Annotated in this window: 41 protein-coding genes (1 of these 41 only partly in view); 29 read left to right on the top strand and 12 right to left on the bottom strand. The window is 72.5% G+C overall.

Annotation, left to right across the window (positions count from 1 at the left end; translation table 11 throughout):
• Positions 1-38 precede the first annotated feature (38 nt).
• The 3 genes from garA to ACFUUZ_RS14805 all read right to left on the bottom strand — a co-directional run bounded on the left by garA (position 39) and on the right by ACFUUZ_RS14805 (position 1,712).
• A complete protein-coding gene (gene garA / locus ACFUUZ_RS14815) occupies positions 39-524 on the bottom strand; it encodes a glycogen accumulation regulator GarA (protein ID WP_378696270.1) in 486 nt (161 codons plus the stop codon).
• A gap of 166 nt (positions 525-690) precedes the next feature.
• Positions 691-1,089 (bottom strand): glycine cleavage system protein GcvH, encoded by a 399-nt coding sequence (gcvH, locus tag ACFUUZ_RS14810; protein WP_378696268.1) that lies wholly within the window; start codon positions 1,087-1,089, stop codon positions 691-693.
• Complete coding sequence (locus ACFUUZ_RS14805; RefSeq protein ID WP_378696266.1) at positions 1,086-1,712, bottom strand: CDP-alcohol phosphatidyltransferase family protein; 627 nt, start codon at positions 1,710-1,712, stop codon at positions 1,086-1,088. Before ACFUUZ_RS14805 ends, gcvH begins: the two co-directional genes overlap by 4 nt.
• A gap of 225 nt (positions 1,713-1,937) precedes the next feature.
• Here ACFUUZ_RS14805 and ACFUUZ_RS14800 point away from each other — a divergent pair, with 225 nt between their 5' ends.
• Together ACFUUZ_RS14800 and ACFUUZ_RS14795 are read left to right on the top strand one after the other, a co-directional pair.
• Positions 1,938-3,287 (top strand): DUF2252 domain-containing protein, encoded by a 1,350-nt coding sequence (locus ACFUUZ_RS14800; protein WP_378696280.1) that lies wholly within the window; start codon positions 1,938-1,940, stop codon positions 3,285-3,287.
• Positions 3,288-3,341: 54 nt separating this feature from the next.
• On the top strand, positions 3,342-4,220 hold the full coding sequence (locus tag ACFUUZ_RS14795; RefSeq protein ID WP_378696264.1) for a nuclease-related domain-containing protein: 879 nt from the start codon (positions 3,342-3,344) through the stop codon (positions 4,218-4,220).
• 43 nt (positions 4,221-4,263) lie between these two features.
• Here the strand turns inward: ACFUUZ_RS14795 and ACFUUZ_RS14790 are convergent, their stop codons facing one another.
• On the bottom strand, positions 4,264-6,213 hold the full coding sequence (locus ACFUUZ_RS14790) for an acyl-CoA dehydrogenase (protein ID WP_378696262.1): 1,950 nt from the start codon (positions 6,211-6,213) through the stop codon (positions 4,264-4,266).
• A gap of 103 nt (positions 6,214-6,316) precedes the next feature.
• Between ACFUUZ_RS14790 and ACFUUZ_RS14785 the strand changes: the two genes are divergently transcribed.
• The 8 genes from ACFUUZ_RS14785 (at position 6,317) to ACFUUZ_RS14750 (ending at position 15,795) form a co-directional block, all read left to right on the top strand.
• Positions 6,317-6,949, top strand: a complete 633-nt coding sequence (locus tag ACFUUZ_RS14785) for a TetR family transcriptional regulator (RefSeq protein WP_378696260.1) — start codon at positions 6,317-6,319, stop codon at positions 6,947-6,949.
• Complete coding sequence (locus tag ACFUUZ_RS14780) at positions 6,949-7,854, top strand: ATP-binding cassette domain-containing protein (RefSeq protein ID WP_378696258.1); 906 nt, start codon at positions 6,949-6,951, stop codon at positions 7,852-7,854. Before ACFUUZ_RS14785 ends, ACFUUZ_RS14780 begins: the two co-directional genes overlap by 1 nt.
• Positions 7,851-9,458: an ABC transporter permease gene (locus ACFUUZ_RS14775; RefSeq protein ID WP_378696256.1), complete on the top strand. Its 1,608-nt coding sequence runs from the start codon at positions 7,851-7,853 to the stop codon at positions 9,456-9,458. The genes ACFUUZ_RS14780 and ACFUUZ_RS14775 overlap by 4 nt, the downstream gene beginning before the upstream one ends.
• A gap of 303 nt (positions 9,459-9,761) precedes the next feature.
• Positions 9,762-11,183 (top strand): threonine/serine exporter ThrE family protein, encoded by a 1,422-nt coding sequence (locus tag ACFUUZ_RS14770; RefSeq protein ID WP_378696278.1) that lies wholly within the window; start codon positions 9,762-9,764, stop codon positions 11,181-11,183.
• Between the two features lie 148 nt (positions 11,184-11,331).
• On the top strand, positions 11,332-11,994 hold the full coding sequence (locus ACFUUZ_RS14765) for a heme oxygenase (biliverdin-producing) (protein WP_378696254.1): 663 nt from the start codon (positions 11,332-11,334) through the stop codon (positions 11,992-11,994).
• Between the two features lie 355 nt (positions 11,995-12,349).
• Positions 12,350-13,411, top strand: a complete 1,062-nt coding sequence (locus ACFUUZ_RS14760; protein ID WP_378696252.1) for an SDR family oxidoreductase — start codon at positions 12,350-12,352, stop codon at positions 13,409-13,411.
• Between the two features lie 63 nt (positions 13,412-13,474).
• The gene (locus ACFUUZ_RS14755; RefSeq protein WP_378696250.1) at positions 13,475-14,122 is read left to right on the top strand and encodes a TetR/AcrR family transcriptional regulator; all 648 of its coding nucleotides are present in this window, start codon (positions 13,475-13,477) and stop codon (positions 14,120-14,122) included.
• Positions 14,119-15,795, top strand: a complete 1,677-nt coding sequence (locus ACFUUZ_RS14750; RefSeq protein ID WP_378696248.1) for an FAD-binding dehydrogenase — start codon at positions 14,119-14,121, stop codon at positions 15,793-15,795. Before ACFUUZ_RS14755 ends, ACFUUZ_RS14750 begins: the two co-directional genes overlap by 4 nt.
• Before the next feature lies 1 nt (position 15,796).
• Here the strand turns inward: ACFUUZ_RS14750 and ACFUUZ_RS14745 are convergent, their stop codons facing one another.
• From ACFUUZ_RS14745 to ACFUUZ_RS14730, 4 genes are all read right to left on the bottom strand, one after another.
• Complete coding sequence (locus tag ACFUUZ_RS14745) at positions 15,797-16,621, bottom strand: IclR family transcriptional regulator (RefSeq protein ID WP_378696246.1); 825 nt, start codon at positions 16,619-16,621, stop codon at positions 15,797-15,799.
• A gap of 140 nt (positions 16,622-16,761) precedes the next feature.
• Positions 16,762-17,022, bottom strand: coding sequence for a three-helix bundle dimerization domain-containing protein (locus ACFUUZ_RS14740; protein WP_378696244.1), 261 nt, complete (start codon positions 17,020-17,022; stop codon positions 16,762-16,764).
• Between the two features lie 161 nt (positions 17,023-17,183).
• Positions 17,184-18,251: a diacylglycerol kinase gene (locus tag ACFUUZ_RS14735; protein ID WP_378696242.1), complete on the bottom strand. Its 1,068-nt coding sequence runs from the start codon at positions 18,249-18,251 to the stop codon at positions 17,184-17,186.
• A gap of 1 nt (position 18,252) precedes the next feature.
• Positions 18,253-19,044: an SDR family oxidoreductase gene (locus tag ACFUUZ_RS14730; RefSeq protein WP_378696240.1), complete on the bottom strand. Its 792-nt coding sequence runs from the start codon at positions 19,042-19,044 to the stop codon at positions 18,253-18,255.
• A 112-nt stretch (positions 19,045-19,156) separates the two neighbouring features.
• Between ACFUUZ_RS14730 and ACFUUZ_RS14725 the strand changes: the two genes are divergently transcribed.
• From ACFUUZ_RS14725 to ACFUUZ_RS14700, 6 genes are all read left to right on the top strand, one after another.
• Entirely contained in the window at positions 19,157-20,017 is an 861-nt protein-coding gene (locus ACFUUZ_RS14725; protein WP_378696238.1) for a helix-turn-helix domain-containing protein, read from the top strand.
• A 328-nt stretch (positions 20,018-20,345) separates the two neighbouring features.
• Positions 20,346-21,767, top strand: coding sequence for a family 2B encapsulin nanocompartment shell protein (locus ACFUUZ_RS14720; protein WP_378696236.1), 1,422 nt, complete (start codon positions 20,346-20,348; stop codon positions 21,765-21,767).
• Between the two features lie 3 nt (positions 21,768-21,770).
• The gene (locus ACFUUZ_RS14715; protein WP_378696234.1) at positions 21,771-24,050 is read left to right on the top strand and encodes a germacradienol/geosmin synthase; all 2,280 of its coding nucleotides are present in this window, start codon (positions 21,771-21,773) and stop codon (positions 24,048-24,050) included.
• Positions 24,047-25,423, top strand: coding sequence for a family 2B encapsulin nanocompartment shell protein (locus tag ACFUUZ_RS14710; RefSeq protein ID WP_378696232.1), 1,377 nt, complete (start codon positions 24,047-24,049; stop codon positions 25,421-25,423). The genes ACFUUZ_RS14715 and ACFUUZ_RS14710 overlap by 4 nt, the downstream gene beginning before the upstream one ends.
• Before the next feature lie 35 nt (positions 25,424-25,458).
• Positions 25,459-26,490: a polyprenyl synthetase family protein gene (locus tag ACFUUZ_RS14705; RefSeq protein ID WP_378696230.1), complete on the top strand. Its 1,032-nt coding sequence runs from the start codon at positions 25,459-25,461 to the stop codon at positions 26,488-26,490.
• The gene (locus tag ACFUUZ_RS14700; RefSeq protein WP_378696228.1) at positions 26,487-26,792 is read left to right on the top strand and encodes an NUDIX domain-containing protein; all 306 of its coding nucleotides are present in this window, start codon (positions 26,487-26,489) and stop codon (positions 26,790-26,792) included. Before ACFUUZ_RS14705 ends, ACFUUZ_RS14700 begins: the two co-directional genes overlap by 4 nt.
• Here the strand turns inward: ACFUUZ_RS14700 and ACFUUZ_RS14695 are convergent, their stop codons facing one another.
• A complete protein-coding gene (locus ACFUUZ_RS14695) occupies positions 26,793-27,179 on the bottom strand; it encodes a hypothetical protein (protein WP_378696226.1) in 387 nt (128 codons plus the stop codon).
• Positions 27,180-27,261: 82 nt separating this feature from the next.
• On the opposite strand from ACFUUZ_RS14695, the gene ACFUUZ_RS14690 reads away from it, so the two are divergent.
• The 3 genes from ACFUUZ_RS14690 (at position 27,262) to ACFUUZ_RS14680 (ending at position 29,328) form a co-directional block, all read left to right on the top strand.
• Entirely contained in the window at positions 27,262-27,897 is a 636-nt protein-coding gene (locus ACFUUZ_RS14690; RefSeq protein ID WP_378696224.1) for a maleylpyruvate isomerase family mycothiol-dependent enzyme, read from the top strand.
• Positions 27,898-28,060: 163 nt separating this feature from the next.
• Positions 28,061-28,582: a DinB family protein gene (locus ACFUUZ_RS14685; protein ID WP_378696222.1), complete on the top strand. Its 522-nt coding sequence runs from the start codon at positions 28,061-28,063 to the stop codon at positions 28,580-28,582.
• Positions 28,583-28,656: 74 nt separating this feature from the next.
• On the top strand, positions 28,657-29,328 hold the full coding sequence (locus ACFUUZ_RS14680; RefSeq protein ID WP_378696220.1) for a PaaI family thioesterase: 672 nt from the start codon (positions 28,657-28,659) through the stop codon (positions 29,326-29,328).
• On the opposite strand, the gene ACFUUZ_RS14675 is transcribed toward ACFUUZ_RS14680, so the two are convergent.
• From ACFUUZ_RS14675 to ACFUUZ_RS14665, 3 genes are read right to left on the bottom strand one after another with little or no spacing between them, the layout of a single operon-like run.
• Positions 29,329-30,492, bottom strand: coding sequence for a sulfotransferase family protein (locus tag ACFUUZ_RS14675; RefSeq protein WP_378696218.1), 1,164 nt, complete (start codon positions 30,490-30,492; stop codon positions 29,329-29,331).
• 10 nt (positions 30,493-30,502) lie between these two features.
• Complete coding sequence (locus ACFUUZ_RS14670) at positions 30,503-31,366, bottom strand: SDR family oxidoreductase (RefSeq protein WP_378696216.1); 864 nt, start codon at positions 31,364-31,366, stop codon at positions 30,503-30,505.
• Positions 31,363-32,523: a hypothetical protein gene (locus tag ACFUUZ_RS14665; protein WP_378696214.1), complete on the bottom strand. Its 1,161-nt coding sequence runs from the start codon at positions 32,521-32,523 to the stop codon at positions 31,363-31,365. The genes ACFUUZ_RS14670 and ACFUUZ_RS14665 overlap by 4 nt, the downstream gene beginning before the upstream one ends.
• Positions 32,524-32,608: 85 nt before the next feature.
• Between ACFUUZ_RS14665 and ACFUUZ_RS14660 the strand changes: the two genes are divergently transcribed.
• The 10 genes from ACFUUZ_RS14660 to ACFUUZ_RS14615 form a co-directional block, all read left to right on the top strand.
• Positions 32,609-33,511 (top strand): helix-turn-helix domain-containing protein, encoded by a 903-nt coding sequence (locus ACFUUZ_RS14660; RefSeq protein WP_378696212.1) that lies wholly within the window; start codon positions 32,609-32,611, stop codon positions 33,509-33,511.
• 41 nt (positions 33,512-33,552) lie between these two features.
• Complete coding sequence (cysD, locus tag ACFUUZ_RS14655) at positions 33,553-34,482, top strand: sulfate adenylyltransferase subunit CysD (protein ID WP_378696210.1); 930 nt, start codon at positions 33,553-33,555, stop codon at positions 34,480-34,482.
• Complete coding sequence (gene cysC / locus ACFUUZ_RS14650) at positions 34,482-36,308, top strand: adenylyl-sulfate kinase (RefSeq protein WP_378696208.1); 1,827 nt, start codon at positions 34,482-34,484, stop codon at positions 36,306-36,308. Before cysD ends, cysC begins: the two co-directional genes overlap by 1 nt.
• Before the next feature lie 59 nt (positions 36,309-36,367).
• Positions 36,368-38,161, top strand: a complete 1,794-nt coding sequence (locus ACFUUZ_RS14645) for an acyl-CoA dehydrogenase (protein WP_378696206.1) — start codon at positions 36,368-36,370, stop codon at positions 38,159-38,161.
• Entirely contained in the window at positions 38,152-38,826 is a 675-nt protein-coding gene (locus ACFUUZ_RS14640; protein WP_378696204.1) for a QsdR family transcriptional regulator, read from the top strand. The genes ACFUUZ_RS14645 and ACFUUZ_RS14640 overlap by 10 nt, the downstream gene beginning before the upstream one ends.
• Positions 38,827-39,145: 319 nt before the next feature.
• Entirely contained in the window at positions 39,146-39,931 is a 786-nt protein-coding gene (locus ACFUUZ_RS14635) for a GntR family transcriptional regulator (protein WP_378696202.1), read from the top strand.
• The gene (locus tag ACFUUZ_RS14630) at positions 39,932-40,159 is read left to right on the top strand and encodes a ferredoxin family protein (protein ID WP_378696200.1); all 228 of its coding nucleotides are present in this window, start codon (positions 39,932-39,934) and stop codon (positions 40,157-40,159) included.
• 7 nt (positions 40,160-40,166) lie between these two features.
• Positions 40,167-41,543 (top strand): ABC transporter substrate-binding protein, encoded by a 1,377-nt coding sequence (locus tag ACFUUZ_RS14625; RefSeq protein ID WP_378696198.1) that lies wholly within the window; start codon positions 40,167-40,169, stop codon positions 41,541-41,543.
• Positions 41,540-42,505: an ABC transporter permease gene (locus tag ACFUUZ_RS14620; protein WP_378696196.1), complete on the top strand. Its 966-nt coding sequence runs from the start codon at positions 41,540-41,542 to the stop codon at positions 42,503-42,505. The genes ACFUUZ_RS14625 and ACFUUZ_RS14620 overlap by 4 nt, the downstream gene beginning before the upstream one ends.
• A protein-coding gene (locus ACFUUZ_RS14615; protein ID WP_378696194.1) for an ABC transporter ATP-binding protein crosses the window boundary here: on the top strand, positions 42,502-42,886 show its 5' portion. Its footprint extends 353 nt past the window's final position; only the first 385 of its 738 coding nucleotides appear in the window; its start codon is at positions 42,502-42,504; its stop codon lies off the right edge, out of view. The genes ACFUUZ_RS14620 and ACFUUZ_RS14615 overlap by 4 nt, the downstream gene beginning before the upstream one ends.

The raw sequence follows: 42,886 nt of genomic DNA, 5'->3' as shown, positions 1-42,886 counted from the left end.
GGGCGGTACCGCACCGCCCGGACCCGGCGCCGCCGATCTCACAGGCTGCCCGCGCCCGTCGACGGCTCGTTCACCGAGGCGCGCGGCCCGGTGAGGAAGACCAGACGGAACTTGCCGATCTGCACCTCGTCGCCGTTCTGCAGCTCCGAGGAGTCGACCGGCTCCCGGTTCACGTAGGTGCCGTTCAGGCTGCCGACGTCGACCACCTGGAACGAATCGTCGTCCTGCCGGAACTCGGCGTGCCGACGGCTCACGGTGACGTCGTCGAGAAAGATGTCGCTGTCCGGATGCCGGCCCGCCGACGTGGTCGGCTGGTCCAGCAGGAACCGCGAACCCGCGTTGGGACCCCGCTTGACGACCAGGAGGGCAGCCCCGACGGGCAGCCCCTCGACCCCCTGCACCGGCTGTTCGCCTGCCGGCTCTGCGGAGCGCGACGCGTCGACCTCGTTCAGGAAATCCGCGCGGAAGACCGACGTGGTCTCGGCCGCGCTCTCCCCGTAACCCGGGTCATTGTTCTCGCTCACCGTTTCTCTCCTCCTCGAACCTGATTATCCATGCAAGCAGGTGAAGCCATGTCCGACACGAGCGTGTCGCGACGCCGGATTCTCGCACTCGGCGACGGCCGATGGCGTTGGCATCGACCGTACCCTGCCAGGGTGTCGCTGTGCAGGGAGAACCGGGAAGGCCGGATCAGCCCCCGATAACTCCTCGGTAACCCTCCGCGTCGAGCAGTTCCCCGAGCGTTTCGTCGAGGCCGCCCGGGTCGGCGACCTCCAGCTCGAAGAGCCACCCGGCGTCGTACGGGTCGCTGTTCAGCGTCTCCGGGGCCGACCCCAGATCCTCGTTCACCGCAACGATTCTCGCGGCCAGCGGGGCGTAGATGTCGGAGACGCTCTTGGTGGACTCCACCTCCGCGATGCCGTCGCCCGCGGCGACCTCCTTGTCGACCTCGGGCAACTGCACGAACACGACGTCACCCAGTTGTGACTGGGCATAGTCGGTGATCCCGACCCGGACCCGCGCCGGGGCGACCCGGCGCACCCACTCGTGCTCCTCGGTGTAGCGCAGATCCTCCGGAGTCAGGGTCACGGGCCGTCCTTTCGTCGTGAACGTCGGGGCAACTCTATGCGAGGTCCGGCGCCCGCCACCGGCGGGATCGCCCTCGCCACGGCGACGGCCTTCCCGAGGTAGAGCAGGCCGGTCCAGACGTACACGGCCGTGCCCCAGATCAACAGTGCCCCGCCGAAGGCCCGTCCGAAACCGTCGGCGGGCCAGTCCATCTCCCCGGCGAGCAGCCAGGGCAGCGCCGACATGAGCGCAAAGGTGGCGGCCTTGCCCAGGTAGATCACCTCGGGCGGGGGCAGCTCGCGGCGCCGGTAGATCGGCAGGGTGGCGGTCAGGACCAGGTCGCGGCCGACCAGCAGCAGCGCCACCCAGAGCGGGAGCAGGTCGCGCAGCACGAAGGCGGCCAGCGTGGTCACCAGGAAGAGCCGGTCGACGAAGGGGTCGAGCAGCGCGCCGAGCTTCGAGGACTGGTCGAGCAGCCGGGCCAGCTTGCCGTCCAGGAAGTCGGTGATGCCGCTGGCGATCAGCAGCGCGAAGGCCCAGCCGTCGGCGTGTTGCACCAGCAGCAGCCAGAGGAAGACCGGGACGCCGACCAGCCGCAGCACGCTCAGCACGTTGGGCACGGTGAGGATCCGGTCGCTCGTCACGCCCCGTGCTTACCGCACCGGCGGCCACCGCGCCACGGCCGGGCCGGTGTTTCCGGGTGGGCGTCGCGGCGGAATGTGCGGAAGATCATCTCGGCGGCACCGGCCGAACCGGACGTTCCGGGCGGGCACCGCGCCGTGCGGCGCCGGAAGCCCGGCAACCGGCTAGCGTATTCCTTCGTGTCCGATGAGCTGCTCGACCTGCGCACGTACTGCACCGCCGCGGAGATGCGCGAGCGCGGCCGCGCGCTGCGGCAGCGGACGCCGCTCGTGGCCAGGGACCGTCCCGCCGCCGGTGCGCACCGGCCCGCGGTGCTCGACTTCGTCGAGCGCAGCAACCGCGGGCGGCTGGCGCACCTGATCCCGCTGCGGATGGGGCGGATGGCGGCGTCGCCGTTCAGCTTCTACCGGGGCGCGGCCGGGCTGATGGCCGCCGACCTGGCGGGCGGCCCGGACAGCGGGCTCACCGCGCAGCTCTGCGGCGACGCGCACGCCGCCAACTTCGGGCTCTACGGCAGCGCCTCCGGCGAGATCATCATGGACATCAACGACTTCGACGAGACCGTCGACGGCCCGTGGGAGTGGGACCTGGAGCGGCTCGCCGCCAGCCTGGTGCTGGCGGGCCGGGTGGCGGGGGCGAGCGAGGACGACTGCCGGACCGCAGCCAGGGACGCCGCGCGCTCCTACCGCAGAACCATCGACGAGATGGCTGACCAGCCTTTCATGCAGTCCTGGTGCGCGCTGCCGGACGAGTCGGTGCTGGAGCGCGCGCAGGCGCACGGGCTGATCGACGACTTCGAGAAGGCCGCGAAGAAGGCGCGCAAGAACACCAGCGCCAAGGTGGTCGCCAAGTGGGTGCAGGAGAGCGACGAGCACGGCGCCGGGCTGCGCAGGCACCGCTTCGTCAGCGATCCGCCGATGCTGACCCGGGTCGAGGAGTCGGTGCGCGAGGCGGTGCTCGGCGGGCTGGAGCGGTACGGCGCCTCGCTGCGCGAATCGCGGCGCACCCTGCTCTCCCGGTTCGCGCTCTCCGACGTGGCCTTCCGGATCGTCGGGACCGGGAGCGTCGGGCTGCGCAGCTACGTCGCGCTGCTGCACGGCAACCACGGCGAGTCGCTGGTGCTGCAGGTGAAGCAGGCGATCCCGTCCTCGCTCGCGCCGTTCCTGCCGGTGGCGACGCCCGCGCACGACGGCGAGCGAATCGTGCAGGGCGCCAGGCTGGTCCAGGTCGACACCGACATCCTGCTCGGCTGGACCTCGTTCGACCCGGACGGGACCGGCACCGAGCTGCCCTTCATCGTGCGGCAGTTCCGCAACCTCAAGGGCAGCATCGACCCGGCCGGGCTCACCAGCCAGGACCTGGACGACTACGGCAGGCTGGCCGGTGCCCTGCTGGCCAGGGCGCACACCCGCTCGCTCGACCCGCGGCTGCTCGCCGGGTACCTCGGCGACGACGAGGAGTTCGACACCGCGATCGAGAACTTCGCGGTCCGCTACGCCGACCGCACCGAGGCCGACCACGCCGAGCTGACCGCGGCCATCCGCTCCGGCGTTGTCGCGGCGGAGGACCCCCGGTAATTTCGAACCCGTCACTTTCGACGCGAAGGGCGGTTCTCTCGAATGCTCGTCCGCATGCAGAACTCCGGGGGCAGCGAAGCCGAGCGCGCCCTGCTCGACTGGCTGCGCACCTGGAAGGACCCGCGCAGCCCGCACGGCGTCGCCACGCTGAATGTCAGCCTGTTCCACACCAATCGGCTCTTCCCGCTGGACGCGGTGATCTGGACGCCGACCAGCTGCGTGATCATCGAGGCCGAGGCGCTCACCGCGCGGCAGAACGGGGTGCTGCGCATCCCGCTGAACGGGCCGTGGACCATCGACGGCGAACCGGCCGCGATGGAGGGCCGGGACCGGCGCACCCCGCTGGAGCGCTCGCGCGAGCACACCTTCGCCCTGCAGGACTGGCTCTCCGCGCGCGGGCTCGGGCAGCGGGTGGTGCACGGGCTGGCGCTCGTCGTCCCGATGCGTGGCGCGGACGTCTCGGTCGAACAGGGATGGAGCGACCCGAGTTTCGACGTCATCCTCGGTGACGACCCGGAGCGGCTGCGGCACTACTTCCAGACGCTGGCGGTCCAGGAGAAGCACCTCTGGACCGCGAACGACGTCGCCGTCGCCTTCCGCGGCCTCGGCATCCTGCCCTACCTGCCCGCCCCGCAGGAGTTGCTGAACGAGGGGTTCCTCGGGCCGATCGACATCACGCTCTGGCACGGCGGGCCGAACCAGGCCCAGGCCGAGGCGTACGCCGCCGAGCAGGCGGCGGGCACCGACACCAAACTCCCCCTGCTCTCCGTGCAGTCCCCCTGGTACAGCCCGTGGAAGCTGTACCCGCGCAAGCACGGCGACATCGACTTCGGCCAGGCCGTCATGCGCACCGGCCTCGCCCTCGGCATGTTCGTCGCCTTCGTCTGGGTGCTCTGGTTCGTGGTCACCCTGATCCTCACCGTCGCGACCTGACCCGCGGGCCGGGCCTCCGGTGCGAGGCCCGGCCGCGCGGGGACTACTGCGTGCGGTCGTAGACGCTGGCGTCGCTGAGGAGGGCGGCGCGGAGCATGGTGTCGGGGACGCCCATGGCGTCGACCAGGGTGACGACGTCGGGGCGGAGGCGGTCGACGAGTTCGTTGACGCCGCGGCGGACCGCCTTGGCCCGCTCGACCGACATGAAGCGGTGCATGATGTACCAGTCCGCGTTCTCCTCCAGGGTGGAGAAGACGTACAGGTCGCAGACGGTCTCGGCGAGGGCGCGGGCGTCGGGGTCCTCGATGTCGGCGATGCCCTCGATGAACGCCTCCAGGATCAGCCGGTCGATGTGCGCGGTACCGGCGGTCAGGATGTGGTCCTGGGCGTTGTTGAAGGCCTCGAACGGCCCGGTCTCCTGCGCGCGGGCGCGGAGCCGGTGCGCGGCGGTGCGCACCAGGTAGTCCTCGCGGTCGGCGAAGAGCGAGAGCTGGGTGGAGCGGCGGGCGAGGTCGCCCTCGTCCACCGGGTCGTCGCCGCGGTCGCGCAGCGTCTGGATGAGCTGGCGCACGCCGGAGCGCTTGCGCACCACGTCGCCCGCGGTGGTGGCGACGAAGCGCACCCAGCCGAGCGCGTCCAGATCGCGCACCTCGTCGGCGTAGGCGGTGAGCAGCTCCTTGGCGACGAGCTGGGTGAGCACGACGTTGTCGCCCTCGAAGGTGGTGAAGACGTCGGTGTCGGCCTTCAGCGTCACCAGCCGGTTCTCGGTGAGGTAGCCCGCGCCGCCGCAGGCCTCCCGGCACTCCTGGATGGCCCTGGTGGCGTGCCTGGTCTGCGCCACCTTGAGCCCGGCGGCGCGCTTCTCCAGCGCCCGCTGCGAGCTGGTGTCCAGGTCCTGCCCGGTCTGGATGAGGTGCATCCGGCGCACCAGGTCGTTCTGCGCGAAGGCCAGCGCGTAGGACTTGGCGATCAGCGGGATCAGCCTGCGCTGGTGTGCCCGGTAGTCCATGAGCACGACCTCCTCCCCGGTGTCCGGGTCGGAGAACTGCCTGCGCTGCACCGCGTACTTGACGGCGATGCTGAGCGCCACCCGCGCGCCCGCGGCGGCCGCGCCGCCCACGCTGATCCGGCCGCGGACCAGGGTGCCGAGCGTGGTGAAGAAGCGCCTGCTCGGGTTCTCGATATCGGAGGTGTACTCGCCGTCCGGGGTGACGTCGGCGTACCGGTTGAGCAGGTTCTCCCGCGGGATGCGCACCTGGTCGAAGACGATGCGGCCATTGTCGACGCCGGGCAGCCCGCCCTTGAGGCCGTCGTCGGAGGTGGTGACGCCGGGCAGGTCGTTGCCGTCCTCGTCGCGCAGCGGCACCAGGAAGCAGTGCACGCCCTTGCTCTCGCCGCCGGTGATCAGCTGCGCGAAGACCGCGGCCATGGTGGCGTGCTCGGCGGCGCCGCCGATGTAGTCCTTGCGCGCCGAGGGGGTCGGCGAGTGCACCACGAACTCCTGGGTCTCCGGGTCGTAGGTGGCGGTGGTCTCCAGGCTCTGCACGTCGCTGCCGTGGCCGGTCTCGGTCATGGCGAAGCAGCCGAGCAGGTCCAGCGAGATGAGCCTGCGGACGTACTCGCGGTGCCGCTCGGTGCCGAGGTTCTCCACCGCGCCGCCGAAGAGCCCCCACTGCACGCCGGACTTCACCCAGAGCGAGAGGTCGGCGTAGGCCAGCATCTCCAGCCCGACCACCGCGGCGCCCGGCTCACCGGTGCCGCCGTTCTCCCGGCGGAAGCTGCGGTCCGCGAAGCCGAGCTTCACGATCTCCCGCATCTGCTCCAGGACCCTGGTCCTGGCCGCGTGGTAGTCGAGGGTCGGGTCGCCGGCGAACTTGTCGTCCGCCAGCGCCGCCCTGGCCTCCTCCCGGACGGCGCCCCACGGACCGTCCAGAGCACCGCGCAGGTGCGTGATCACCGGGTTCTCAGTCGTCGTCGACGTGCCGCTCTCCATATCTCAGACGATAGCCCGCAGGATGCCGGGCAAACCGTGACGAACATCGTGTCGCCGCGTCGCGCCCCTTGTGGACTGAACAACTGTTCAATACACTGAACATGTGTTCAACGACCGCTCGGACCTCAGTACCGCCGCCCGCATTCGGGACGCGGCCGTGCTGGAGTTCGGGCACAGCGGCTTCGGGGTCGGGGTACGCGCCATCGCGGCCCGCGCGGGCGTCTCCCCCGGCCTGGTCAACCACCATTTCGGCTCCAAGGAGGGATTGCGCCGGGCCTGCGACGACTACGTGCTCGGCTTCGTCCGCGATCAGAAACTGCACGTGCTGACCGGGGGCGACACCGCGGGCGGGATGCTCGCGGCGGTGGCGGAGCTGGACGAGTTCGCGCCGCTCTTCGCCTACCTGGTGCGCAGCCTGGAGGACGGCGGGCCGCTGGCCGACCAGCTCTTCGACCACATGGTCGACGACGCCGTGGCCTACACCGAGCAGGCGGTCGCGGCCGGAATCGTCAAGCCCAGCCGGGACGAGGCGGCCCGCGCCCGCTACCTCATGCTGCTCAATCTCGGCGGCACACTGCTCTACCTGCGCATGCGGCGCAGGCGCGAACCCGATCTGGACGATCGGCAGGCGCTGCGCGACCTCATGGCCGAACTCACCGTTCCGGCGCTGGAGATGTACACCCAGGGCCTGCTCACCGACCCCACCGTTCTGGATTCCTTCACACAGGAGAAGTGATGTCCGTTATCGACATCGAGGGCCTGCGCAAGACCTTCGGCCACGTGGCCGCGCTCGACGGGCTGGAGCTGTCCGTCGCCGAGGGCGAGATCCACGGCTTCCTCGGCCCCAACGGAGCAGGCAAGTCGACCACCATCCGGGTGCTGCTCGGGTTGCTGCGCGCCACCTCGGGGCGGGTCGCGCTGCTCGGCCGCGATCCGTGGCGGGACGCGGTGGCGCTGCACCGGGAACTGGCCTACGTGCCCGGCGACGTCACGCTGTGGCCGTCGCTGTCGGGCGGCGAGACCATCGACCTGCTGGCCCGGCTGCGCGGCGGGATCGATGTGGCCCGTCGCGCGGAGCTGATCGAGCGCTTCGACTTCGACCCGCGCAAGAAGGCGCGCACCTACTCCAAGGGCAACCGGCAGAAGGTGGCGCTGATCTCGGCCTTCGCCTCCGACGTTCCGCTGCTGCTGCTCGACGAGCCGACCTCGGGGCTGGACCCGCTCATGGAGCAGGTCTTCCGGGAGTGCGTGCGGGAGGCGGGGGCGCGCGGGAGCACCGTGCTGCTCTCCAGCCACATCCTCTCCGAGGTGGAGGCGCTGTGCGAGCGGGTCACCATCATCAGGGCCGGGAAGACGGTGGAGAGCGGGTCGCTGGCCGAGATGCGGCACCTGAGCCGGACCTCGATCACCGCCGAGCTGACCGGTGATCCCGGGGACGTGGCGGCGCTGCCCGGGGTGGCGGACGTGCAGCGGGACGGCTCGGTGCTGAAGTTGCAGGTCGACGGCGAGCACTTGGGGGCGATCGTCCGGCTGCTCGGCGATGCCGGGGTGCGCAGCCTGACCAGCGCGCCGCCCACCCTGGAGGAGCTGTTCCTCCGGCACTACAGCGCGGACGGCGACCGGGCGGAGGTCAGGGCATGAGCATCGCAGCTCCTACCCGGCTCGCCGATCTCACCGGTACTCGGCGGCTGTTCCTGCTCGCCCTGCGCCGGGACCGGATCGTCGCGCCGCTGTGGGCGCTGACCATCGGGCTCATGCCCGCGATCCAGCTGGTCAGCGTTAAAGACCTGTACTCGTCCCCGGAGCAGCTCGACCAGTTCGCCGCGACCACCGCGGCGAGCCCGGCGCTGCTGGCCATGTACGGCCCGGTCTTCGGGACCTCGCTCGGCTCGATCGGTACCTGGAAGGCGGGGGCGATGTACACCGTCATCGCCATCGCCACGATCCTCACCGTCATCCGGCACACGAGGGTCGAGGAGGAGACCGGGCGCGCGGAGCTGATCGGCGCCACCGGCATCGGCCGCTTCGCCGGGCTCACCGCGGCGCTGCTGCTCACCGGCGGCGGGTCGCTGCTGGCCGGGCTGGTCTGCGCGCTCTCGCTGCTCGGCAGCGGCGAGCCGCTCGCCGGGTCGGTGGCATGGGGTGCGTCGCTGGCGGCGTCGGGGCTGGTCTGGGCCGGGATCGCGGCGATAGCGGCCCAGGCGAGCACCGGCGCCAGGGTGGCGCGCGGCATCGCCTTCGCCGCGCTCGGCACCGCCTTCGCCCTGCGCGCGGCGGGCGACGCGGGCAATGGCGTGCTCTCCTGGTTCTCCCCCATCGGCTGGTGCCTGCAGATCCGCCCGTACGCGCAGGAGCGCTGGTGGGTGCTGCTTCCGCTGCTCACGGCCGCGGTCTTCACCATCGGGTTCGCCTACGCGCTGCTGGACCGCCGCGACACCGGCGCCGGGCTCATCGCGGAGCGGCCGGGCCGCCCGGACGCGACGAAGTCGCTCTCCGGCGCCTTCGGGCTGGCCGCCCGGCTGCAGCGCGGCGCGCTGCTCGGCTGGGCCGTCGGGTTCGCGCTCTACGGGCTGCTGATCGGCGGCGCCGTCGGCAGCATCGGCGACATGCTCGGCGACAACGACACGCTGCGCGAGCTCATGGACCGCATGGGCGGATCCTCGGCCCTCGAGGACTCCTTCATCACCTACGCGCTCACCCTGCTCGCCGCGGTCGCCGCCGCCTACTCGGTCTCGGCGGTGCTGCGGCTGCACGACGAGGAGACCGGCGCCAGGATGGAGGCCGCGCTGGCGGGCGCGGTGAGCCGCCCCTGGCTGGCCGCCGCGCACCTGGGCTTCGCGCTCGCCGGGCCCGCGCTGCTCCTGCTCGTCGCGAGCACCGCCATCGGGCTGGTGTACGCGCCGCAGACCGCCGACCCGGAGCACACCTTCGACGCCACGGTCGCCGCGGCGCTGGTGCAGCTGCCCGCGGTCTGGGTGGTCACCGGGATCGCGTTCGCGCTGTACGGGTTGCTGCCGCGCTTCGCGCCGTTCGCCTGGGGTGTGCTCAGCACCATGATCGTGCTCTACTTCGTCGGCTCGCTGGACGCGCTCCCGCAGTGGGTCATGGACCTGGTGCCGTTCACGCACCCGCCGAAGCTGCCGGGCGGGGAGTTCACCGCCGAGCCGCTGCTCTGGCTGCTCGCGATCGCCACGATTCTGCTGACCGCGGGGATGACCGGCTTTCGACGGCGTGATCTGCGCTGACACCGACCGGTCCGGGTGTGATCGAAGCCATTTCGGCACGGGGGCGGATGCGGCGACCGCGCGGACGCGGCTATTTTCGCGGGCATGGTGCGAGGAGCTTTTCCCGGAATCGGACCCGCCCGCGATGGTCGCGGCGCGGGCCGGGCCCCACGCGCCGATGTCCTCGGTGGCGGATCCGCGGTGGATGCGCTCTCGCGCGGCGTCGGCGCCGACGAGACAGCGGGCGGCGCGACCGGCCGGAGTACCAGGCAGCACGGGTGGCGGCGCGGGCCGTGGCGCCGACGCAGCCGGGTCTCGCCGGTGGTGTCCCAGGCGGTCGGGCTGCTGGTCGCCGACCGGCAGGCCACCGCCGACACCATCGTCTCCGCGCCCGCCCCGCTGCAACCCATCGACCTCGGCGACGACGCCCAGGTCACCGAGGTGCTCGACCTGGCGGTCCGGGTCGGCGAGGTGGTGCTCGCCTCCGGCACCGGCGTGGTCGACACCACCACCCAGGTGCAGTTCATCGCCGCCACCTACGGCCTGGCCAAGGTGGACGTCGACGTCACCTACGACAGCATCCGGATCTGGGCCGACCGCGGCTCGCTGCTGCCACCGGCCAGCACCATGCGGGTGGTGCGCTACCGCTCGCTGGACTTCACCCGGCTCGCCGCGGTGGACCGGCTGACCCGCCGCATCCGTTCGGAGGTCGTTCCACCCGGCGACGCGCGCGCCGCGCTGGACGCCATCACCGGCGCGCCGCACCCCTACCAGCGCTGGGCGGCCACGCTGGGCTGGTCGCTGCTGGCCGCCTCGATCGCCGCGCTGCTCGGCGCGGGCCCGATCGTGGCGCTGCTCGCCTTCCTCACCACCGCCGCCATCGACCGGACCAACCGGCTGTTGAACCGGTACGGCCTTCCCTTCTTCTTCCAGCACATGGTGGGCGGTGCGCTGGCCGCCGCCCCCGCCGTCGGGCTGGCCGCGGTGGCCGGGCCGCTCGGCCTCACGGTCGACCCGACGCTGATCATCGCCGCCGGGATCACCGTGCTGCTCTCCGGGTTGTCGCTGGTCGGCTCGGTGCAGGACGCGATAACCGGGGCGCCGATCACCGCCGCGGCGCGGATGCTCGAGGTGGTCATGATGACCGGCGCGATCATCGCCGGGATCGCGCTGGCGCTGCGGGTCGGCGAGGTGATCGCGACCCCGGTGCTGCCGGTGGACATGAGCCCGGCCAGGGCGCTCACCGACCTGCCGGTGCAGATCATCGCGGGCGCGGTCGCGGCGGCCGCCTTCGCACTGGCCTGCTACGCGGAGCGGCGGGCGCTGGCCGCTGCGGCGTTCAGCGGGGCGGCGGGCACCATCTGCTACATGGTCGCCGGGCACATCGGCTTCGGGCCGGTGACCGGCTCCGGCTTCGCGGCCGTCGTGGTCGGGCTGGCCGGTGGCCTCATGGCGCGGCGCGCGCTGACGCCGCCGCTGGTCGTCGCGGTCGCCGGGATCACCCCGCTGCTGCCGGGCCTCGCGCTGTACCGGGGGCTGTACGGGCTGCTCAACGACCAGCTGCTGCTCGGCTTCAACCAGCTCTTCGGCGCCATCGGCGTCGGCTGCGCGCTGGCCGCGGGCGTCACGCTCGGCGAGTGGGTCGACCGGACCGTGCGCAAGCCGCGGATCCTGCGGCGCTTCGGCGCGCTGCGCAAGCCGACCATCGTCCGGCGCCCGAAGATCTCGCTCCGCCGCAAACGCTGATCCGGCACAGCGCGGCGGCGGGGTCGGCGCCGCGCGGCGGGGACGGTCCACAACGCTGCTGCGGCGCGCGGGGCCGCCCGGTATCGTCGAAGCGTCAATCAGGTCGTCCGGCGGGTGCCGGGCGGCGAGTCGAGGTGGAGGCCCGCTCATGTCGGATACGGTTCCGTTCTCCGTTCAGATCCGTACCGCCACCGAGCGGCAGCACACCGAGGCGGAGAACTCCCGCTTCATGACCGACATGCTCGGCGGCATGCTCGGCCTCGACTCCTACCAGCGCTACACCGGCCAGCTGTGGTTCGTGTACCGGGCGCTGGAGGGCCGCTGGGACGAGCTCGCCGCAGACCCGGTCGCCGGGCCGTTCATCAAGCCGGAGCTGGCCCGCACCGCCGAGCTCGAGCGCGACCTGACGCACCTGGTCGGCCCGGACTGGCGCGACGGCCTCACCCCGCTCCCCGCGACGGCCGCCTACGCCGCCCGCATCGAGGAGTGCGCCAGGGAGTGGCCCGCAGGCTACATCGCGCACCACTACACCCGCTACCTCGGCGACCTCTCCGGCGGCCAGGTGATCCGCGGCTTCGCCGAGAAGCAGTGGGACCTGCCGCACCGCGGCGACGGCGTGCGCTTCTACGTCTTCGAGGGCGTGCGGAACCCGGCCGCGTTCAAGCGCGAATACCGCGTCCTGCTGGACGACCTGCGGCTCGACGACCTGGAGCGGCGCCGGGTGCTGGACGAGGGGCAGCGCGCGTTCGCGCTGAACACCGCGGTCTTCGCCGAGCTGGACGCGGAGTTCGCCGAGCGCAGACCCTCCTGACACGAGATCGACACAATTCTCGTAATCCGCTGTAGCACTTGCTGATTCGCGCTGCCCGGAGCCGGGTCCGGTAACAGATCACATTGCCCCGTGTGCGGGCTCACCATTACCATCGACTATCAGTCGGGACGACGACGTTCCACCCGCGGGGGCTCGGCAGGCACAGCTCCGGCCGATTTCCCCGCATCCGGTTCCCCGCAGGCACACTTCCCGGAAACCGGTGTCGCACACCCTCTGCACCGTGTGATGCCGCGCACACCGCACGGTTCGTACCGTGCTCCGGGTCACATCGCGCGGGAACCCCGAGGAGGCACCGCCGCCTCCGCACGCCACACCAGCCGACCCCGGAGGAGTCATGGTTTCCTACATCGTCACCGGCGGCAGCGAGTTCCTGCGCGGGCGAGTCGTGCGGCAACTGCTCGACGCCGACCGCGACGCCGTCGTGCACGTCCCCACCGACCGCACCGGCGCCACCCTGCTCACGCTCCCGGCCGGGGTCAGGGTGCCGCAGCGCGACGTCCCCGCGATCGACCACATCGTGCACCTCGGCCCGGCGAGCCCGACCGCCGAGCAGGCGAACCACATGACCGAGCTGCGCTGGACCCTCGGCTCGGCCGCCCGGCTCGGCGCCACGCTGAACTACCTCTCCTCGGTCGCCGTCGCGGGCGCGCACCCCGGCCGCTTCTTCGAGGACGACTTCGACCTCGGCCAGCCGCTCACCTGCGCCGCGCACCGGCTGGCCTTCGCCGCCGAGGGGCTGGTGCGCCACGCCCGCGACGTGCGCTGGCGGATCTTCCGCTCCGGCATCCTCTCCGGCGATTCGCGCACCGGCGAGGTGGATCACGGCGGCGGCACCGCCCCCTTCCTCGCCGCGATCGCCCGGCTCACCGGGCTGCCCACCGAGCTGCCGGTCATCCTGCCGGACTGGGGCACCACCAATGTGGTCCCGGTCGACTACGTCGCCTCCGCGCTGGCCGAGCTGGTGCGCAGGCCCGGCCAGCACAGCCGCACCTTCCACCTGGTCAACCCGGCCCGACAGGGCTTCGCCGACCTGTACGCGGCGCTGGCCCGCGCGGCGGGCGCCCCGCGCGGGATCGCGCTGCCCGGTAGCGGGATCCTGTTCGACCAGCTCGCCAGGGTTCCCGGTTACCCGCTGCTCCGCGACCACGTGATGGACCTGCTCGGCATCCCCGCGCACGCCCCGGCCCAGCTCCGGGTGCCCGCCGAGTTCATCGACGACACCACGCGCGCCCGGCTGCGCCACACCGGCATCGCGGTGCCCGGCTTCGACAGCTACGCCGACCGGCTCTGGACGCGCTGGCAGCGCGAGGCCGAGGCCGAGGCCGCCCCGCTCGCGCTGCGGACCGTGCACCGCGGCGCCGCCGTAGCGCCGCGGCGCGAACTCGCCGAGGTCTGATCGTCGATCCGCTCTCGATACACGGACGTATCTGATACGTTCGCGTATCGAGAGTGAGGGGCGATGATGCCTGCGGTCGGCGGCAGACGGGTCACGCGGCGGCGCGAGGAGACGCGCGGCCGGTTGCTCGCCGCCGCCTACGAGGTCTTCGCCGAGGACGGCTTCGGCCGCGCCACCGTGGAGAAGGTCTGCGAGCGCGCGGGCTTCACCCGCGGCGCCTTCTACTCCAACTTCACCTCGCTGGACGAGCTCTTCCTCGCCATGTGGGAGCAGCGCTCGGCCGCCATGGTCGAGGGCGTCGCCGCCGCGCTCGACGAGCTCGCGGCGGGCGCCGAGCCCGACCTCGCCGCCATGGTCGCCCGCTTCGAGCAGGCCGTCCCGGTGGAGGAGGCCTGGTACCGGATTACCGCCGAGTTCACCACGCACGCCCTGCGCAACCCCGCGCTGCGCCGGGTCACCGCCGCGCGCGAGGAGTCGATCGTGGCCGCGCTGGTGCCGACCGTCGTCGCCGCGCTGGAGCGCACCGGCCGCGCCGTCCCCGACCCCGCCGCGCTCGGCCGCGCGCTGGTCGCGGTGCACGACGGCACCAGCCTGCAGATCGTGCTCGCCCCGGACGACCCCGAGGTGCGCCGCGAGCGCACCGAACTCCTCCGGCGGGTGGTGCTCGCCTACAGCACGCCCCGGCGGACCACCACGGAAGGACAACCATGACATCGATCGGCAGCGAACCCGAGGTGATCGTCGTCGGGGCCGGGCTGGCCGGGCTCGTCGCCACCTACGAGCTCACCAGGGCCGGGCACCGGGTGCGCGTGCTGGACCAGGAGAACCGGGCCAACCTGGGCGGGCAGGCGTTCTGGTCGCTGGGCGGGCTGTTCCTGGTCGGCACCCCCGAGCAGCGCAGGCTCGGTATCGAGGACTCCTACGAGCTGGCGCTGCAGGACTGGTACGGCTCGGCAGGCTTCGACCGCGAGGACGAGGACCACTGGGCGCGCCGCTGGGCCGAGGCCTACGTCCGCTTCGCCGCCACCGAGAAGCGCGAGTACCTGCGCGAACTCGGGCTGCGGGTGACCCCGCTGGTCGGCTGGGCGGAGCGCGGCGGCGCGCTCGCCGACGGCCACGGCAACTCGGTGCCGCGCTTCCACCTCACCTGGGGCACCGGCCCCGAGGTGGTCCGGGTCTTCCTGGAGCCGGTGCTCGCCGCCGAGCAGCGCGGGCTGGTGACCTTCGAGTTCCGGCACCGGGTGGACGAGCTGGTCGTCGCCGACGGCGGCGTCACCGGGGTGCGCGGCAGCGTGCTGGAGCCCAGCGACCTGGCGCGCGGGCAGGCGTCCTCGCGGGAGGTCGCCGGAGAGTTCGAGTTCCGCGCGCAGGCGGTGGTGGTGACCTCGGGCGGGATCGGGCACAACCACGACCTGATCCGGCGCAACTGGCCCACCGAGCGGCTCGGGAAGTGCCCCGAGACGCTGATCTCCGGCGTCCCCGCGCACGTGGACGGCCGGATGCTCGGTATCTCCGAGGCCGCGGGCGGGCGGATCGTGAACCGGGACCGCATGTGGCACTACACCGAGGGCATCGTCAACTGGGACCCGATCTGGCCGGACCACGCCATCCGGATCATCCCCGGCCCCTCCTCGCTGTGGTTCGACGCCGAGGGCAAGCGGCTGCCCGCCCCCTGCTTCCCCGGCTTCGACACCAACAGCACCATGAAGGCCATCCTCGCGGGCGGCCACGACTACTCCTGGTTCGTGCTCACCCAGTCGATCATCGAGAAGGAGTTCGCGCTCTCGGGCTCCGAGCAGAACCCCGACGTCACCGGCAAGGACATCAAGCTGGTGCTGAAGAGCCGGGTGGCCAAGGGGGCGCCGGGCCCGGTCGAGGCGTTCAAGAAGCACGGCGTCGACTTCGTCGTCGCCGACACGCTGCCCGCCCTGGTCGACGGGATGAACGCCATCGCCCGCGGGCCGAAGATCGACCACGACGAGCTGGAGCGCCAGATCGTCGCGCGGGACCGCGAGATCACCAACAAGTTCACCAAGGACGCCCAGGTCATGGCGATCCACAATGCCCGCAACTTCTTCGGCGACAAGGCGGGGCGGGTCGCCAAGCCGCACCGCATCCTGGACCCGGAGGCGGGGCCGCTGATCGCGGTCCGGCTGAACATCCTCACCCGCAAGACGCTCGGCGGGCTGCAGACCGACCTGGAGTCCAGGGTGATCGGCCCGGACGGCGGGCCACTGCCAGGGCTCTGGGCCGCGGGCGAGGTCGCCGGGTTCGGCGGCGGCGGGGTGCACGGGTACAACGCGCTGGAGGGGACGTTCCTCGGCGGCTGCATCTTCTCCGGCCGCTCGGCCGGGCGGGCGATCGCCGCGCAGCTGTCGCGCTGAGTCAGTAGCGGCCGGGGGGCTGCGGGCGCAGCGAGCGCCCGCACTCCTGGGCGACCTCGACGAGCAGCCCGGCCAGCCGGGCGGTGTCGAGCGCGGGGAGTTCGGCACCGGCCCTGGTGGAGAGCGAGAGCGCGGCGACGACCGAGCCGCGGGTGCGCACCGGGACGGCGACGCAGGTGACGCCCGCGAAGGACTCCTCGCAGTCCACCGCGACGCACTGCCTGCCGCGGATGCGGGAGAGCTCGCGGTTCAGCTCGACCCGGTCGCAGATGGTGCGCGGGGTGAGCCGGGGCAGCGGCTCCCTGGCCGCGGCGACGACGCCGCGCTCCTGGGCGGCGAGCATGGCCTTGCCGAGCGCGGTGCTGTGCGCGGGCATCCGGCCGCCGAGCCGGGTGGGCAGGGTGTGCCCGGAGCGGCCGACCTTGTCCAGGTAGAGCACGTCGCGACCGTCGAGGACGCCGAGGTGGCCGACCATGTCGGCGCGGTGCGCGAGGTCGTGCAGCAGCGGGCTCACCGCCTCGCGCACCTCGCTGTGCTCGGCGGCGAGCCCGCCGAGCTCCAGGGTGCGGGAGCCGAGGCGGTAGCCGCCGGGTGCGTGCGCGAGCCAGCGCAGCTTGATCATCTGGTCCAGGATGCGGTGCACCGTCGAGCGCGGCAGCCCGGTCCGCTCGCACAGCTCCACCAGGGTGAGGGTGGGCGCGGCGGCGTCGAAGGCCTCCAGGATCAGCGTCATCCGCTCGATCATCGACACCGGCGCGGAGCCGGGGCAGCGGCCTGCGGTCGAGCGGGTCCCGTGGTCCGCGTGGGGTAGCGCGTCGACCGTCATCACACATCCTCCAAAGACTGGCGGCACCAGCTTAGGGGGAATCCTGGCGTGCACACACAATTCCGGACGGTTCTATCGTGTGACACATCACAGGCTTTCGGGCGCGACGCGGCAGCAAACCCGACGCGGACCGGCCGGGGTCAGGATTCGGCGCGCTCCGCCTCCGCCGCGTCCTGCAGCTGCTCGCGGGTGTTGCGCTCGGCGAGCAGCGGCAGGAAGGTGTCGACGGTGGCGCCCTCGGCGACCTCCTCGTACGACTCGTGCAGCGCCCGCTCGATGGTGGACTCGTCGGCGACGTCGCCGTACTCCTGCTCCAGGCGCCTGGCCGCGGCCTGCAGGGCGAGGTCGGGGTCGAGGGTCGGGTCGTGCTGCGGGGGTGGGGCGATGTGCTCGTCGCTCATCGGAGATCTCCTCGGTGCGGGGTCGGCACGGCACGGGTCCTGCGTACCGTTCGTCCGATTACCCGGCGGGTTCCGGGCGACACCACGCCCAGGGTGAACACCCGGCACCGCTCCGGTTAACGGCGGACCCGCCCCGGTGGCGACCACCGGGGCGGGTTCGGTCAGCGCGCGGCGGGCGCGGTGACGAGCGGCAGGTCGAGCGCGGTCAGGATGCCGGGGGCGGCGGCGACCACGGCGGGCACCGCGTTCACGATCCGCATGGCGGTGCCGATCAGGGTGGCGTGGTTGTGGTCGCCGTTGCGGCTGGAGGCGACCAGGTCCAGCGCGTACGACGGCTCGCCGGTGATCCGCACCTGGTAGCAGCCCTCCGGGTGGGTGGGCTGCGGCCACTCCGGGCACAGGTCGGGGCGCAGCCGGGTGACGTGCTCCAGCACTGTGACCACCCGGTCCCCCACCATGCCGCGCACCTCGAAGCGCAGCGCCGCCGCGCTGCCCGCCTCGATGTGCCCGGTGGCGATGTCGAAGGACTCCGGCGCGGGGGCGCGCTCGTAGGTCTCGGTGACGGCGTCCAGCTCGACCCCGATCCCGGCGGCGAGCTGCCGCACCACGCTCCCCCAGGCCAGGGCGAGCACGCCGGGCTGCAGCAGCATCGGCGTCTCGTCCATGGGCTTGCCGAAGCCCATGATGTCCACCATGACCGCGCGGTTGTCGTAGCTGGCGTAGTCGACGATCTCCAGGCAGCGCACCTGCTCGACGGAGAGGCAGGTGCCGGTGAGCGCCAGCGGGAGCAGGTCGTTGGCGAAGCCGGGGTCGATGCCGTTGACCCACAGCGTCGCCCCGCCCGCCGCCGCGGCCTCCTCGATCGGGCGCAGCAGGTCGTCCGGCAGCACGCCGTACGGGTACTGGAAGAAGACCGGGGCGCAGGCGACGACGTCGACCCCGGCGCGCAGGATCGCCGCCAGCTCCTGCACCGCCTCGAACAGGCGGTTGTCGGTCATGGCGCAGTAGACGACGCAGTCCGGCCGCGTCGCGAGCAGGGCGTCGGTGTCGGTGGTGGCGGCGACGCCGACGGGGTCGGGCAGCCCGGCCAGGGTGGCGGCGTCGACGCCCGCCTTGGCGTCGGAGCTGACCCGCACGCCCGCCAGTTCGAGGTCGGGGTTGGCGATGATGCCTGCCAGGGCGTGGCTGCCGACATTGCCGGTGCCGAAGAGCGCTACGCGAAGTGTCATGTCACAGATCCGGGATCGGGAGGGCGAGGTTGGGGGTGATCAGGCCGCCGTCGGCCTCCAGCACCTTGCCGGTGAGGTAGGCGCCTGCAGGCGAGGCCAGGTAGACGGCGGCGGCGGCGATGTCGTCAGGGGCGCCGAGCCTGCGCAGCGGAGTGTTCTTCTCGATCTCGCCGCGCATGCCCGGGTCGTTCGCCACGATGTCCAGCGCCGAGGTGTGCACGGCGCCGGGGGCGATGGCGTTCACCCGGATGCGCGGGTTCAGGTCGAGCGCGGCGAGCCGGGTGTAGTGCGCGAGCGCGGCCTTGGCGGTGCCGTAGGCGGCGAAGGCGCGGCCGGGCAGCCTGCCCATGGTCGAGGTGATGTTGATGATCGACCCCTCCCCCGCGCTCTCCAGGATGTGCGGGACGGCGGCGCGGGTGAGCGCGTGCGCGGTGCCGACATTGAACTCGAAGGCGGCGGTCAGCGCCTTCGGGGTCAGATCGAGCAGCGGGGTGGGCGGGGCACCGCCGACATTGTTGACCACGATGTCGAGCCGGTCGAAGCGGGCGACGGCGGCGTCCGCGAGCCCGGCGACCGCGTCCAGGTCGCGCAGGTCGGCCGGGACGACGTGCGCCTGCCTGCCGCGCGCGGTGACCCGCTCGGCCACCTCGTGCAGCTGGTCTTCGGTGCGCGCCGAGATCAGCACGTCCGCACCGGCCTCGGCGAAGGCGAGCGCGATGGCGGCGCCCAGCCCGCGACCCGCACCGGTCACGACGGCGACCTTGCCGTCGAGCCGGAATCTGTCCAGGATCATGACCCTCCCATGCTGTCGAATATTCGACATTAGAGCGACTAATATTCGTCATGGTACGAACCAGTGCGCGCGGATCACAAGGGCTCGCGCGGAATCCGGTCAGGAGGTCGCCGTGGATCGCTCGCCCTCGCCGCCGACCAGGCGGGTGCTGGAGGTGCTCACCCTGCTGGCGGACACGCCGGAGGCGCTGCCGGTGGCCGCGGTGGCGGACCGGCTCGGGCTGGCCCGCGCGACGGTGACCGCGATCCTGGCCGAGCTGGACGCGGCGGGCTGGGCGCAGCGCGACGCCGAGCGGCGCTACCGGCTCGGCCCCGCCCCCGCCGCGCTGCTCGGCGCCGCTCCCGACACCGGGGTCGCCGAGGCGCTGGCCGCGCTGGTCGCCCGCACCGGCGCGGGCGCGACGCTCTCCCGGGTGGACAGCGACGGGATCACCGTGCTCGCGGTGCGGCACGGGCCGGACCGCGATATCGCGGGGGTGCCGCTCGGGCACCGCATCCCGATCCGCTTCCCGGTGGGCGCCGCCGTGCTGCCCTGGCGGCCGCGGGCCGAGCTGCGGCGCTGGCTGGCCACCGCGGCCGACACCGAGCGCGCGGCCGCGCTGCCGGAGCTGGTGCGGGAGCGCGGGGTGGCGGTGTTCGGGCCGCGCCCCGAGGACGCGAACACCGTCGAGCTGCTCGCCGACCTGCTCACCGCGCTCGGGCCGGAGATGCTGGAGCCGCGGTTGCGCACCAGGACGCTGCGCGGGTTGAGCGAGCTGACCGGGCGGCCGTACACCGCCGCGGATCTGGACTCGGCCGAGCCGCTGCCGGTGAGCTACCTGGCGGCGCCGGTCTTCGACGGGGAGATCGCCACGCACGAGGTGCAGTTGGGGCCGCTGCGCTCGGCGGTGACCAGGGGCGAGCGGGACGGGTACGTGGCCGCGACAATCGCTGCCGCGCAGCGGATCAGCGCCGCGCTGGGTGCGCAGCGCTGATCGCGAAACGGCCGAGCACTCCGCGGCTCCGCGGTCCACACGGTCCCGCCGTCCGAGTCTTCGCGGATCACGGCACACCCGTTCGGTTTCCGAGCCGTTCCACCGAGCACGTCCGATTCCGACCCGGCCCCGACAAGATCACCGGTCGGTAAATACGGGCAAAGGGGTTCCCCAACAACGTTTTTCGATCGCTGGCGGTCGCGATCCAGTCTCGGCTACCATTGCGCACGCACCATTCACTAACCGGGGGATTGCTGCTCTAGCCCTCCGTTTTCGCTCTCGGACGTCACCTGCTGCACGCACGCATACCGCGAAACGAGAAGAGCCCATGACTGAACTGGCCGAACCCATGTCCGGACTCGACGATGCTGCTCAGTTGAGCCTCAGTACCGATGCCGCGCGAAATCTCGCCACCACCACCAAGTCCGCACCGCAAATGCAGGGCATCACCTCGCGGTGGCTGCTGCGTTTGCTGCCCTGGGTGCAGGCCGACGGCGGCGTGTACCGGGTGAACCGGCGGCTCACCTACACCCTCGGCGACGGGCTGATCGCCTGCTTCACCGCCGCGGGCGAGACCAAGGTGCTCGCGCCCGATCTGCGCGAGCTGCGCTACCTGCGCGACTTCGCCGACGACGGCGCGCTGCAGGCGCTCGCGGACCGCTTCGTCGAACGGCGTTACGAGCGTGGCGAAGTCATCGCCGAGGCCGGGCGCCCGGCAGACGCGCTGGTGGTGCTCGCGCACGGCAAGGCCGACAAGCGCGGCACCGGGCGGTACGGCGAGGAGACCAGCCTGGAGGTGCTCTCCACCGGCAGGTTCTTCGGCGAACAGCTGCTCGTCGACGAGCGAACGCCCGCGGATTTCACGGTCAGGGCGGTCACGCCGTGCACCGTCCTGGTGCTCACCGAGCGGGCGCTGGCCGAGGCGGGCGACCGCATCGGGCCGCTGCGCGAGCACGCCCGCACCGCCCGGCTGGCGGAGACCACCCGGAACGGTTCGGCCAATCCGTACGGCGAGGCCTCGATCGACCTGCTCTCGGCGCACGAGGGCGAGCCGCGGCTGCCCGGTACCTTCGTGGATTACGAATTGTCCCCGCGCGAGTACGAATTGAGCGTCGCGCAGACCGTGCTGCGGGTGCACAGCCGGGTCGCCGACCTCTACAACAAGCCGATGGACCAGATCGAGCAGCAGCTGCGGCTGACCATCGAGGCGCTGCGCGAGCGGCAGGAGGACGAGACGGTCAACAACCGCGACTTCGGGCTGCTGCACAATGCCGCGCCGGAGCAGCGGATCAGCACCCGCTCCGGCCCGCCCACCCCGGACGACCTGGACGAGCTGCTCGCGCTGGTGTGGAAGGAGCCGAGCTTCCTGCTCGCCCACCCGAAGGCCATCGCCGCCTTCGGCGCCGAGTGCAGCAAGCGCGGCATCTACCCGTCGAGCACCGAGCTGAACGGACACACGGTGCCGTCCTGGCGCGGCGTTCCGCTGCTGCCGTGCAACAAGCTCGGCGTCTCCGCGACCCGCACCACCTCGATGCTGCTGCTGCGCACCGGCGAGGCCGCACAGGGCGTGATCGGGCTGCGGCAGACCGGGATTCCGGACGAGTACGAGCCGGGGCTCAACGTGCGCTTCATGGGGGTCGACGACCGCGCCATCATCTCGTACCTGGTCAGTACCTACTACTCGGCGGCGGTCCTGGTGCCGGACGCGCTCGGCGTCCTCGACGACGTGCAGCTCGGCGCCGAGAGCTGACCCGTGCAGCCCTTCCGACTGCCGGAGTTCTACACCGCCCACCCGGCCCGGCTGAACCCGCACGTGGAGACCGCGCGCACGCACACCAAGGACTGGGCCTACGAGATGGGCATGCTCGGCGACACCGTTGGCGGCGCGGTGGTGTGGACCGAACCGGCCTTCGACGGCATGGATTACGCCGGGCTGTGCGCGTACACCCACCCGGAGGCGGACGCGCCGACCCTGAACACCGTGACCGACTGGTACACCTGGGTCTTCTACTTCGACGACCACTTCCTGGAGCGGTTCAAGCGCACCGGCGACCTGAGCGGTGCGCGCGACTACCTCGATCGGCTCGCCACCTTCATGCCCGCGGACGGCGCCGCCGCGCCGGAGCCGACGAACCCGGACGAGCGGGGGCTGGGCGACCTGTGGGCGCGGACGGTGCCCGCCATGTCGGCGCGGTGGCGCGAGCGGTTCGCGGAGAGCACCAGGAACCTGCTGCTCGACTGCGTGTGGGAGCTGCGCAACATCAATACCGCGCGGGTGCCGAACCCGATCGACTACATCGAGATGCGGCGCAAGGTCGGCGGCGCGCCGTGGTCGGCGGATCTGGTGGAGTACGCACGGGGCACCGAGATCCCGGAGCCGTTGATCGGGACGCGGGCGATGCGGGTGCTGAAGGACACCTTCTCGGACGCCGTGCACCTGCGCAACGACATCTTCTCCTACCAGCGCGAGACCGAGCAGGAGGGCGAGGTCAACAACGGCGTCCTGGTGGTCGAGCGGTTCTTCGGCTGCTCGCCGCAGCAGGCCGCCGATATCGTCAACGACCAGCTCACCTCGCGGATGCACCAGTTCGAGAACACGGTGCTGACCGAGCTGCCCGCGCTGTTCGAGGAGCGCGGGCTGGACGCCGCGCAGCGCGCCGCGGCGCTCTCCTACGCGCAGGGGCTGCAGGACTGGCAATCCGGCGGGCACGAGTGGCACCTGCGCTCCAACCGCTACATGAACGCGTCGGCGGACACCGGGTCGATGCCGCTCGGCCCGAGCGGGATCGGCACCGCGCTCGCCCGGCCCGGCTTCTGGCGCGGGCTGGCCGGGCCGGGCGGCGCGCGCAGCCACACCCCGGTGCCGTTCACCCGCACCGGCCCGCTGCCGCTGCCGGAGTTCGACGTCCCGTTCGATCTCGGGCTGAGCCCGCACCTCGGCACCGCGCGGGCGGAGAGCGTGGCGTGGGCCGAGCGCGTCGGGTTCCACGATCCGTTGCCGGAGCTGGGCGGTCGGCAGCTGTGGACCAGGGCCGACACCGTCGGCTTCGATTTCGCGCTGTGCTCGGCGGGGCTCGACCCGGACGCCACCGCGGCGGCGCTCACCCTGTCCGCGGAGTGGCTGACCTGGGGCACCTGGGGTGACGACTACTTCCCGGTGGCCTTCCCGGCCACCGGCTCGGTCGGCTCGATGGCCGCGGCGAAGGCGTGCGCCGCCCGGCTGGCGGAGTTCATGCCGGTCGAGCCGGGGGCCGGTCCGGCGCCGGGCAACCCGCTCGAACGCGGGTTGGCCGAGCTCTGGCCCAGGACCGCGGGGCCGATGGCGCCCACGGCCAGGGCCACCTTCGCGGCCGCGGTGAACTCCATGGTCGAGAGCTGGCTGTGGGAGCTCGCCAACCACATCCAGCACCGGGTGCCCGACCCGGTGGACTACCTGGAGATGCGGCGCCGCACCTTCGGCTCGGAGCTCACCATCGCGCTGTCCAAGCTCGCCCGCGGCGGCAGCGTGCCGGACGCGGTCTTCGAGTCGAGCACGATGCGCGGCATCGAGCACGCCGCCCAGGACTTCGGCTGCCTGATCAACGACCTGTTCTCGTACCAGAAGGAGATCGAGTACGAGGGCGAGCTGCACAATGCCGTGCTGGTCGTCGAGGCGTTCTTCGGCTGCGGCCGGGAGCGGGCCGCCGCCGTGGTCGATGACCTGATGCGGGCCAGGATGCGCCAGTTCCAGCGGCTGGTCGCCGAGGAGCTGCCGGTGCTGTTCGAGCTGCACGGGCTGGACGCGGGTGCCCGCGCCGGGGTCACCGCCTACATCGGCGAGCTGCGCGACTGGATCGCGGGCATCCTGCACTGGCACCGCGGCACCAGCCGGTACCGGCCGGAGAACCTGCGCCATCCGGTCGGGCACGCGCCCGCGGCCGCCCCCCGGCTCGGCGCACCGCGCGGCATCGGCACCTCGGCGGCGCGCATCGCCCCGCGCGCGCCCGGCCGCCGCCTGCCCGCCCCCGCCCTCGAGGGAAGGAACGCTTCGTGACCACATTCGACGCCGCGGAGGTGCGCACCGCACTCCACACCGCGGCGGCGAGGACCCTCGCCACCACCACCAAGTCCGTGCCGCAGATGCAGGGCGTCAGCCCGCGCTGGCTGCTGCGGATGCTGCCCTGGGTCGAGGTGGCGGGCGGCACCTACCGGGTGAACCGGCGGCTCGCCTACACCGTCGGCGACGGCCGCGTCACCTGCACCGCGGCCGGCGGCGAGTACCGGCTGGTGGCGGCGGAGCTGCAGGAGCTCAGGGCGCTGCGCGGACTCGACGACGACGCGCTGCGAACGCTCGCCGCCGCCTTCCGGCAGCGCGAGTACCGCGCCGGGGAGACGCTGTGCGAGTTCGGCAACGAGGTCGACGGCATCCACGTGATCGCGCACGGCCGGGTCACCGTCGACGGGCAGAACGGCTACGGCGAGCCGGCCCGGCTGGAGGTGCTCGACGAGGGCGCGCACCTCGGCGCCGACCTGCTCACCGGTTCCCGGCCGATCTGGGAGGTCACCGCGACGGCCGAGACGGCATGCACCGTGCTCACCCTGCCGCGCGAGCGGCTCGTCCCGCTCCGCACCGAGATCGCCGGTCTGGCCGCGCATCTCGACGCCTTCACCGAGGTGTCCGGCACCGACCGGCACGGGCAGGCGGCGATCGACCTCGCCGCGGGGCACGACGGCGAGCCCGCGATCCCGGGGACCTACGTCGACTACGAGCCGCGTCCGCGCGAGTACCCGCTCAGCGTCGCGCAGACCCGGCTGCGGGTGCACACCCGCGTCACCGACCTCTACAACACCCCGATGAACCAGCTGGACCAGCAGCTGCGGCTGACCGTGGCGGCGCTGCTGGAGCGGCAGGAGCGCGACCTGCTCACGCACCCCGACTACGGCCTGCTGCACGCCGTCGACCGCACCCAGCGGGTGGTGCCCGCGAGCGGCCCGCCGACCCCCGCGGATCTGGACCGGCTGCTGGCCCGCCGCCGCAAGACCGCGTTCTTCCTCGCCCATCCGCGGGTCATCGCGCAGTTCGGCCGGGAGTGCACCGCGCGCGGCCTCTACCCGGAACCGGTGCTGGTCGAGGGCAGGCGGGTGCAGGCGTGGCGCGATATCCCGCTGCTTCCCTCGGACAAGATCCCGATCTCGCCCGCCCGGACCAGCACCATCCTGGCGATGCGGGTCGGCGAGCGCGACGACGGCGTGATCGGGCTGCGGCAGACCGGGGTCCCCGACGAGTACCGCCCCGGCATCTCGGTGCGCTTCAGCGGCATCGACGACCGCGCGGTGGCCACCTACCTGGTGAGCGCGAACCACGCCGCGGCGGTCCTCGTGCCGGACGCGCTCGGCGCGCTCACCGACGTGCACGTGACCCGCTGACCCGTTCCCATCCCTGCGAACCGAGGACACCGCTCATGACCCGGGAAATCGCCGAGGATCACCTCGCCGACGCCGTCACGCGGGGCCGCGCCGCCTGCGCCGCGACGCTGCGCACCGCCGTGCACGACATGCCACCCGCCGTCCGCCACATCGCCGGTTACCACTTCGGCTGGTGGGACCGGGACGGGCGGCCCGAGCAGCACCCAGGCGGCAAGGCGCTGCGGCCCGCCTTCGTGCTGGCTGCCACCGCACTCGTCGGCGGTGACACCGAGAACGCGCGGAACGCCGCGGCCGCCGTCGAACTGGTGCACAACTTCTCGCTGCTGCACGACGACGTCATGGACCGCGACACCACCCGCAGGCACCGGCCGACGGTGTGGGCGGTCTTCGGCATCGGGCCCGCGATCCTGGTCGGCGACGCGCTCGCCGCGCAGGCCTTCGCCCTGGTCACCGCGGGTGCCGACGGCACGGCCGCGGCGGCGGCCGAGCTGCTGAACCGCGCGGTGCTCGAGCTCGTCGCAGGCCAGTGCGCCGACCTGAGCTTCGAGACGCGCCACGATGTCACCGTCGAGGAGTGCGTGGCGATGACCGACCGGAAGACCGGCGCGCTCTTCGGCTGCGCCGCCGAGCTCGGCGGGCTCTACGGGCACGCGGGCCCGGGCGAGCTGCTCCGGCTGCGCGAGGTCGGCAGGCTCGTCGGCCGCGCCTTCCAGCACGTCGACGACCTGCTCGGGATCTGGGGCGACGCGCAGCACACCGGCAAGCCGGTCTACTCCGATCTGCGGCGCCGGAAGAAGTCGCTGCCGGTCGTGTTCGCGCTGAACTCCGGCACGGCGGCGGCGGACGCGCTGGCCGCGCTGTACCGCCGGGCCGATCCGCTGGACGACGCCGAGCTGCGCACCGCGGCCGGGCTGGTCGAGGCCGCGGGCGGGCGGGCCTGGAGCCGGGAGCAGGCCGCCGGACTCAGCGCGCGGGCCAGGGCGATGATCGCCGAGCTGGCGAGCGACCCGGCGGCCGGGGCGGAGCTGGACATGCTGGCCGCGCTGGCCGCGGACCGCACGTGGTGAGCCGCGAACTGCTGCCGGTCGAACTGGTCGACGGGGCAGGCGTCGCCGTCGGCACCTGCTCGGTGGCGCGGGCGCACCGGTCCCCGGGCCTGCTGCACCGCGCGTTCTCGGTCCTGCACTTCGACAGGGCCGGGCGGGTGCTGCTGCAGCAGCGGGCCGCGGTGAAGACCCGCTCTCCGCTGCGCTGGGCCAACAGCTACTGCGGCCACCCGGCGCCGGGGCAGTCGGTCGCCGAGGCCGCCGGTATCCGCCTGGGCGGGGTGCTCGAGCTCGCGCTCAGCAGGCAGCTCGCCCCCTGCTGATCAGCGCTCCGGTTCGATGTCGCGGTCGAGCGCGGCGACCTCGGCGTCGAACCGGGCCAGCGCGTCGTCCACGAGGTCGAGGGCGGAATCGAGCCCGCCGAAGCCGGCCGGGCCGTCCAACATGCCGGTGAGCTCGTCGCGGAGCGCGCGGATCTCCGCGAGCGCGGGGTCGACGCGCGACCAGGCGACGCTCCGGTGCCACGGCTCGTCCGCCAACCAGGACACCAGGACGTCGCGGACCAGGACGGCGTCGACGGTGTAGAGCTGGAACCGGTCGCCGCCCGCCCCGTGCTCGAGTTCGTACACCCCGTCCGGTAGCCGCCGGGCCAGGATGTGGCCCGCGCCGCGCCGGATCTCCAGCAGCGGGGCGCGGTTCTCGGCAGACACGAATCCGAGTGTCGCAGACGCCGATGACTTCGCGCCCCGTGCCTCGTCTCTCTTTCCGAGACCCCCACGGAAAGGGAGAGGGATGTCCGAAACGGAGGTGCGCGCCGCCATCGCGGCCGAGCGCACCGAGCTGGCCGAGGTCTTCGCCGGACTCGACGCGGCGGCGTGGGAGGCGCCGACGCTGTGCGCCGGGTGGCGACCGCGCGAGGTGCTCGCGCACATGACCATGGCGTACCGCCTGTCCACGCCCCGGTTCGCGCTGGAGATGGTGAAGGCGCGCGGCAATTTCAACCGGATGGCCGATCGCCGGGCCCGCGCCGAGGCGGCCGCGCTGACGCCGGAGGCGCTGGTGGCGAGTCTGCGCGACAACGCCGATCACCCGTGGAAGCCGCCGGGCAGCGGGTACGAGGCGACGCTGGCGCACGAGGTGATCCACGGGATGGACATCACCGTCGCGCTCGGGCTGCCGCGCCGGGTCCCGGTCGAGCGGGTCGCGGTGGTGCTCGCCGACACGAAGCCGGAGCAGGTGCGGTACTTCGGCACCGACCTGTCCGGGGTCGAGCTCCGCGCCGACGACCTGGACTGGAGCCTCGCCGGGGAAAACCCGGCGTCGACGGTCACCGGCGCCGCCCAGGACCTGCTGCTCGTGTTGTGCGGGCGCAAGCTCCCGACGGGTCGGCTCGCGGGCGCGCAGGCCGCCCGGTACGAAGCGCCGTAGCGCGGCGCGCCCCGCTCGCGAGGGGTCGCGCGGGGCGCCCACGCGGCGCAGCCGCGCCGGCGGGTGCACTCCGACCGACCTCCTGTGCCACAGCGAGTGCCACCGGGCGGCGTGGGCGGAAATTCGACCGCTCGTCGATTCGGCCCGCATTACCGTGACCGGTGTGACGTGGACAGCACCGGCGGTCGAGCGCACCCCCGTCCCGCCGACGGGCACCGAGGCGGCGCAGCTGCGGGCGCGGATCGCGCACCAGCGCGCCACCCTGCTCGACCGCTGCGCCGGATTGAACGGCGAGCAACTCGCCCGCAGGGCGATCCCGCCCTCGACCCTCTCGCTGCTCGGACTGGTCAGGCACCTCGCCGAGGTGGAGCGCGGCTGGCTCCGCACGACCGCCGCGGGCGAGCAGCTCGGCTACCTCTACTGCGCCACCGACAACCCGGACGGCGATTTCGACGACGCCCGCCCGGCGGACGCCGCCGACGACTTCGCGGCCTACCACCGGGAAACGGCGGCCGCCGATGCCGCGATCCGAGATCTCGCGCTCGACCACGAGGGCCGCCACCCGATCACCGGGACCCCGTACGCCCTGCGCTGGATCTACCTGCACCTGCTCGAGGAGTACGCCCGCCACAACGGCCACGCCGACCTGCTCCGCCAGTGCGTGGACGGCCGCACCGGCGCCTGAGCCGAGTGTGCCGCTGCTCACCTCTACCGCTCCCACCTGCGTGGCGACCCTACGGTTACCGTTACCGTGAGGGGATGAACGAACAGCGGCTCGACCCGGCGCTGCCCAGCGCCGACCACCACGAAGGCGGCTTCCGGCCGATGGTCGAGCTGATCGAGGCGAACGCTGCCGCGGACGCGCAGAAGCGCGGCGGCGAGCTGTACGGCGACTTCATCGAGCAGGTCCGGCTGCTGATGGACCGGGCCCGCATGGCCGACCCCGGCGACGAGCTCTCCCAGCACGTCATCACCCAGCTGACCAAGCTGAACGACGAGCTGGCGGGCGCCGCGGTGGACGAGTGGTCACTGCCCAACTGGACCCGCAATGACCTGCCCGCCCGCGGCAACCTGACGCTCCCGCCCTACGAGGTCGACTCCGCCGACGCCACCGGCGTGCACGCCCGCATCGTCTTCCGCGCCTTCCACCTCGGCGGCAACGCCGCCGCGCACGGCGGCCACATCGCGCTCGGCTTCGACGACCTGCTCGGCATGGCGGCCGCGCTCTCCTCCGGCTCGGTCACCCGCACCGCCTCGCTCACCGTCGACTACCGCGCCATCACCCCGCTCGACCGCGACCTGAAGCTGCACGCATGGACCGAGCGGCAGGAGGGCCGCAAGGTCTTCGTGCGCGCCACCCTGCACGACGGCGAGCGGCTCTGCGCCGAGGCGCACGGCCTCTTCATCGTCCTGAAGCCGGGCCAGCAGTAGTCAGCCGAAGTGCGCGGCGCGGTACTCCGCGAAGCGCTCGTCGACCTGCCCGGCGGTGAGGCCGTAGTCGTCCAGCGCGTACCGGTGCTGGGGGCGGGCCGCGCCGGAGGTGCTGCGGTTGTGCAGCGCGCTCATCTTCTGTTCGGCGGCGGGGGTGAGGTCGATGCCGAAGTGCCGGTAGATGCCGCGCACGGCGGCGATCGGGTCGGCGACGAAGTCGTCGTAGTAGACGTCGATGAACTGTGCCTGGTCGTACTTCGCGCGGTCCGCCCGGAAGGTGTCGGCGCCGCGCGCCCACAGCTCCAGCTGGGTGCTGCCGACCACGTCGCCGCGGAACTTCTCCGACCACCCCTCGCTGGCCTTCTCGTTCAGGCTGCACACCGAGGCGATGATGGTGCTCGGCTCGCGGTGCAGCTGCACGACCAGCGCGTCGGGGTAGACGGCGAAGAGGGCGTCGAGGGCGAAGAGGTGGCTGGGGTTCTTGAGCACCCAGCGCTGCTCGGCATCGGGCAACCCGATGAGCTGCAGGTTTTTCCTGTGCCGTCGGTACGCGGGGGTCCAGTCCTGCCCGCGCAGCCAGTCGGAGTAGGTGGGCAGGTAGGCCAGGCACTCGTAGGAGATCGAGGTGGCCGACTGGCGCAGCAGCTGCCAGCACTCCTCCACCTGGTCGGCCGAGATGTGGTGCACGCCCATGAACTCGGGATGCTCCACGTGATGTTTCTCGTACCCGGCCGAGATGCCCTGGTACACCGGGTTGTCCGCCCAGGTGTCGCGCGGCGGACGGGGCTGCGGCATCTCGGTGAGCCACATCTCCAGCCCCTGGTGCATGGGGTCGGCGGTGAGCAGCCGGTGCACCGCCGTCGTCCCGGAGCGCGGCAGCCCGGTGACGAAGATCGGGCGCTCGATCGGCACCTGGGCGTGCTCCGGGTACTTCTGCCAGGCATTCTCGCTGAGCGCCCTGGCGATCAGCCCGCCGCGCAGCATCGCCCGATTGATCTTGTTCCCCCACGGGGTGAGCTCGGCGTCGGCGGCGTAGGAGTCCAGCAGGACCCCGAGCCCCTCCCGGTAGTCGTCGGCGCCGAAGTCCTCCAGCCCGATCACCTTGCTCGCCGAGGCGTGCAGGTCGTCGATCGTGCCGATGTCGGCGCGGCCCGTCGTGGTCATGGCAGTGCTCCTAGTGGTGGAATTCGCCGGCATTGACGTCCAGACAGGCGCCGGTGACGATGCGGGAGAGCGGGGAGGCGAAGAAGAGGACCGCGTCCGCGATCTCGTCCGGCTCCGGCAGTTTGCGCAGGTCGGTGGTCTCGGCGGTCTCCGCGTAGACCTCCTCGTGGGTGATCCCGCGCTCCTTCGCCTGGTAGTCGAAGTACCACTTGAGGTTGCCCGCGTAGATGTAGCCGGGGGCGACGGAGTTGACCCGGATGCCCTGCGGGCCGAGCTCGGTGGCGAGGCTCTGCGCCAGCGCGAGCAGGCTCGCCTTGGCCATCTTGTACGGGCCGAAGGTGCGCCGCGAATGCCGCAGCACCGCCGAGTTGATCATCACGACCGAGCCGTTCGCCGCCGCGAGCGCGGGGACGAAGAGCCGGGTGAGGCGGAGCGCGGCCAGCACATTGGTCTCGAAACCGGCGCGCACGCCGTCCAGCTCGACGGTGGCGAGGTCGGTGATGGGCGGGATGGCGAAGGCATTGTTCACCAGCGCGTCCACCCGGCCGAACTCGTCGACGGTGGCGCGGACCAGGTTCTCGGCGGCGGCCTCGTCGGTGATGTCGGTGGGCACGACGAGCGCCTTCCGGCCCAGCTCGCGCACCTCGGCGGCGACCTTGTCCAGCCGCTTCTCGGTGCGCGAGGCGAGCACCACGTCGGCGCCCGCCCGGGCGGCCCGGACGGCGATCGAGCGGCCGAGCCCGGGCCCGATCCCGGAGACCACCACGACCTTGCCGGTCAGCAGCCCGGCACCGCCGAGCGCGGCGTCCGCCGCCGCGTCGTGCCCGGACGGCACGGCGCCCGCTGTCGGCTCCGCGGAATTCGACCCGCTCATCCCAGCATCCGATCCGCGTGCGTGCGCTGCCGGAAGGCGATCCGCTCGCGCCACTGCTCCGGCGTCACCCGCCCCTCGTCGTAGTAGGGCAGCTTCTCGGGAAGTTCGTCGAAGGACACCAGCTGCACCTCGGGCCCGTCCTCCGGCTTCAGGTCGCGGGCCAGCCGCTGCCAGCGGAACTGCAGGTAGCCGCGGTCGTGGCCGGTGCGCTCGACCCAGTTCGCCAGTCCGGGGTCGCGCTCGCTGACGACCAGGCGGATCCTGCCGTCCGGGTCCACCCTGGCCTGGTCGGTGTTCAGGCTGGTCTGGTGGTTGATGTAGTCCAGCGAGAGGTACCAGATGGTGCCGAGCTGGAAGCCCTGGTAGGGGGCGTCGGACTTGGGCACGGTCAGGATGAGCACCTGGTCGTCGGTGAGGTCGTAGTGGCCGACCGAGGAGAACTGGGTGGAGAGCCCGCCGGGGGTTCGGCGCGGCTCGGTCATCGTGTTGACCGGCAGGTTCAGGTAGAACCACTCCGGGAAGGCGAGGAAGGTGCGCAGCCGGGAGGTCAGGTTCCTGGCCGCCACCTGGTACCGCTTGGCCAGCAGCTCGCGGGTGGGCGCGGGCGGGGCGGCGCCGACGGTGTCCACCCGCTCGATCCGGATGGTGCCGGGCCGCTCGGACCAGTCGCCGTAGACCTCGCGCACCGCGAGCATGGACGAGTCAGCGGCGAGCTGCACGTACCCGGGGCGCGCCGGGCCGGGGCCGAAGCGGACCTGGTAGCTGCCGTCCGGCGCGATGTCGAGCTCGCGGTCGTCGAAGGCCGTTTGGCTGTCCGGCACCTCGGACGGGGTGTAGTTGCCGTTCAGCACCTGGAAGCTGAGGTCGCGGGTGGTGCCGCGGACGCCGGTGACCAGGTACTCCGCATCCGGGCGGAGGAAGGCGTGGAAGTAGAGGGTGTCCGGGTTGTCCAGCCCCATCTTGGTGTAGGGGCCGGTGGACCTGGCGAAGAACGGGAAGTCGCGGTCGTAGGCCCAGGCCAGCTGGAGCGCGGCGCGAATGCTGCCGCCGAGATAGTCGAACCCTTCGACGAGGTCCTGTTCGGTCTTCACCTGCGCGGCCGAGGTGATGATCTCCTCGGCCTCGGCGATCGCCTCCGCGAACGGCTTGCTGAGCACGTAGCCTCCAGGTTGTGTTCCATATATGTACCGCCGTGGTACATTTCGTCCGTTCGAAGATTAGAACTTGTTCTAGGAGTGGTCAATGGTCGCGATCGGAGACGGCACCGTCGCCCGGCGCTCCGCCCCCACCGTGCGGGTGCTGCAGGTGCTCGATTTCCTGGTCGCCAACCGCGGCGAGCGGTACGGCCTCTCCGAGATCGCGCGGGCGCTCGGGCTGGCCAAGCCCACCTGCCTCGGCATCCTCACCGAGCTCACCGCCGCCGGGTACCTGATCCGGGACCCGCGCACCCGCGGCTACGGCCTCGGCCCGGCGCTGATCGGGGCCGGGCGCGCGGCCCAGGAGAACTTCGCGGTCTCCGCGCTGGCCCGCGCCGAGCTGGAGCCGCTGAGCGTGCGGTACCGCACCACCTGCACGGCATCGGCCGTGGTCGGGGAGAAGATCGTGGTACTGGACGCCACCGGGCCGGGCCGGGTGCAGGTGGGCGCCACCTACCCCTTCGCGCCGCCGGTCGGGCTCATGTACGTGCTCTGGGACACCGACGCCGCCCTCGACGCCTGGCTGCGCACCCCGGCCGCGGTGCCGCTGGAGCAGGACGAGCACCGGCTGCGCACGGTCGTCACGGAGTGCCGCGAGCGCGGCTACCTGATCGAGGGCACCTCGGCGGCGGGCAGGCGGCTGTACTCGCTGCTGGCGGGCGCCGCGGGCAAGGACATGCCCGCCGAGCTGCGCGAACTCGTCGCCGAGCTGGTGACCAGCCTGGGCGAGCGGGTGTACCTGGGCAGCGATCTGCGGCCGCGCAAGGAGCACCCGGTGAGCCTGCTCGCCGCGCCGACCCACGACGAGCGCGGCAGGCAGAGCATGGTGCTCACGATGTACGTCGGCAAGGCGGTCACCGGCGCCGAGATCGAGCGCCGCGGCACCGCGCTCGCGGCCGCCGCGGCGGCCGTCACCGCGGCCGCGGGCGGGCGGCCGCCGCTGCGCTGAAGCGTTGACGGTTCGACCGAAACGTGTTCTAGTTTTTTCTCGTGAGCCCGAACCAGAAGTCCGTTGTCGGCTGGGAGCTGTCGCACCTCGACGCGCTCGAAGCCGAATCGGTGCACATCTTCCGCGAGGTGGCCGCCACCTTCGAACGCCCCGTGCTGCTCTTCTCCGGCGGCAAGGACTCGGTGGTCATGCTGCACCTGGCCGCCAAGGCGTTCTGGCCCGCGCCGCTGCCCTTCCCGGTGTTGCACGTCGACACCGGCCACAACTTCGACGAGGTGATCGCCTACCGGGACGAGACCGCCGAGCGGCTCGGGCTGCGGCTGCTGGTCGGCAGCGTTCAGTCCGACATCGACGCTGGCCGCGCGGTCGAGGAGACCGGCCCGCGCGCGAGCCGCAACCGGCTGCAGACGCAGACCCTGCTGCGCTCCATCCGGGAGGGCGGCTTCGACGCCGTCTTCGGCGGCGCCAGGCGCGACGAGGAGAAGGCGCGCGCCAAGGAGCGGGTCTTCAGCTTCCGCGACGAGTACGGCCAGTGGGACCCACGCAACCAACGCCCCGAGCTCTGGAACCTGTACAACGGCAGGCACCGCCGCGGCGAGCACATCCGGGTCTTCCCGCTCTCCAACTGGACCGAGCTGGACATCTGGAGCTACATCGCCGCGGAGGAGATCCCACTGCCTCCGCTCTACTACGCGCACCGCAGGCAGGTGGTGCAGCGCGACGGCATGCTGCTGGCGCACACCAGGTTCCTGCAACTGCTCGACGGCGAGCAGCCGTACGAGGCCACCGTCCGGTTCCGCACCGTCGGCGACGCCACCTGCACCGGCTGCGTCGAGTCGACCGCGGCGACCGCGGACGACGTGGTGCTCGAGGTGGCCGCCACCAGGGTCACCGAACGCGGCGCCACCCGCGCCGACGACCGCATCTCCGAGGCGGGGATGGAAGACCGCAAACGCGAGGGGTACTTCTGATGACCACCCTGCTCCGGCTGGCCACCGCGGGCAGCGTCGACGACGGCAAGTCGACGCTGATCGGGCGCCTGCTCTTCGACTCCAAGGCGATCTTCGCCGACCAGCTCGCCGCGGTCGAGCGCACCAGCAAGGAGCGCGGCGCGGGCCAGACCGACCTGTCGCTGCTCACCGACGGCCTGCGCGCCGAGCGCGAACAGGGCATCACCATCGATGTCGCGCACCGCTACTTCACCACGCCCCGGCGCAAGTTCGTCATCGCCGACACCCCGGGGCACATCCAGTACACCCGCAACATGGTCACCGGCGCCTCGACCGCGGACGTCGCGCTGATCCTGGTGGACGCGCGCAAGGGCATCGTGGAGCAGACCCGCAGGCACGCCTTCCTCGCCGGGCTGCTCGGCGTGGCGCACCTGGTGCTCTGCGTGAACAAGATGGACCTGGCGGACTGGAGCCAGGAGCGCTTCGAGGAGATCAGGGACGACTTCACCCGCTTCGCCGCCCGGCTCGAGGTCAGCGACCTGACCTTCGTGCCGATGTCGGCGCTGCACGGCGACAACATCGTGCACCGCGGCGCGAGCATGCCCTGGTACGAGGGCACTCCCCTGCTGCACCACCTGGAGCAGGTACACATCGCCTCGGATCGCAACCTGATCGACGCGCGGCTGCCGGTGCAGTACGTGACCCGCACGCACGACCCGGATTTCCGCGGCTACGCGGGCACCGTGGCGGGCGGGGTGTTCAAGCCGGGCGACGAGGTCACCGTGCTGCCGTCGGGGTTCAGCACCACGGTGGCGGCGCTCTACGGCCCCGGCGGCGCGCCGCTGGCCGAGGCCTTCCCGCCGCAGGCGGTGACGGTGCAGCTCACCGACGAGCTCGACGTGGCCCGCGGCGACCTGCTCTGCCGCCCGGCGAACCGGCCGCAGTCCGCCCGCGACCTGGACGCCATGATCTGCTGGTTCGCCGAGGAGAGCGCGCTCACCCCCGGCGCCACCTACACCCTGCGGCACACCACCCGCGCCGAACCGGTGCAGGTGCAGCGGCTCGACTACCGCCTCGACGTCAACACCCTGCACCGCGACGAGCAGGCGAACGCGCTCGGGCTCAACGAGATCGGCCGGGTGCAGCTGCGCACCCGGCGGCCGCTGCTCTTCGACCCGTACCGGCGCAACCGGCACACCGGCAGCTTCGTGCTGGTCGACGACGTCACCAACAACACCGTGGCCGCGGGCATGATCACCGGGCCGACGCCGACCACCTCCGGGGTGGTGTGGCACCGCAGCGCGGTCGAGCGGACCGAGCGCGCCACCAGGGGCGGGACGGTCTGGCTCACCGGGCTCTCCGCCTCCGGCAAGTCCACCGTCGCGGTGGAGCTGGAGCGCAGGCTGGTGAACGCGGGCAGGCCCGCCTTCCTGCTGGACGGTGACAACCTGCGGCACGGCCTCAATGCCGACCTCGGCTTCGCGCCGGAGGACCGCACCGAGAACATCCGCCGGGTGGCCGAGGTGGCGAAGCTCTTCGCCGAGGCCGGGGTACTCGCGGTGGTCTCGCTGATCAGCCCGTACCGGGAGGATCGGGAGCGGGCCAGGCAGGCGCACCTGGCCGCGGGGCTGCCCTTCCTGGAGATCTTCGTCGACACCCCACTCGCGGTGTGCGAGGCTCGCGACCCCAAGGGGCTCTACGCCAAGGCGCGCGCGGGCGAGGTGCGCGGCTTCACCGGGATCGACGCGCCGTACGAGGTGCCGGAGCAGCCGGACCTGGTGCTGCGGCCGGACGACGGCGACCCGGCCGAGCAGGCGGCGCGGATCGCGGAGCTGCTCGGGTTCTGAGTCGGCGGGGTGCGCACATTTGATACTCTGCGCGGTACGTGTCTCGAAAGGACGGGCGTATGCGCACCCTGCTGCTCAACCCTCGCGATCTGGAGTTCCTGCTCTACCAGTGGCTCGACGTCGAGGCGCTGACGAAGCACCCGCGCTTCGCCGAGCACTCGCGAGAGACCTTCGACGCGGTGCTGGCGCTCAGCGCCGAGCTCGCCGAGACGCAGTTCGCGCCGCACAACAAGAAGGCCGACGCCAACGAGCCCAAGTTCGTGGACGGCAGGGTCGAGCTCATCCCCGAGGTGGCGACGGCGCTGCGGGCCTTCGCCGAGGCCGGGCTGCCCGGCGCCACCGTCGACGCCGAGCTGGGCGGCATCCAGCTGCCCGCGGTCGTGGCCCAGGCCTCCTTCGCGTGGTTCCACGCCGCCAACACCGGCACCTCCGCCTACCCCTTCCTCACCATCGCCAATGCGAATCTGCTGATCGCGCACGGCGCGGAGTACGTGGACCGGTTCGTCCGGCCCATGCTGGAGGGCCGCTTCTTCGGCACCATGTGCCTCTCCGAGCCGCAGGCCGGGTCGTCGCTGGCCGACATCACCACCCGCGCCGAGCCGCAGGGCGACGGCAGCTACCGGCTCTTCGGCACCAAGATGTGGATCTCCGGCGGCGACCACGAGCTGGGCGAGAACATCGTGCACCTGGTGCTGGCCCGCATTCCGGGCGGGCCGGCGGGCACCAAGGGGATCTCGCTGTTCGTGGTGCCGCGGTTCCTGGTGGGCGAGGACGGGGCGCTCGGCGAGCGCAACGACGTCACGCTGGCCGGGCTGAACCACAAGATGGGGTTCCGCGGGACCGTCAACACGCTGCTGAACTTCGGCGAGGGCACGCACACCCCCGACGGCGCGGCGGGCGCCGTCGGGTACCTGGTCGGCACGGAGCACCGCGGGCTGAGCCTGATGTTCCACATGATGAACGAGGCGCGGATCGGGGTCGGGCTGGTGGCGACGGCGCTCGGCTACACCGGGTACCTCAAGTCGCTGGAGTACGCGCGGGGCAGGCCGCAGGGGCGGGCCAAGATCGGCGCCGACCCGGCGAGCCCGCAGCGGCCCATCGTCGAGCACGCCGACGTGCGGCGCATGCTGCTGGCGCAGAAGAGCTACGCCGAGGGGGCGCTGGCGCTGGTGCTGTACTGCGCGCGGCTCGTCGACGAGCAGCGGATCGCGGAGACCGAGGAGGAGCGGCGGAGCCTCGGGCTGCTGCTCGACATCCTCACCCCGGTCGCCAAGAGCTGGCCGTCGCAGTGGTGCCTGGCCGCCAACGACCTCGCCATCCAGGTGCTCGGCGGCTACGGCTACACGCGGGAGTACGACGTCGAGCAGCACTACCGGGACAACCGGCTGAACCCGATCCACGAGGGGACGCACGGGATCCAGGGGCTGGACCTGCTCGGGCGCAAGGTGACGCAGCAGGGCGGGGCCGCGCTGCTCGCGCTGGACGCGCGGATCGGGGCGACGCTGGCAGCCGCCGCGGCGGCGGGCGGCGAGGCGGCGGAGCTCGGGGCCGGGCTCGGAGCGGTGTGGCGGCGGCTGGTCGAGGTGACCGGTGGGCTGTTCGCGAGCGGGGACATCGAGGCGGCGCTGGCCAACAGCAGTGTGTACCTCGAGGTGTTCGGGCACACGGTGGTGGCGTGGATCTGGCTGGAGCAGTACCTCGCCGCGGCGGGTGGGGACGATGCGTTCCACGAGGGGAAGCGGCAGGCGGCGCGGTACTTCCACCGGTACGAGCTGCCGAAGACGGGGCCGGGGCTGGAGCTGCTGGCGAGTCTGGATCGGACCACGCTCGACATGCGCGAGGAGTGGTTCTGAGCGGGGCGGAGCCCCGAGCGGACGAGCGGTCGGCGCGGGCGGAGCGCGTCGCGGGTGCCGAGGAGCGGCCGGGGCAGCGGGCTGCGCGGCGGCCGGGTCGTCCTGCCGCCGCCACCCCCGGGGAGGTCGTGGCGGCGGCGCGGGCCGCGTTCCTTGCGGGCGAGCGGGTCGATGTGCAGTCCATCGCCGCCGCGCTCGGGTTGAGCCGGGCGTCGGTGTACCGGTGGTTCGGGTCGCGCGAGGGGGTGCTCGGAGCGGTGCTCGCCGGCGAGTACGAGGCGCTGATCAGCCGGGCCGACGCGCGCAGGCGCGGTGCCGGTGGCGCCCGCGTGCTCGAGGTGCTGGCCAGGGTGAATCGCTGGATGAGCGACAACGAGCCGTTCCGGCGGTACTTCGAGCACGAGCAGCGGGCGGGGTTGCGGACCTTGACCGCCGGGGACGGGCCGGTGCAGCCGCGGGCCGTCCGCGCCGTCGAGGAGTTGGTGCGGCGGGCCGTCGTTGACGACGGGTACGAGCCGCCCATGGCCCCGGATCTGCTCGCCTATGCCATGGTGCGGCTCGGCGAGGCGTTCCTCTACAACGACAGTGCCGTCGGCATCACCGGGGACGTGGAGCGGTTGCGGACCGTGCAGGCGGCGTTGCTCGGATTGCCCGCCGACAGCTGACGCGGCGGACCTGCGCGCTGCCACTGTCGCCTCGCCTGCGGCGGCTCGGCTGATTTGTGCGGTTTCTTCCGCCGGGAATCGAAGGCGACCGCACCGGGCGCCGTCGCCCTCGTGCGCAGTCGGCCCGACGCGGTCGGCGCTCTGCCCTTCGAACCGTTCCGATCGACGTGATCGCAATTCCCCTCCCACCGGGCGGGGTGGCGCAATAGTGGGGACCACCCAGGTCGCACCGGTCTCGGCCCGGCGCATTGCGATCGGCCGGAGCGGCGGGGGCCCGCGGTCGGCGAGCGGGGCACTGCCCCGCCGTTATCGTCACTTCATGCAGGTCAGCGGTGTGAATCCGGCTCCGGAGGAGGGCGCGCCCGCCCCGGTGCGCCGGCTGCGGGCGGATCAGGCGCGTCGGGTGGCGGATGTGCTCAGGCACCAGATCCACACCGGCGCGTTCCCGGACGGGCTGCCGCCGGAGCCCCGGCTGGCGGAGGAGTTCGAGACCTCGCGGAATACGGTGCGCGAGGCGCTGGCGCTGCTGCGCGCCGAGGGGCTGATCGACCGCGCGCCGCGGGTCGGCACCAGGGTGGCGAACCGCAAGTACGACCACGGCCTCGACGCCCTGCTCGGCCTGCAGGAGACGCTCAAGGGCCACGGCACCGTGCGCAACGAGGTGCGCGCGGCGACCAGGATCACCGCGCCGCCCGCGGTGGCCCGCCGGCTGCAGCTGGAGCCGGGCGAGCGGGTGGTCTACCTGGAGCGGCTGCGCTACCTCGGCGACACCCCGCTCAGCCTCGACCTCACCTACCTGGCCCCCGACATCGGCGCCGCGATCCTCGACCTCGACCTGGCGGGCACCGACATCTTCGTGCTCATCGAGCAGGTCAGCGGCCAGTCGCTGGGCTCGGCCGACCTCGCCCTGGAGGCGGTCTCCGCCGACCCGCACACCGCCGCGACCCTGGAGACCACGGACGGCGCCGCGCTGCTCATGCTCGAGCGGCTCACCCGGCTGGAGGACGGCAGGCCGGTGGACCTCGAGTACATCCGGATGCGCGGCGACCGGATCACCATGCGGGGCAGCCTGTCCCGCACCGCACCCGAGTGGAAGGTCCTGTAGATGGCGCTCGCGAACAACCGCACCGACGTGCCGGTGACCATCGACGAATCGCTCTGTATCGAGGGCTGCACGCTCTGCGTCGAGATCTGCCCGCTCGACTCGCTCGCCATCGACACCAGCACCGGCAAGGCGTTCATGCACGTCGACGAGTGCTGGTACTGCGGTCCATGCGCCGCCCGCTGCCCCACCGGTGCCGTCACCGTCAACATGCCGTATCTCCTGAGGTGAAAGATTCATGAAACGCCTGATCGCGGTGGCCGCCGCCGCTGCTCTCGCCCTGACCGGCTGCTCGCTGGAGGAGGCCGCCGCGGGCGGCGACACCGTGCGCGTCGTCGTCGGCTACCAGTCCAAGACCATCAACACCGTCACCGCGGGCACCCTGCTGCGCGCCCAGGGCTACCTGGAGCAGCGGCTGCAGGACATCACCGACGCGGGCGGGGCGCGGTACGAGGTGGAGTGGCAGGACTACGACACCGGCGCGCCGATCACCGCGCAGATGGTGGCCGAGAAGATCGACATCGGCTCGATGGGCGACTACCCGCTGCTCATCAACGGCTCCCGCACCCAGGGCAACGAGCGCTCGCGCACCGACTTCGTCTCGGTCACCGGGTACAACCCGAAGGGCGCGCTGAACATGGTGGTCGTGCCGCCGGATTCGCGCGCCGCCACCCTCACCGACCTGCGCGGGCAGAAGATCTCGGCCAGCGTCGGCTCGGCCGGGCACGGCACCCTGGTGCAGGCGCTCACCCGCGCCGGGATCGATCCCGGCACCGGCGTCGAGGTGCTGAACCAGCAGCCGCAGGTGGGGGCGTCGGCGCTGGAGTCGGGGCAGGTGGCCGCGCTCTCGCAGTTCGTGGCCTGGCCCGGGCTGCTGGTGTTCCAGGACAAGGCCAAGCTGCTCTACGACGGCGCCGAGCTGAACGTCCCCACCTTCCACGGCGTCGTGGCCAGGCAGGACTACACGAAGCAGCACCCGGAGGTGCTCGACGCCTTCCTGCAGGCGCAGCTGGACGCCACCGAGTTCCTGCACGGCAAGCCGCTGGAGGCGGCGCAGATCGTCGCGGACGGGTCCGGGCTGCCGCAGGAGGTCGTGTACCTCTACAACGGGCCCGGCGGCACCTCCTTCGACACCACGCTCAAGCCGAGCCTGATCGCGGCCTTCAAGGACGACGTGCGGTACCTGAAGTCCATCGGCGACTTCGCCGAACTCGACATCGACGGCTTCGTCGACGACACCGCGCTGCGCAAGGCCTTCGCCGAGCGCGGGGGCGCGACCTACGACGCCGCGCTGGCCGACACCGCCAATGCCACCGCGGGCTCCGGCAACGAGCTCTGGGTGGCCGGGCAGCAACAGACCGCGCCCGCCGCCGACCCGACCGCGCTGCTCCGCCTGGTGCAGCAGGCGGAGTCGCGCGGCGAGACGGTGCGCACCGCGTACGTGCTCGACGCCGAACTCGGCACCCGCTGGTTCGCCGACGCGTCGGTGTGGCTGCGCGACGGTGACCGCTTCCTGCCCTTCACCACCGAGGCGGCGGCGCAGCGGTACCGGGGTGCGCACCCCGGCGCCGTCCCGGTGAGCTACGAGCAGGCGGTCCGGGAGGTGCGGACATGACGCGCACCGACGCGGCGACCGCCCCCGGCACCGCGCGGCCGGACACCGTGCCGCGCCCGGGCGCGGCGGATAGCGCGCCGCTCGCGGCCAACCCGGAGGGTGCGGCGGACCCGGCACCCGCGCTGATCGCGGCGGGGCCCGCGGCTGCGGCGCTCGCCCCGGCACCGGCGCGGACGACCGGCTCACCCTGGCCGGGCAGGCTGGTCAAACTGGTGTCGGTGCTGGCGGCGATCGGCCTCTGGCAGCTGCTGACGGCGAACGACGTCCGGCTCTGGCTCCGCTTCGACACGCTGCCGACGGTGACCGAGATCCTCACCGCCTTCGGCAGGCAGCTCGGCACCGACACCTACTACCTGGACCTGGCGCAGTCGCTGATCCGCATCCTCAGCGGCTTCGGGCTTGCCACCGTGGCGGGCGTGCTGACCGGCATCGCGCTGGGCCGCTCCCGGGCCTTCGCGAACGTGTTCGGCCCGCTCACCGAGCTGGCCCGCCCGGTCCCGGCGATCGCGGTGGTGCCGATCGCCATCCTGCTCTTCCCGGACGACGAGGCGGGCATCGTCTTCATCACCTTCCTCGCGGCCTACTTCCCGATCATGGTCAGTACCAGGCACGCGGTGCGCGCGCTGCCGACGCTCTGGGAGGACTCGGTGCGCACGCTCGGCGGCAGCCGCTGGGACGTGCTGCTGCGGGTGGTCTTCCCCGGCTCGCTGCCCGGCGTGTTCGGCGGGCTCTCGGTCGGCATCGGGGTGGCGTGGATCTGCGTCATCTCCGCGGAGATGATCTCCGGTCGGCTCGGCGTCGGCTACCGCACCTGGCAGGCGTACACCATCGTCGACTACCCCGGCGTCTTCGTCGGCATCATCACCATCGGCGTGCTCGGCTTCGGCACCTCGGCCGCGGTGGAGCTGCTCGGCAGGCGGGTCACCCGCTGGCTGCCGCGCGGAACGGAGAATGCGCGATGACCACCGCGAACCGCACCGGCATGGCGCTCGGCCTCGCCGACGTGCACCTGTCCTACGGCGGCGACCCGGTGATCGCCGGGCTCACCCTCGACGTGCGCCCCGGCGAGATCCTGGTGCTCACCGGCCCCTCCGGCTGCGGCAAGTCGACGGTGCTGCGCGCGCTGGCCGGGCTGCTCGCGCCGGATTCCGGCACGGTGACGGCCGACGGCGAGCCGGTGCGCACCACCTCGCGCGACCGCGCCGTCGTCTTCCAGGACAACGCGCTGCTGCCGTGGCGCAGCGTGCGGGCCAATATCGAGCTGGCGCTGAAGCTGCGCGGCGAGCCGAGGCAGGGGCGGCGGGCCGCGGCGGAGCGCTGGATCGACGAGGTCGGGCTGACCG

It is taken from the genome of Nocardia sp. NPDC057353 (assembly GCF_042667085.1).
Taxonomy (GTDB): Bacteria; Actinomycetota; Actinomycetes; order Mycobacteriales; family Mycobacteriaceae; genus Nocardia.
Note: the sequence above shows the minus strand (reverse complement) of the source record. Positions and strands in the feature narration are given on the sequence as shown.

Bases quoted from the DNA above. Each gene is read 5' to 3' on its own strand.
- ACFUUZ_RS14800 (WP_378696280.1), top strand. From the start codon at position 1,938: ATGCGCGAGCGCGGCCGCGCGCTGCGGCAGCGGACGCCGCTCGTGGCC.
- ACFUUZ_RS14795 (WP_378696264.1), top strand. From the start codon at position 3,342: ATGCAGAACTCCGGGGGCAGCGAAGCCGAGCGCGCCCTGCTCGACTGG.
- ACFUUZ_RS14790 (WP_378696262.1), bottom strand. From the start codon at position 6,213: ATGGAGAGCGGCACGTCGACGACGACTGAGAACCCGGTGATCACGCAC.
- ACFUUZ_RS14780 (WP_378696258.1), top strand. From the start codon at position 6,949: ATGTCCGTTATCGACATCGAGGGCCTGCGCAAGACCTTCGGCCACGTG.
- ACFUUZ_RS14775 (WP_378696256.1), top strand. From the start codon at position 7,851: ATGAGCATCGCAGCTCCTACCCGGCTCGCCGATCTCACCGGTACTCGG.
- ACFUUZ_RS14765 (WP_378696254.1), top strand. From the start codon at position 11,332: ATGTCGGATACGGTTCCGTTCTCCGTTCAGATCCGTACCGCCACCGAG.
- ACFUUZ_RS14760 (WP_378696252.1), top strand. From the start codon at position 12,350: ATGGTTTCCTACATCGTCACCGGCGGCAGCGAGTTCCTGCGCGGGCGA.
- ACFUUZ_RS14755 (WP_378696250.1), top strand. From the start codon at position 13,475: ATGATGCCTGCGGTCGGCGGCAGACGGGTCACGCGGCGGCGCGAGGAG.
- ACFUUZ_RS14750 (WP_378696248.1), top strand. From the start codon at position 14,119: ATGACATCGATCGGCAGCGAACCCGAGGTGATCGTCGTCGGGGCCGGG.
- ACFUUZ_RS14745 (WP_378696246.1), bottom strand. From the start codon at position 16,621: ATGACGGTCGACGCGCTACCCCACGCGGACCACGGGACCCGCTCGACC.
- ACFUUZ_RS14740 (WP_378696244.1), bottom strand. From the start codon at position 17,022: ATGAGCGACGAGCACATCGCCCCACCCCCGCAGCACGACCCGACCCTC.
- ACFUUZ_RS14735 (WP_378696242.1), bottom strand. From the start codon at position 18,251: ATGACACTTCGCGTAGCGCTCTTCGGCACCGGCAATGTCGGCAGCCAC.
- ACFUUZ_RS14730 (WP_378696240.1), bottom strand. From the start codon at position 19,044: ATGATCCTGGACAGATTCCGGCTCGACGGCAAGGTCGCCGTCGTGACC.
- ACFUUZ_RS14720 (WP_378696236.1), top strand. From the start codon at position 20,346: ATGACTGAACTGGCCGAACCCATGTCCGGACTCGACGATGCTGCTCAG.
- ACFUUZ_RS14705 (WP_378696230.1), top strand. From the start codon at position 25,459: ATGACCCGGGAAATCGCCGAGGATCACCTCGCCGACGCCGTCACGCGG.
- ACFUUZ_RS14690 (WP_378696224.1), top strand. From the start codon at position 27,262: ATGTCCGAAACGGAGGTGCGCGCCGCCATCGCGGCCGAGCGCACCGAG.
- ACFUUZ_RS14680 (WP_378696220.1), top strand. From the start codon at position 28,657: ATGAACGAACAGCGGCTCGACCCGGCGCTGCCCAGCGCCGACCACCAC.
- ACFUUZ_RS14675 (WP_378696218.1), bottom strand. From the start codon at position 30,492: ATGACCACGACGGGCCGCGCCGACATCGGCACGATCGACGACCTGCAC.
- ACFUUZ_RS14670 (WP_378696216.1), bottom strand. From the start codon at position 31,366: ATGAGCGGGTCGAATTCCGCGGAGCCGACAGCGGGCGCCGTGCCGTCC.
- ACFUUZ_RS14660 (WP_378696212.1), top strand. From the start codon at position 32,609: ATGGTCGCGATCGGAGACGGCACCGTCGCCCGGCGCTCCGCCCCCACC.
- cysC (WP_378696208.1), top strand. From the start codon at position 34,482: ATGACCACCCTGCTCCGGCTGGCCACCGCGGGCAGCGTCGACGACGGC.
- ACFUUZ_RS14645 (WP_378696206.1), top strand. From the start codon at position 36,368: ATGCGCACCCTGCTGCTCAACCCTCGCGATCTGGAGTTCCTGCTCTAC.
- ACFUUZ_RS14635 (WP_378696202.1), top strand. From the start codon at position 39,146: ATGCAGGTCAGCGGTGTGAATCCGGCTCCGGAGGAGGGCGCGCCCGCC.
- ACFUUZ_RS14630 (WP_378696200.1), top strand. From the start codon at position 39,932: ATGGCGCTCGCGAACAACCGCACCGACGTGCCGGTGACCATCGACGAA.
- ACFUUZ_RS14625 (WP_378696198.1), top strand. From the start codon at position 40,167: ATGAAACGCCTGATCGCGGTGGCCGCCGCCGCTGCTCTCGCCCTGACC.
- ACFUUZ_RS14620 (WP_378696196.1), top strand. From the start codon at position 41,540: ATGACGCGCACCGACGCGGCGACCGCCCCCGGCACCGCGCGGCCGGAC.